The sequence below is a fragment of the Sphingomonas mali NBRC 15500 genome, from assembly GCF_001598415.1.
GTDB classification, from domain to species: domain Bacteria; phylum Pseudomonadota; class Alphaproteobacteria; order Sphingomonadales; family Sphingomonadaceae; genus Sphingomonas; species Sphingomonas mali.
Genome location: NZ_BCYX01000016.1, coordinates 1 through 55,393 on the forward strand (window position 1 = coordinate 1; position 55,393 = coordinate 55,393).

Annotated in this window: 58 protein-coding genes, 1 tRNA gene and 1 pseudogene (1 of these 60 cut by a window edge); 30 read left to right on the forward strand and 30 right to left on the reverse strand. The window is 65.1% G+C overall.

All coding sequences use genetic code 11. The annotated features are described in order from the left end of the window. Positions 1–74: 74 nt before the first annotated feature. Positions 75–521 (reverse strand): hypothetical protein, encoded by a 447-nt coding sequence (locus SMA01S_RS12910; RefSeq protein ID WP_084250285.1) that lies wholly within the window; start codon positions 519–521, stop codon positions 75–77. Between SMA01S_RS12910 and SMA01S_RS12915 the strand changes: the two genes are divergently transcribed. After that, positions 514–1,428 (forward strand): hypothetical protein, encoded by a 915-nt coding sequence (locus SMA01S_RS12915; RefSeq protein WP_066822617.1) that lies wholly within the window; start codon positions 514–516, stop codon positions 1,426–1,428. The genes SMA01S_RS12910 and SMA01S_RS12915 overlap by 8 nt on opposite strands. A 609-nt stretch (positions 1,429–2,037) precedes the next feature. On the opposite strand, the gene rplL is transcribed toward SMA01S_RS12915, so the two are convergent. From rplL to SMA01S_RS12930, 4 genes are all read right to left on the reverse strand, one after another. Then, entirely contained in the window at positions 2,038–2,421 is a 384-nt protein-coding gene (rplL, locus tag SMA01S_RS12920; RefSeq protein ID WP_066812507.1) for a 50S ribosomal protein L7/L12, read from the reverse strand. Between the two features lie 112 nt (positions 2,422–2,533). Beyond that, positions 2,534–3,049, reverse strand: a complete 516-nt coding sequence (rplJ, locus tag SMA01S_RS12925) for a 50S ribosomal protein L10 (RefSeq protein WP_066822620.1) — start codon at positions 3,047–3,049, stop codon at positions 2,534–2,536. Positions 3,050–3,348: 299 nt separating this feature from the next. Then, on the reverse strand, positions 3,349–4,341 hold the full coding sequence (locus SMA01S_RS24205) for a DUF2806 domain-containing protein (RefSeq protein ID WP_084250286.1): 993 nt from the start codon (positions 4,339–4,341) through the stop codon (positions 3,349–3,351). 95 nt (positions 4,342–4,436) lie between these two features. Beyond that, the gene (locus SMA01S_RS12930) at positions 4,437–5,279 is read right to left on the reverse strand and encodes a hypothetical protein (RefSeq protein WP_157093931.1); all 843 of its coding nucleotides are present in this window, start codon (positions 5,277–5,279) and stop codon (positions 4,437–4,439) included. Between the two features lie 368 nt (positions 5,280–5,647). On the opposite strand from SMA01S_RS12930, the gene SMA01S_RS12935 reads away from it, so the two are divergent. The 3 genes from SMA01S_RS12935 to SMA01S_RS12945 all read left to right on the forward strand — a co-directional run bounded on the left by SMA01S_RS12935 (position 5,648) and on the right by SMA01S_RS12945 (position 6,839). Next, positions 5,648–5,887, forward strand: coding sequence for a hypothetical protein (locus SMA01S_RS12935; RefSeq protein ID WP_066822626.1), 240 nt, complete (start codon positions 5,648–5,650; stop codon positions 5,885–5,887). A gap of 175 nt (positions 5,888–6,062) precedes the next feature. Continuing rightward, entirely contained in the window at positions 6,063–6,377 is a 315-nt protein-coding gene (locus tag SMA01S_RS12940) for an EthD family reductase (protein ID WP_066822629.1), read from the forward strand. A 96-nt stretch (positions 6,378–6,473) separates the two neighbouring features. Continuing rightward, complete coding sequence (locus SMA01S_RS12945; RefSeq protein WP_066822640.1) at positions 6,474–6,839, forward strand: nuclear transport factor 2 family protein; 366 nt, start codon at positions 6,474–6,476, stop codon at positions 6,837–6,839. A gap of 33 nt (positions 6,840–6,872) precedes the next feature. Here the strand turns inward: SMA01S_RS12945 and SMA01S_RS12950 are convergent, their stop codons facing one another. Further along, the gene (locus tag SMA01S_RS12950; protein WP_066822643.1) at positions 6,873–7,499 is read right to left on the reverse strand and encodes a TetR/AcrR family transcriptional regulator; all 627 of its coding nucleotides are present in this window, start codon (positions 7,497–7,499) and stop codon (positions 6,873–6,875) included. 50 nt (positions 7,500–7,549) lie between these two features. On the opposite strand from SMA01S_RS12950, the gene SMA01S_RS12955 reads away from it, so the two are divergent. Then, positions 7,550–8,398: an oxidoreductase gene (locus tag SMA01S_RS12955; RefSeq protein ID WP_066822646.1), complete on the forward strand. Its 849-nt coding sequence runs from the start codon at positions 7,550–7,552 to the stop codon at positions 8,396–8,398. Positions 8,399–8,517: 119 nt separating this feature from the next. Next, positions 8,518–9,075 carry a hypothetical protein gene (locus tag SMA01S_RS12960; RefSeq protein ID WP_066822649.1) on the forward strand — a complete coding sequence of 186 codons (558 nt, stop codon included), beginning with the start codon at positions 8,518–8,520 and terminating at the stop codon, positions 9,073–9,075. 66 nt (positions 9,076–9,141) lie between these two features. Here SMA01S_RS12960 and SMA01S_RS12965 read toward each other — a convergent pair whose 3' ends face one another. The 10 genes from SMA01S_RS12965 to SMA01S_RS13010 form a co-directional block, all read right to left on the reverse strand. Beyond that, on the reverse strand, positions 9,142–9,516 hold the full coding sequence (locus SMA01S_RS12965) for a group III truncated hemoglobin (RefSeq protein WP_066822659.1): 375 nt from the start codon (positions 9,514–9,516) through the stop codon (positions 9,142–9,144). 154 nt (positions 9,517–9,670) lie between these two features. Further along, complete coding sequence (locus SMA01S_RS12970; RefSeq protein WP_066822661.1) at positions 9,671–12,298, reverse strand: TonB-dependent receptor plug domain-containing protein; 2,628 nt, start codon at positions 12,296–12,298, stop codon at positions 9,671–9,673. 240 nt (positions 12,299–12,538) lie between these two features. Continuing rightward, complete coding sequence (locus SMA01S_RS12975) at positions 12,539–13,726, reverse strand: pyridoxal phosphate-dependent aminotransferase (RefSeq protein ID WP_174543136.1); 1,188 nt, start codon at positions 13,724–13,726, stop codon at positions 12,539–12,541. A gap of 52 nt (positions 13,727–13,778) precedes the next feature. Continuing rightward, positions 13,779–14,609, reverse strand: coding sequence for a sulfite exporter TauE/SafE family protein (locus SMA01S_RS12980; protein WP_066822663.1), 831 nt, complete (start codon positions 14,607–14,609; stop codon positions 13,779–13,781). Positions 14,610–14,771: 162 nt separating this feature from the next. Then, positions 14,772–15,137, reverse strand: a complete 366-nt coding sequence (locus SMA01S_RS12985) for a reverse transcriptase-like protein (RefSeq protein WP_245649270.1) — start codon at positions 15,135–15,137, stop codon at positions 14,772–14,774. Beyond that, positions 15,134–15,685 (reverse strand): pseudouridine synthase, encoded by a 552-nt coding sequence (locus SMA01S_RS12990; RefSeq protein ID WP_066822668.1) that lies wholly within the window; start codon positions 15,683–15,685, stop codon positions 15,134–15,136. The genes SMA01S_RS12985 and SMA01S_RS12990 overlap by 4 nt, the downstream gene beginning before the upstream one ends. A 269-nt stretch (positions 15,686–15,954) precedes the next feature. After that, positions 15,955–17,601: an NAD(P)/FAD-dependent oxidoreductase gene (locus SMA01S_RS12995; protein ID WP_066822671.1), complete on the reverse strand. Its 1,647-nt coding sequence runs from the start codon at positions 17,599–17,601 to the stop codon at positions 15,955–15,957. Between the two features lie 184 nt (positions 17,602–17,785). After that, complete coding sequence (locus SMA01S_RS13000) at positions 17,786–18,043, reverse strand: hypothetical protein (protein ID WP_066822674.1); 258 nt, start codon at positions 18,041–18,043, stop codon at positions 17,786–17,788. Between the two features lie 7 nt (positions 18,044–18,050). Continuing rightward, the gene (locus tag SMA01S_RS13005; RefSeq protein WP_066822678.1) at positions 18,051–18,509 is read right to left on the reverse strand and encodes a YaiI/YqxD family protein; all 459 of its coding nucleotides are present in this window, start codon (positions 18,507–18,509) and stop codon (positions 18,051–18,053) included. Between the two features lie 181 nt (positions 18,510–18,690). After that, on the reverse strand, positions 18,691–20,457 hold the full coding sequence (locus SMA01S_RS13010; protein WP_066822680.1) for a DEAD/DEAH box helicase: 1,767 nt from the start codon (positions 20,455–20,457) through the stop codon (positions 18,691–18,693). A 297-nt stretch (positions 20,458–20,754) separates the two neighbouring features. Here SMA01S_RS13010 and SMA01S_RS13015 point away from each other — a divergent pair, with 297 nt between their 5' ends. The 3 genes from SMA01S_RS13015 (at position 20,755) to SMA01S_RS13025 (ending at position 25,697) form a co-directional block, all read left to right on the forward strand. After that, the gene (locus SMA01S_RS13015) at positions 20,755–23,274 is read left to right on the forward strand and encodes a TonB-dependent receptor (protein WP_066822683.1); all 2,520 of its coding nucleotides are present in this window, start codon (positions 20,755–20,757) and stop codon (positions 23,272–23,274) included. Continuing rightward, the gene (locus tag SMA01S_RS13020) at positions 23,274–24,737 is read left to right on the forward strand and encodes a CehA/McbA family metallohydrolase (RefSeq protein WP_066822686.1); all 1,464 of its coding nucleotides are present in this window, start codon (positions 23,274–23,276) and stop codon (positions 24,735–24,737) included. The genes SMA01S_RS13015 and SMA01S_RS13020 overlap by 1 nt, the downstream gene beginning before the upstream one ends. Before the next feature lie 102 nt (positions 24,738–24,839). Further along, positions 24,840–25,697, forward strand: a complete 858-nt coding sequence (locus tag SMA01S_RS13025) for an oxidoreductase (protein WP_066822688.1) — start codon at positions 24,840–24,842, stop codon at positions 25,695–25,697. On the opposite strand, the gene SMA01S_RS13030 is transcribed toward SMA01S_RS13025, so the two are convergent. Continuing rightward, positions 25,657–26,727 (reverse strand): FUSC family protein, encoded by a 1,071-nt coding sequence (locus SMA01S_RS13030; protein ID WP_066822691.1) that lies wholly within the window; start codon positions 26,725–26,727, stop codon positions 25,657–25,659. The genes SMA01S_RS13025 and SMA01S_RS13030 overlap by 41 nt on opposite strands. Positions 26,728–26,852: 125 nt before the next feature. Beyond that, positions 26,853–27,419 (reverse strand): DUF4337 domain-containing protein, encoded by a 567-nt coding sequence (locus SMA01S_RS13035; protein WP_066822693.1) that lies wholly within the window; start codon positions 27,417–27,419, stop codon positions 26,853–26,855. 282 nt (positions 27,420–27,701) lie between these two features. Here SMA01S_RS13035 and SMA01S_RS13040 point away from each other — a divergent pair, with 282 nt between their 5' ends. The 5 genes from SMA01S_RS13040 to SMA01S_RS13060 all read left to right on the forward strand — a co-directional run bounded on the left by SMA01S_RS13040 (position 27,702) and on the right by SMA01S_RS13060 (position 30,999). Beyond that, the gene (locus SMA01S_RS13040; protein ID WP_066822695.1) at positions 27,702–28,004 is read left to right on the forward strand and encodes a PadR family transcriptional regulator; all 303 of its coding nucleotides are present in this window, start codon (positions 27,702–27,704) and stop codon (positions 28,002–28,004) included. Then, on the forward strand, positions 28,001–28,645 hold the full coding sequence (locus tag SMA01S_RS13045; protein ID WP_066822697.1) for a hypothetical protein: 645 nt from the start codon (positions 28,001–28,003) through the stop codon (positions 28,643–28,645). Before SMA01S_RS13040 ends, SMA01S_RS13045 begins: the two co-directional genes overlap by 4 nt. Positions 28,646–28,747: 102 nt before the next feature. Next, a complete protein-coding gene (locus tag SMA01S_RS13050; RefSeq protein ID WP_066822699.1) occupies positions 28,748–29,230 on the forward strand; it encodes a hypothetical protein in 483 nt (160 codons plus the stop codon). Positions 29,231–29,345: 115 nt separating this feature from the next. Beyond that, a complete protein-coding gene (locus tag SMA01S_RS13055; protein WP_066822701.1) occupies positions 29,346–30,446 on the forward strand; it encodes an acyl-CoA dehydrogenase family protein in 1,101 nt (366 codons plus the stop codon). Then, positions 30,439–30,999 carry a thioredoxin domain-containing protein gene (locus SMA01S_RS13060; protein WP_218016894.1) on the forward strand — a complete coding sequence of 187 codons (561 nt, stop codon included), beginning with the start codon at positions 30,439–30,441 and terminating at the stop codon, positions 30,997–30,999. Before SMA01S_RS13055 ends, SMA01S_RS13060 begins: the two co-directional genes overlap by 8 nt. Positions 31,000–31,178: 179 nt before the next feature. Here SMA01S_RS13060 and rplA read toward each other — a convergent pair whose 3' ends face one another. The 7 genes from rplA to SMA01S_RS13095 all read right to left on the reverse strand — a co-directional run bounded on the left by rplA (position 31,179) and on the right by SMA01S_RS13095 (position 38,250). Then, on the reverse strand, positions 31,179–31,871 hold the full coding sequence (gene rplA / locus SMA01S_RS13065; RefSeq protein WP_066822703.1) for a 50S ribosomal protein L1: 693 nt from the start codon (positions 31,869–31,871) through the stop codon (positions 31,179–31,181). A gap of 4 nt (positions 31,872–31,875) precedes the next feature. After that, entirely contained in the window at positions 31,876–32,307 is a 432-nt protein-coding gene (rplK, locus tag SMA01S_RS13070; protein WP_066810582.1) for a 50S ribosomal protein L11, read from the reverse strand. A gap of 424 nt (positions 32,308–32,731) precedes the next feature. After that, on the reverse strand, positions 32,732–33,271 hold the full coding sequence (gene nusG, locus SMA01S_RS13075) for a transcription termination/antitermination protein NusG (RefSeq protein WP_066810584.1): 540 nt from the start codon (positions 33,269–33,271) through the stop codon (positions 32,732–32,734). An 8-nt stretch (positions 33,272–33,279) separates the two neighbouring features. Further along, positions 33,280–33,477 (reverse strand): preprotein translocase subunit SecE, encoded by a 198-nt coding sequence (gene secE, locus SMA01S_RS24855; RefSeq protein WP_066822705.1) that lies wholly within the window; start codon positions 33,475–33,477, stop codon positions 33,280–33,282. A gap of 349 nt (positions 33,478–33,826) precedes the next feature. Next, positions 33,827–33,903 (reverse strand) — tRNA-Trp (locus SMA01S_RS13085). A gap of 62 nt (positions 33,904–33,965) precedes the next feature. Continuing rightward, complete coding sequence (locus tag SMA01S_RS13090; protein ID WP_066822707.1) at positions 33,966–36,326, reverse strand: putative bifunctional diguanylate cyclase/phosphodiesterase; 2,361 nt, start codon at positions 36,324–36,326, stop codon at positions 33,966–33,968. 169 nt (positions 36,327–36,495) lie between these two features. Further along, positions 36,496–38,250 (reverse strand): fatty acyl-AMP ligase, encoded by a 1,755-nt coding sequence (locus tag SMA01S_RS13095; protein WP_066822716.1) that lies wholly within the window; start codon positions 38,248–38,250, stop codon positions 36,496–36,498. 124 nt (positions 38,251–38,374) lie between these two features. Between SMA01S_RS13095 and SMA01S_RS13100 the strand changes: the two genes are divergently transcribed. From SMA01S_RS13100 to SMA01S_RS25155, 5 genes and pseudogenes are all read left to right on the forward strand, one after another. Then, on the forward strand, positions 38,375–38,905 hold the full coding sequence (locus tag SMA01S_RS13100; protein ID WP_084250290.1) for a RecX family transcriptional regulator: 531 nt from the start codon (positions 38,375–38,377) through the stop codon (positions 38,903–38,905). 79 nt (positions 38,906–38,984) lie between these two features. Beyond that, complete coding sequence (locus SMA01S_RS13105; RefSeq protein ID WP_084250291.1) at positions 38,985–39,569, forward strand: cold-shock protein; 585 nt, start codon at positions 38,985–38,987, stop codon at positions 39,567–39,569. A 4-nt stretch (positions 39,570–39,573) separates the two neighbouring features. After that, positions 39,574–40,071, forward strand: a complete 498-nt coding sequence (locus tag SMA01S_RS13110) for a DUF192 domain-containing protein (RefSeq protein WP_066822719.1) — start codon at positions 39,574–39,576, stop codon at positions 40,069–40,071. 126 nt (positions 40,072–40,197) lie between these two features. Then, positions 40,198–40,590 carry an NADH:ubiquinone oxidoreductase subunit NDUFA12 gene (locus SMA01S_RS13115; protein ID WP_066822722.1) on the forward strand — a complete coding sequence of 131 codons (393 nt, stop codon included), beginning with the start codon at positions 40,198–40,200 and terminating at the stop codon, positions 40,588–40,590. Positions 40,591–40,871: 281 nt separating this feature from the next. Then, positions 40,872–41,039: pseudogene (locus SMA01S_RS25155) on the forward strand (DUF2155 domain-containing protein); the annotation flags it as partial. Between the two features lie 35 nt (positions 41,040–41,074). Here SMA01S_RS25155 and aat read toward each other — a convergent pair. The 5 genes from aat to SMA01S_RS13140 all read right to left on the reverse strand — a co-directional run bounded on the left by aat (position 41,075) and on the right by SMA01S_RS13140 (position 44,978). Further along, on the reverse strand, positions 41,075–41,824 hold the full coding sequence (gene aat / locus SMA01S_RS13120; RefSeq protein WP_066822725.1) for a leucyl/phenylalanyl-tRNA--protein transferase: 750 nt from the start codon (positions 41,822–41,824) through the stop codon (positions 41,075–41,077). Continuing rightward, complete coding sequence (locus SMA01S_RS13125; RefSeq protein ID WP_066822727.1) at positions 41,821–42,531, reverse strand: ParA family protein; 711 nt, start codon at positions 42,529–42,531, stop codon at positions 41,821–41,823. Before SMA01S_RS13125 ends, aat begins: the two co-directional genes overlap by 4 nt. Before the next feature lie 94 nt (positions 42,532–42,625). Then, complete coding sequence (locus SMA01S_RS13130) at positions 42,626–43,012, reverse strand: hypothetical protein (protein ID WP_066822729.1); 387 nt, start codon at positions 43,010–43,012, stop codon at positions 42,626–42,628. Positions 43,013–43,100: 88 nt separating this feature from the next. Then, positions 43,101–44,459, reverse strand: coding sequence for a DNA polymerase Y family protein (locus SMA01S_RS13135; RefSeq protein WP_066822731.1), 1,359 nt, complete (start codon positions 44,457–44,459; stop codon positions 43,101–43,103). 27 nt (positions 44,460–44,486) lie between these two features. Then, entirely contained in the window at positions 44,487–44,978 is a 492-nt protein-coding gene (locus SMA01S_RS13140; RefSeq protein ID WP_066822733.1) for a DNA-deoxyinosine glycosylase, read from the reverse strand. Between the two features lie 90 nt (positions 44,979–45,068). Between SMA01S_RS13140 and SMA01S_RS13145 the strand changes: the two genes are divergently transcribed. From SMA01S_RS13145 to murD, 11 genes are all read left to right on the forward strand, one after another. Beyond that, the gene (locus tag SMA01S_RS13145; RefSeq protein ID WP_157093934.1) at positions 45,069–45,338 is read left to right on the forward strand and encodes a hypothetical protein; all 270 of its coding nucleotides are present in this window, start codon (positions 45,069–45,071) and stop codon (positions 45,336–45,338) included. 260 nt (positions 45,339–45,598) lie between these two features. Continuing rightward, positions 45,599–46,573, forward strand: coding sequence for a cysteine synthase A (locus SMA01S_RS13150; RefSeq protein ID WP_066822743.1), 975 nt, complete (start codon positions 45,599–45,601; stop codon positions 46,571–46,573). A 102-nt stretch (positions 46,574–46,675) separates the two neighbouring features. Further along, positions 46,676–46,921 carry a hypothetical protein gene (locus SMA01S_RS13155; RefSeq protein WP_066822746.1) on the forward strand — a complete coding sequence of 82 codons (246 nt, stop codon included), beginning with the start codon at positions 46,676–46,678 and terminating at the stop codon, positions 46,919–46,921. Between the two features lie 331 nt (positions 46,922–47,252). After that, entirely contained in the window at positions 47,253–47,738 is a 486-nt protein-coding gene (locus tag SMA01S_RS13160) for a division/cell wall cluster transcriptional repressor MraZ (protein ID WP_066822750.1), read from the forward strand. Next, the gene (rsmH, locus tag SMA01S_RS13165; protein ID WP_174543140.1) at positions 47,735–48,682 is read left to right on the forward strand and encodes a 16S rRNA (cytosine(1402)-N(4))-methyltransferase RsmH; all 948 of its coding nucleotides are present in this window, start codon (positions 47,735–47,737) and stop codon (positions 48,680–48,682) included. The genes SMA01S_RS13160 and rsmH overlap by 4 nt, the downstream gene beginning before the upstream one ends. Before the next feature lie 47 nt (positions 48,683–48,729). Next, positions 48,730–49,284, forward strand: coding sequence for a hypothetical protein (locus tag SMA01S_RS13170; RefSeq protein ID WP_245649271.1), 555 nt, complete (start codon positions 48,730–48,732; stop codon positions 49,282–49,284). Beyond that, positions 49,281–51,011, forward strand: coding sequence for a peptidoglycan D,D-transpeptidase FtsI family protein (locus tag SMA01S_RS13175; protein WP_066822759.1), 1,731 nt, complete (start codon positions 49,281–49,283; stop codon positions 51,009–51,011). Before SMA01S_RS13170 ends, SMA01S_RS13175 begins: the two co-directional genes overlap by 4 nt. Next, complete coding sequence (locus SMA01S_RS13180) at positions 51,008–52,426, forward strand: UDP-N-acetylmuramoyl-L-alanyl-D-glutamate--2,6-diaminopimelate ligase (protein ID WP_066822762.1); 1,419 nt, start codon at positions 51,008–51,010, stop codon at positions 52,424–52,426. The genes SMA01S_RS13175 and SMA01S_RS13180 overlap by 4 nt, the downstream gene beginning before the upstream one ends. A gap of 100 nt (positions 52,427–52,526) precedes the next feature. Further along, entirely contained in the window at positions 52,527–53,900 is a 1,374-nt protein-coding gene (locus SMA01S_RS13185) for a UDP-N-acetylmuramoyl-tripeptide--D-alanyl-D-alanine ligase (protein WP_066822765.1), read from the forward strand. Then, positions 53,900–54,979 carry a phospho-N-acetylmuramoyl-pentapeptide-transferase gene (gene mraY, locus SMA01S_RS13190; RefSeq protein ID WP_066822769.1) on the forward strand — a complete coding sequence of 360 codons (1,080 nt, stop codon included), beginning with the start codon at positions 53,900–53,902 and terminating at the stop codon, positions 54,977–54,979. Before SMA01S_RS13185 ends, mraY begins: the two co-directional genes overlap by 1 nt. Continuing rightward, positions 54,976–55,393 carry the 5' portion of a UDP-N-acetylmuramoyl-L-alanine--D-glutamate ligase gene (murD, locus tag SMA01S_RS13195; RefSeq protein ID WP_066822772.1) on the forward strand. It continues 863 nt past the right edge of the window, so only the first 418 of its 1,281 coding nucleotides appear in the window; the start codon lies at positions 54,976–54,978; its stop codon lies off the right edge, out of view. The genes mraY and murD overlap by 4 nt, the downstream gene beginning before the upstream one ends.

The window sequence follows — 55,393 nt, forward strand, 5'->3', positions numbered from 1 at the left end:
TCCGCATCGCTCCACTCCTCGTTCCTCGCCCTGCGCCAAAATCCGCTCCGTCACGGCGGGTCAAACCCACGTCGTCACGCTCTATTGAAGCGCGCGAGCATGTTGCTCGCGGGGGTGGCAGTGCTGCCGGGGATGGGGGCTGCGCAATCGACCAGCAGCGCGCCGCCGCAATCCATTCCCGATCTCGGCGGCTTCAACCTCCCGCCCAAGCCCAAGCCGACTCCCACGCCGCCGCCATCGGGGCCGATCGTCGCGCCGTTCAGTCGGCCGACGCCGATCCCGACCTTCGCGCCGACGCCTACTCCGGCGCCGACGCCCAGCGCGACGGTGACGCCGCCGCCCGTCACGACGACGCGGCCGACCGCGACAGCCACCCCGACCCCGGCGGCGAGATCGACCCCGCGCGCGCCGACGACGGCGCCGCAAGCGGCACCGACACCCGCACCCGCGCCGGTCACGGGGGCAACCCCGGCGCCGGCGCCGGTGGCGAGCGCGACGCCGGAGCCGTCACCGATGCCCACCGCGAGCGCGGCACCCGTCGCCCCGGCTACCGAGCAACCCTCGGGCGGCTGGTCGAGCGGCACGCTGATCGCGATCGGCGTGGCGGTCCTGGCCTTGTTCGCCGGCGGCTGGTTCTTGTTCGGCCGCCGCCGTCGCCGCGAGGAAGAATATTACGAGGAGGAGGTCGCCGCCCCGGTGGCACCGCCGCGTCCACCGGTTGCCCGCGCGCCGGTCCCGGCCCCGGCCCCAGCGCCCGTCCCGGCGCCGATCCCCGAGCCCGCACCCGCGGCGCCGTCCGGCCTGCTCACCGTCCCGCTGCGGCGCATCGCCGAGGGGCTGCAGCCCGCGCCGCAACCGCCCGCGCCGCCGCTCCCCGCCGGCCTGGTCACGGTGCGCGCGCCGCAATCGCCCGCGCGCTCGCTCGAGGCGCTGAAACCCGAGCTCGAGATCGTCCTGATCCCGCAGCGCGCCGGCACCGACCCGTCGATGAGCGCCGCGATCGAATATCGCATCGTCGTCCGCAATACCGGCCGCGGCGATGCCCGCGACGTCCGCTTCGGCATCTACATGACCAGCGCCAGCGCGCGCCAGGCGGCCGATCTGCAGACGATCTTCGCCAATCCGGTCGAGCAACCGGTGGTCGCGCCGTTCGAGATCCACGCCGGCAGCCAGATCGAATTGTCCGGCACCGCGATGCTGCCGCGCGCCAACCTCAACGTCATGACGATCGACGGCAAGCCGTGGTTCGTGCCCGTACTGGCGATGAAGGCCGAATATCGCTGGGGAGAGAATGTCGGCGCCCCCGCCACCGCCACCGCCGCGCACATGATCGGCATCAACCGCGGGGAAGGGGCCAAGCTCGCCCCGTTCCGCCTCGACGGCGAACCGCGCATGCATCCGAAGGTGGCTGAGCGCCGGGTGGCGTAAGCGGGGTTTTGTCCGTCCGCCGGATCGCTCTTATTCTCCCCTCCCCCCTGCGGAAGGGGTTAGGGGAGGGCATGTTCGACACCGAGCATGACAGGCCCTCGCCCAGCCCCGCACCGGGTGAACGATGGCCCGCATCGTTCAGGCCATGCCGGGGGCATGGCCGACCCGGTGCGCGCAAGCGGGAGGGGAGTTATGAAGGTTGGAGCCGTTCGGACTTAAAAATCCTCCCTACGCGCAGCGTGGGGAGGGGGACCGCTCGGCGCAGCCGAGTGGTGGAGGGGCCGCAGCGGCGAAGCCGCGAGGACGGGATGACGATATATCCGCTGGCCGACGAGAGGCGATAAGCCCCTCCCCTTCAGGGGAGGGGTTGGGGTGGGGGCTCTCCACAAGCAATGTTGCCTGCCGCACTCCCCCACCCCCAACCCCTCCCCTGAAGGGGAGGGGCTTGATGAAAAAGAAAAGGGCGGCCCCATCGCTGGGACCGCCCTTTCTTTTTCTGCTGGCCGTCACGGGAGCAAGTCCCGTGACGTCGGACGCGAGCCGAAGCTCGCGCCGGCCGGCCTTGCGGGGATGCGGGCCGCCGAAGCGTCCCGTCTCCCCAACTGCGGCTTACTTCAGCTCGACGGTCGCGCCGGCTTCTTCAAGCTGCTTCTTGACCTTCTCGGCCTCGTCCTTGCTCACGCCTTCCTTGACGGCCTTCGGAGCCGACTCGACCAGCGTCTTCGCCTCGGTCAGGCCGAGACCGGTGATCGCGCGGACCTCCTTGATGACGTTGATCTTCTTGCCGCCGTCGCCGGTCAGGATGACGTCGAATTCGGTCTTGGCTTCTTCGGCCGGAGCGCCGCCACCGGCGCCGCCGGCGGCCGGGCCCGCAACCGCAACCGCGGCGGCGGCGGAAACGCCCCACTTCTCTTCGAGCAGCTTCGAGAGCTCAGCGGCCTCGAGGACGGTCAGTTCGCTCAGCTGGTCAACCAGCGCGTTCAGGTCTGCCATTTGTATTCTCCAAATCTAAAGTTCGTCACCCCAGCGAAAGCTGGGGTATGTCTCAACAAGTGTTCGCCCAGCGGCACGAGACCCCAGCGTTCGCTGGGGTGACGGCCATGGGTTAAGCGGCTTCCTTGGCCCCATAGGCGCCAAACACGCGAGCCAGCTGGCCGGCCGGCGCCTGGGTGATGCTGGCGAGCTTTTGCGCCGGAGCCTGGACCAGGCCGACGATCTTCGCACGCAGTTCATCCAGCGACGGCAGTGTGGCCAGAGCCTTCACGCCTTCGACGTTGAGAGCCGTCGCGCCCATCGCGCCACCAACGATCTCGATCTTGTCGGTCGTCTTGGCGAAGTCGACCACCACCTTGGCGGCGGCGACCGGGTCGATGGAAGTGGCGAGACCGACCGGACCCGTGAGCATATCGCCCAGCGAGAGATAGTCGGTGCCATCCAGCGCGATCTTGGCAAGCTTGTTCTTCGAGACCTTATAGCTGGCACCGGCCTCACGCATCTTCGTCCTGAGCTGCGTCGACTGGGCGACGGTCAGGCCGAGGTTGCGGGTGACGACCACCACGCCGACCTCGGAGAAGGTCTGCTTGAGCTCGGCGACGGCTGCGGCCTTTTGACCACGATCCATGCCATTCTCCACGTTTTGAGCCGCACGCCTGACGACGAACGGCCCGGTTCAAAGCGACCCTGCGGGCGGACCCGCATGGCCAATTCTCCGTCGATGGGGCATGGCGCCGGCCGCTGTCTTCATGGAGAGCGGCAGACCCGACACGGCGAACCGCGAGCGGGCAAATTCCATTCCCCGTCTAGGCAGGACATTAAGCGGGAAACCCGCACCTGCTGTCTCGGACGGCAACGCAGGGGAGGGCCGAAGCCCGCCTGCGAGGGCGCGCCTATACGGGGATTTGGGGGGAAGTCAATGTTGCGCTAGATACTTTCGAAGAGAATAAGTTCGCTTCCGTCCGGTTTAACTATGGCCGCCGCTACGATGTCATCACCGTCTGTTCCTCTAAGGTGATCGTAGATTGCTCTCAGATTCACTTCTGCGTCGGGTTTAGGCAGGATAGTGGCGATTTCTCGGCCCATCCTCGTTAGCTGCGCAACGGTAACAGAGGGCGGGATGTAGAATTTATCGCCACCCTTCAATACGATACGTAATGTTGTGCCATTGCCTACTTGAAGCAAATGGGAAATGCCCTCAATCGGTTTCGTCGGCGGTTTGGCTGTGAAAGATAGGTCGCCAGCATAAAAAAATCCCGCGTCCCTTAGATCAACGATTTTTCTAAGTTGTAGGCCCTCTTCGTATTTTGGGTATATCGCCACGTATTCATTGAATGAATTAGCATAAACCTCGGAAAAGGTGGAGGCTATCTCCTGCGTAAGCTCGCTTACAACTCGGAGCGCTGCTATAGAAAAACTACCGCTCCTTAGTATTTCACCAGATAAAATGCGAGAATATGTTTCTCGAAGACTATCTGATGTAGCATCTTCAGCGTAGCGCTCGAAAATATTTAACCAATCGTCAGAGGGCGGTTTTAGTTCATTATCAGGGTTTTGCACCGATGCCTCTGCCGTCAATCGCGCGGCTTCGACGAATACAGCTGCTTTGTTAGAAAGCTTCCTGTCTAAGTCCTGCAATAGCAAATCACTCGCTGCGGTCCAAATCGCTGGATTAGCTGTTCCGCTCTCAACCGCGAGTTTGGCTACCGCGCTTGATAGCGCAGATCGCGCTGCCGTCATGTCACGTATTTTTTGAGCCTTGCCCTCCGCCCACGCTTCTGGGATTTCGACGAGCTTACCTAAAAGGCGCACGCCGACTAAATGAAGTACAGATTCAACGGTTTTAGGAAGGCCCGACTTAACGCTGGAGGCGATGATCGACCACACGCTATTGCTTTCGTTGTTGGCTTCTGTATCCATACTATAAGAATATATTCGATTGGGCCAATCGAGAGAAGGGTAAATCACGATCCCCCGAAACGGCTTGTATGGCAACGCAGTCCTCGTGCCGCAAGCTACGCAATATGAATCTCGGCGCTGCCAGTTTTTGTTTTCGCTGGGAGCAAGCCCTGCTTTCCTCGCCGCTCTGCGAGGTAATCCACCAACTCAAGCGCAGCGGCCCCGAAAGGAAGAGAAGCAATCAACTTTCTTGAAACACCATAGGCCAGTTGGCGGCTGACTCGCGCGATCTCCGATTGAGTGATGGTCGCCACCTCGGTGAGCAGCGGTTTCAGATTTGCCTCAGTCTTCTTGACCGCATCATCGACCGCCTGCGCCAGCTCGTCGACTTCGCTCTTCGGTCGGCTGCTGCTCAGGGTGTTCATCAGCCCCTTGGAGAACTCCGCGTCGTTACCGTTGTCCTCCGCGTACAGCTCCGCGTCGATGCGGATTCTGCGTACCTGTGCCTGGATCGTCTCGATCGCGTCCGCAACTTCGTTCCCAAAGTAGACGTAGGCCGAATGCCTGAGTAAATCGAGGGCCGTCCACGTTTCTTGAAAGCGATTCAAACGATGCAGCGTGACCTGCGCGCCCGATAGTTTCCGCCACTTGGCATCCTCGAACCCCTTCTTGATGAAGCCGTTTGCCTCAAGGGTTTTGTCGGCCGCCGCGAATTCATGAGCTTCCTTGAGCGGGAAGCGTACAGATGCGATCTCGTCTCTCGCTTGCACAACGCGGGTCAGCACCCTCTCCGCCAGGTCCATGTGGCGTTGTAGAAGCTGCTGACGGCGCCACATCTTCAACGAATTGCCGCCAATATAGGTCGCTACAAGAACCGCCCCCGCGCCAATCGGCGTGCCTACACCGGACAGCATTGAACCTGTCGCAGCCCAATCGAGTGCGGATTGTGTTGTCGTCATGACTAAATGATAATGCCTAATCAAGCTCGGTCCCTCGATCCGCCTTCATCCAATCAGGTGTCAGTTCCGGTAGCCAGCGACATTCGAACCACAATGGACGGTTTTTGAATTTCGCCACCTCACTTCTGGAGTTACGATGACAGTTTACTAAATGCACCAAACTGCCTTGTGCCCACACGCCCAAAGCCCCACATCCTTACCATGACCCCAACGCCCTCCCTTCAACCCGTCGAAGTGCATCCGGGCAGCAGCACCGAGCGCCTCCCCGCCCTGGGCGGGCGCGCAGCCTTTTAGGCGCCTGACCTAGGGCCCCCTCGCGCCGGCGACTGTGCCGGCTCCCTGAACAGAAGCGGCGTTTCCGACGGCCCATGGGCCGCGAGCGCGCGCGTATCGAGGAGGTCATTATGGACCGTTTTGTGGTCGAAGCAGAAAGACGGGTCGTCGGAATCGCTATTCGCGTGCCCGGCGGCTTCAGGTTCGTCGCGTCCGATCCGGAATTTCACTCAGTAGACCGAAAGGTCTTTCGCCGCGCTCGCTTGCTGGTGAGCCGCGTCGCCGAGCTTGGCCGCGCGTTGCGTGCGCGACGGGCTGAGCGCCGCGGACGCTAGGTCACGCACGCATAAGCTGCTGGCGGTAGCTGCAAGGGACCGGCGCGCCATGGGCGGATACTCCCGAGCATGATGCCGCCACCAGCTTCAGCCAAAGTCTGGATGCGCTTTACGCGTCGGCGAGTTAGAGAGGCTCTTCGAACGCTCGGAGAGGCGTTCAGGCAGGAGCCCGACCATGATCAAGATGAGCGTGTATTATCCGGCCGATGGCGGCTCGAAGTTCGATCACGATTATTACCGCACCCGCCACATGCCACTGATCCAGGAACGGCTCGGCGATGCCTGCCTGCGCTACGAGATCGATAAGGGTCTTGGCGGTCGCGACCCTGGAAGCGCGCCGGCGTTCGTCGCGGCGTGCCACGTCTATTCGCCGAGCCTGGAGACATTCCAGGCGGCGTTCGGTCCCCACCGCGCGGAGATTGCGGCGGACGTCGCCAACTATACGGACATCGCGCCCATCGTGCAGATCAGCGAAGTGGTTGGAGAATAGAGGTTTCGGTGCCAATTGAGCGGCGATTGCGGGCCGCATAGTTACAGCGACGTTGCGGCGGCGTGCGCCCGCCTTGCCAGCGAATGGGGATCGAAAATGTCGGAATCGCCTGAACTCGAAATCCTCCATGCCACGATCGAACGGGTCTGGAGCGAGCATGACGACGCGAAGAGGCTCGTGGCGATCGACGATCTGTATCATCGCGACGCGCAGATCTTCGAGCCGGCGCGGGCGGTGACAGGCCATCAGGCAATCTCGGACGTGGTGAAGGGCGTGTTGGCCGACATGCCTCAGGGCTTCAGCTTCAAGGTGTTGCCGGGTGGCCATGGACATCACGGCATCGCCACCGCGCAGTGGACGGGCGGTCCCGGCGATCAGGTCATCGTCAGCGGCGCCGACGTCGCGCGGATTGCGGACGGGAAAGTGATCGAACACTATTTCTTCTTCGACGCGGCGGACTGAGCGCTGCGTCGGACAGCCCGTCCGATCCGCGGCTCAGGAGTCGTGACCATCGGATAGCCGCCGGTCGGTAAAGCCGAGCAACAACGTGCTCGCGACCTGTAGCGCGTTCGAGGCGAGTGCCTCGTCGGCAAGTTCGCCGGACGTCCAGAAAGACAGCACGCCGCGAAAGCCGAACGCGAGTTGCCGTGGTAACTCGCGCAGTGCCTCTTCCTGCCGGCTCGCGATCAAACCCTCGCCATCACCCAGCGCCAGCCGCCATAAGGCTGTGGAATGTGCTAGGGCCTTTCCCGGGACAGGGCCGGCAGTGCCGATCCACCCCATCACTGCCCGATTGACCCTCGGCTCCTCCAGCATTCCCGCCGCCGCGATGCCGATCGCGAGCAGCACGCGGTCGACGGCGTTCGGGAGCGGTGGCTGTTCGGCAAAGCGCTTCGCCATCATGTCTATGCGCCGTTCCCCTAGGGCGTGCATGATCGCGGCCTTACTCCCGAACTGGTTGAACGGCGTCGCAAAGCTGACTCCGGCCTCGGCCGCGAGGTCCCGCATCGAGAAATCGGCCTTACCCTCGCGGAGCAGGCGCTCCGCTGCGTCGATCACGCGCTGGCGAAGCGGTTCGCCCCGCGTGGCGGTGGAAGAAGGTTGGGTCTTGTCGCTCGCCATCTCACTATCTATATCATGATATAGTTATAAACTCAGCCTGGAGTTAGACCATGGCGGCTGCCTTGCCCAAGATTTTCCTCATTACCGGTGTCAGTTCGGGTCTCGGGCGTGCATTCGCCGCAGGCGCGCTCGACGCGGGCCATCGCGTGATCGGCACCGTGCGGCGGGACAGCGACGCCGAAGCCTTTGCCGCGCTTGCTCCCGATCGCGCCCATCCGCTGGTGCTCGACGTGACCGATTTCGACGCGATCCCGGCGGCGGTGACATATGCCGAACAGAATGTCGGTCCGATCGACGTGCTGGTGAACAATGCCGGCTATGGTCACGAAGGGGTATTGGAGGAAGCCTCCATGCACGACCTCCAGCGCCAGTTCGCGGCCAATGTGTTCGGTCCGGTCGCGATGACGAAGGCGGTGCTGCCGGGCATGCGCGCGCGGCGTCGCGGTCATATCGTCAACGTCACGTCGATGGGCGGCTTTATCACCATGCCCGGCATCAGTTTCTATTGCGGCAGCAAGTTCGCGCTCGAGGGCATTTCCGAAGCGCTGGGCAAGGAAGTGGCGGCTTTCGGAATCCGGGTGACGGCACTCGCTCCGGGCCAATTCCGCACCGATTGGGCCGGACGGTCGATGGATCGCACGCCCCGCAGCATCGCCGATTACGATGCGGTCATGGATCCGATTCGCGCCGCGCGACAAGCCAAGAGCGGCAATCAGCCGGGCGATCCGTCCAGGGCGGCGCAAGCGCTGCTGGCATTGATCGAAGCGCCGAACCCGCCGGTGCGGCTGTTCCTGGGCGAAGACGCATTGGGGCTGGTCGAACAGAAGCTTGACCAGATGAAGGCCGAAATCGCCGCCTGGGATGCACTCTCTCGCTCCACCAGTTTCACGTCCTCCTGAAGTCCTTCAATCCCAGGCGCCCTCCCCGCGAGGCACCGAAGACACGCCATCGGAGCTCCGAGGCTCCGGGGCCGGTCGCGTGCCCATCCACTTATCATTCGCATGGAAAGAAACCCGTCATGACCATGACTGCCGATATCTCGACTTTGAACCGCAACGGGCTCACCGGCTATTATGCCATCCGAGCTCTCGTATCGATCTTGTGGGTCGCCCTGGCGTTCACCATCGGCAAGGCGCATCCGCCGCTCGGCGTCGCGCTGATCATCGCCTATCCCGCATGGGACAGCCTCGCCAACTACGTGGATGCGCGCAGCAACGGCGGCCTTCGCGCCAATCCTACCCAGACGCTGAATGTTGTCGTTAGCGCGATCGTCACGCTCGTGGTCGCGGTTGCGGCCGCTCGCGATTTCCACGCCGTGATCGCCGTCATCGGCATTTGGGCAGCGCTCGCCGGTATACTTCAATTGACCACTGCCGTTCGTCGCTGGCGTATCGCGGGCGCACAATGGCCGATGATCCTGAGCGGCGGGCAATCCGCACTTGCTGGCGCAATCTTCGTGAAGAAAGCGACCGATGCCACCGCGAGCCTGAGCGTCGCGGACGTCGCGCCCTATGCGGCTTTCGGCGCCTTCTACTTCGCCATCTCCGCGGCGATCCTCTTCTTGAAGCGACGATGAGAGCCAGGGGCCGCCGGCATCGGAGGTCGCGATATCATTGCGCTCTTCCGGGCGCCGGAGCCGCGATCAAGCGGCGTTCCGGTCCCGGTAGAACTGGACTCCCAGCTGCAGGCTTTCGGCAATGCGGTCCGCCTTTTCCTGGAACGTGGCGGCCGCCTCGGGCGCGAGCAGGTCGGCGCTGGTCTGGCGCCACAAATCGAGCCAGCGCGCAAAATTTTCCGGCGTCATATGGGGCTCGTGGCGGACATGGGCGACCATCGGCTGGCCCTTGTAGCGGCCGCTGGTCAGCAGCACCGACGACCAGAACGCCTGGAGCTTGGCGAGGTGATGCGGCCAATCCTCGATCGCGCCGTTGAAAATCGGGCCGAGCACAGCATCCTCGCGGATGCGCGCATAGAAAGCGGGGACGAGTTTCGCGATGTCGTCTTCGGTGATCTGCATGGCCTTGAGTTAGTCCGGCCGGGCCGAATTGCGACTCCGTTTCTCCCGCATTGGGCATCCGTCTCCCCGACGGCGCCAGAACGGGGAGGGGGCTTGGCGGTTGCGCCGCGGAATCCAATGAGCCGTCCGGCACCCCGGACGGCTCATCCTCCCCTCAGAACTTCACCGACACCTTGCCGTAATAATACCCGCCGTTGATCCCATAAGGCGAGAAGGTCAGCGGCGCGTCGATCACGTTGCCGCCATTCACCAGCGTGTAGCTGGTCGTTCCCGGCACCAGGGCGACGGTCGGCGGCTTCTTGTTGAACACATTGTTGGCGCCGATCGTCAGCGTGACCGTGTGGGCGATCGTATAGCTGGCGTCGAGATCGACGATGAACGCGGTGCCGATGTCCTGTTTGTAATAAGTGCCGCCATCGGGCGAGGCATAGGACGTGCTCTTGCCGAACAGGGTCCCGCGCAACGTCGATGAAAAGGCGCCGAGCGTGTACGCGGCCGATCCGACGATCTTCACCTTGGGCGATGCGGTTTCCAGATTGGAGATCGCCGTTTTGTCGAACAAGGCGATCGGCGCCGTGCCGCCGGGGGGCGTGAGCTGGGTCGGGGCGAGCCCGATCCGCGTGGCCTTGGTTTCGTTATAGGTCCCGGAGATCGTCCAATCGACCTTGCCGGCATCGCCGAAGTCGGAGAGGTAGGTCACCACGACATCGACGCCGCGCGTCCGCGTGTCCGCGCCGTTGGTGAAGATGTTGATGCCGGTCTGGCTCACCGTCGGGTCGAGCACGTTGCCGTTGGCGATGATCGCTTGCGTCACCACCGGGAAGTTGACCGCGCCGCCGCTGCCGAAGATCGACCCGGTGCCGAGAATGCGGTCGCGGATCTTCACTTGATAGGCGTCGAGCGTGACGAGCAGCTTCGGCGCCGGCCTGAACACGAAGCCCAGGCTGTAATTGGTCGATTTCTCCGGCCGGAGGTTGCTGAACCCGAGCAATTTGGCGGCGGCCGAATTGGCGGGAAGCTGGACGAAGGCCGAGGACGGCGAGACGTTGGTCGCCGAATAATAGCTTTCGGCCAGGGTCGGCGCGCGGAAGCCGGTCGACACCGTGCCGCGGATCGCCACCGCCGGGCTGAAATCGTACCGCCCCGTCGCTTTCCAGGTCCAGGTCGAGCCGAAGTCCGAATAATTCTCGTAACGGAGCGCGGCATCGAGCTTCAGCCCGTCGACCGGCTCGGCCGACAGATCGAGATAGCCCGCCCAATTGTGGCGGCTATGGCTTCCCGCGTCGGACGGCCGGAAACCGGGATAGGATTGCCCGCCTTCCTTGTAGATCGATGCCGGATCGCCCGAGCCGATCTCATAGATGTTCTTGCGATATTCGCCGCCGAACGCGACGTTGAGCGGATCGGCCAGGCCGAGATCGACGTCCTTGGAGAAATCGGCGTTGACCGTCCATTCGGTCGCCTTGAACAGGCCATCGTAAAAGTCGGTCGGCGTGAAATGGGTGTCGATGAACAGCGAGCGATTGGCCGAATCGAGCGTGTAGATCAGGTTCTTGTCCTGCCCATAGGTCGCGCTGAGGTCCCAGCGGAAGCCGTTGAGATCGCCCTTGATGCCGCCGGTCACCGAATAATCGTCCTCGCGGATACCCTCGCGCGGGCTGAAGCCGTTGGGCGGCGTGTCGCCGTCGGGATCATAGACGATCGAGCCCGGCGCGGCGAGCGTGCCGCCGACGCCGAGCACCGGCGAGGCGATGATACGATCGGGCACGCGAAGATTCTCGTACGCGGAGGCGATGCGCTTCGAATAGCTGCCGAAGCTGTAGACCTCGACGTCGCCGAAATCGTAGCCGGCATTGTATTGCAAATTGGTCAGGTGCGAGCGCGCGTCGCCGTTGATCCGGTTGACATAGGGGAAGCCGGGAATGCCGGCATAAAGCGCTTGCTGCGCCGCCGAGAGGTTGGTGCGCAGCACGCCATTGGAGTCGGTCACGCGGCGATCCAGGCCGCCGACCTGGCTGAAGGCGTGGAAGCGGTGGAAGAAGGTGAGGTCGAGAAAGCCGTTCTCGCCGATCTTGGTGCCCATGGTGAAGCTGCCGGCCCAGGTTTCGCCGCCGGTATCGTAATAGGAGCCGCCGGTGGCGATCGCCTCGCCGCCGCTCGTATCGTCTTTCAGGATGATGTTGATGACGCCGGCGATCGCGTCCGACCCATATTGCGCGGCGGCGCCCTGTTCGAGCACTTCGATGCGCTTGACCGACGCGGGGGTGATGAGGTCGAGGTCGGGCGCTGCTGCTCCCTGATAGGGTCCGCCGAGGACGGCGAGGTTGGCGGTGCCATGCCGCCGCTTGCCGTTGACCAGCACCAATGTGTGATTGGGGCTGAGGCCGCGAAGCCGCGCCGACAGCGTGAGGTTGGCGGTGTCGCCGCCGAACGCCTGGGCGTTGAACGAGGGGACGAGCTGGGTCAGCACCTGGTTGAGGTTGGGCTGACCAACGCGGCTGAGCGTTGCCGCGTCGAGGACCTTGATCGGGGCGGAGCTTTCCGCCGCCGTGGTGCCGACGACGCGGGTGCCGGTGACGATGATCTCGTCGCTGCCCTGGGTGCTCGCGACCGACGCTGCGGGAAGCGTGCTTGCCTGGGGATCGTCGGGTGCGGCCGCGGGTGGCGCGCTCGTTGCCTTGTCGGCCGCCTTGTCGGCGGCGCCGTCAGTCGTTTCGGCATGTGCCCCGGCCGCCCACAAAGTGCCCAGCGCAAGTGCCGCAATCGATACCGTTCTTTTCATCGTGAAGGCCCCTTTCAACAGAAAGCCTTCAGACACCCCTCCCGCTCAGTGCCGTTCGCGGAGCCGCGGCGGACATTGCTTGTCCTGGCTCGCCGCAATGCGAACGGATTGGCTGCCTTGCCCCCAGGGGTGCGGCAGCGGGTGATGTGGAAAATGCGACAGGGCGCGCGGCCGCGTTGGACGCGGGGGAGCCGCGGCCCTGTCGTTCAACCAGTGTAAGGAACGGCGTGAGCCGCATCGTCAGGCGGTCCAGACCTTGTCCAGCGCGGTGCAGAAAGCGGTCATGTCGGCCATCGATCCGACGGTGACGCGCGACACGGTCGGCCAGATCGGCCAGGAGCGACCGATCTCCACGCTCTGCGTCCGGAACGCGGCCTGCATGTCCTTGGCCGGCTTGGTCTTCCAGTCGATCATGAACATGTTCGCCTCGGTCGGCGCGACCTTCAGCCCGCGTTTCTTGACGTGATCGACGGCGAAGGCGCGCGCCGCCTGCATCTGGGCGCGGCGTTGCGCGATCAGCGGCGCGGCGGTGAGACTGGCGGTGGCGCAGACCAGCGACGGCAGCGGCAGAGCGCCTGACTGCATGCCGCCGTCATAGCGCATCATCTTGGTGATATTGGCCGGCTGGGTCATGATATAGCCCATGCGCATCCCGGCCATGCCGAAGATCTTCGAGAAGGTCCGCATGACGATCACGTCGGGATATTTGACCGCGAAGGGCGACGCCACCGGTACGCCCGCGAAATGCGTATAGGCTTCGTCGATCAGCACCATCGATCCGGCCGGCTTGTTCTGGATCAGCCATTCGATGTCGGCGAGTGGCGTGATCGTCCCGGTCGGGTTGTTGGGGGTACAGATATAATAGAGCCCGGCATTGGGATCGGCCGCCAGCATCGCCTTCACGTCGTGCCGGAAATCGGGGGTGAGCGGCACCGCCTTGACCGGCGCGCCGAGCCAGGTCGCGGTGCGCCCGGCGAGTTCGAAGGTCGGATCGGCGGTGACCAGGCCCTTGGTCGGCGAGCAATAGGTCACCACTGCGCGCGACAGCGGATCGCTCGATCCGGGCCAGGGGGCGACATGGTCGAATGGCACGCCTTCCACCGACATCACCGCCTTGATGAAATCGCTGCGTTCGTCGTGCGGGGAATAGCGATTGCCTTGCGAGATCATCTTCGCCGCCGCCGCCTGGCCGGGCGCGAGCGGTCCGGTCCAGCATTCGTTGGCGCCGATCCGTGTCTTGGCGCTGGGGGCGGGATCGGGCACGCCGGCCGATGCCCAGGCGGGCCGCCCGCTTGCCGCCGCCATGGCGCCGACGCCGAAGATCGCGGCGATGCGGGCAAGGTCGCGGCGGGCATAGCCGCGGCTGAGCAGGTCGTCTGCCGACTCCTCGTTCAAAACGGTGTCGATGACGCTTTCACGGTCGATCATTCTGTCTGTCTCCCTGTTCGCTTTGGTCGGTCCCATCGACCAGTCGCTGGCCCTAGAATTTCATCGCGTTCCTCAGCATCACGAGCGAAATGACGATGAGGTAGAGGCCGAACACGCGCTTGAGCGGTCCGGCCGGCAAGCTATGCGCGGCGGCCACGCCGAGTGGCGCCGTCAGCACTGACATCGAGGCGATGACGACCGTCGCCGGCAGGTTGACATAGCCGAGCGATCCCCAGGGCAGGCCCGGCTGGCGGAAACCGATAATCGCGAACCCGATCGCGCTGGGGATCGCGATCAGCGCGCCGATGCCCGATGCGGTCGCGATCGCGCGATGGATCGATCGGCCATGCAGGGTCATCACCATGATCGCGATCGTGCCGCCGCCGATCCCCAGTAGTGACGAAAAGGTACCGAGCCCGCCGGCAATCGCGACGCGCGGTGCCAGGCCCGGCATCGAGTCCGAGATGACGTGATCGCTGAAGCGCGGCACCAGGAAGTTGAGCGACATGAGCAGCACGCCGACGGCAAAGATCAACAGCAGCACATGCCCGTCGACATGGCCGGCAAGGATGACGCCGACGGCATCGCCGAAGATCAGCCACGGTGCCCAGGCTCGCAAAATCTCGAATTCGACCGCGCCGCGCTTGGCATGCGATCGCAGCGACCTCAGCGATGTCAGAATGATCGTCGCGGCCGAGGTGCCGATGGCGACATGCGCAAATTGATGCTTGTCGCCGCCCAATAGCGGCAGAACCAGCATCAGCGCCGGTACGACGACAAACCCCCCACCGATGCCGAAAATGCCGGCGGCAAACCCGGCGACCAGTCCAGCGCATAGCAGCGCGATCAATGGAATTAGCCAAACGCCTTGCGAAGCAGTCAAGAGCCAGCCTCCCTGTTGGGTGAGGTCTCTCCTGCGAGACGGGGCTTGTCGCCGCCCTGTCGATTCGTAAGCTGCGCAAGCGATCGAACATTTGCAACAACAAAATAGGGCGGCGACGTTTTTCGTAACTAATTTACTTAAATAAAGGGCTTTAGTCGCCGATCACCGCTCGTGCAGTCGGGCAAGCGCGACGCCGGCCAGGTTTTGCGACCGCTTCACGTGACGGATGCGCAGCCTGCCGGAACCCGGTCGCAATGCGGCGAGGGCCTGGCGGTGATGCATGTGATCGCTCGGGCATCTGACCGTGCCACTGGCCTGACCGACGACCGCCAGCGAGTCCCCCAGGAACACCGCTTCCTGGAGCCCAAGGTCGGCGGCCAGCTCCACCGCGTGCAACAACGCCAGCCATTCGGCATCCATCGCCGAGCCCGGCCCCAATCCCTGCCGCACATAATCCCGCCCGTGCACGACCACCGCGGTCTCCATTCCCGTCGCCGGCCGCCAGCCGCCGTCGAAGAATATCTTCACACGTCCAGCGATCGCCATTCCCCCGGCGCGACGCCGTCGAGCGACCAGTCGCCGATGCTCCACCGCACCAGCCGGAGCGTCGGGTGGCCGACCGCCGCCGTCATGCGGCGGACTTGGCGATTGCGGCCCTCGCGGATCGTCAGCCGGATCCAGCCGTCGGGTATGTTCTTGCGGAAGCGGATCGGTGGGTCGCGCGGCCACAGGTCGGGAGCGGGGATGCGCTCGGCCTCCGCCGGCCGGGTGGTGCCGTCCTTCAACCGCACGCCGCTTCGCAAGGCCGCCAGCGCGTCGTCGGTCACCTCGCCCTCGAGCTGGGCGAGATAGGTCTTGGCGGTCTTGAACTTGGGGTCGGCGATCCGCGACTGCAGCCGGCCGTCATCGGTCAGCAACAACAGTCCCTCGCTGTCGAGGTCGAGCCGCCCGGCCGGATAGACGCCCGGCGTGTCGACGAAACCCGACAGGGTAGGGCGCGTCGATCCCTCGGTGCCGCGGTCGGTGAACTGGCAGAGCACGCCATAGGGTTTGTTGAACAGGATCAGGCGCGCCATGCGCCGGCTTTGATCCAGGTTAGTCCAATATTCAATGTTCGGAATTGGCGAGGTGGTCGCAAAGTGTTCCTCCGGAAGAGGAAACCTAGGGTAATCAGGTACTTCGCGGCCATGGTTTCGCCTAGTTCCCAGCCGTCACCCCGGCCTGGTGCCGGGGTCCAAGGTGCCTCCGGTCCAGGCTCTCGAACCTCTTGCTCTACGCCTGCCTATCGTTGGACCCCGGGACAAGCCCGGGGTGACGGAGTGGAGATGGCGGGCGTGGATCGGACCTAGGCCGCGACCACCCCTATGACTTCAGCTCGCTCGCCACCAAGGCTCAACGCCACCGCCTCGGCGACCTTGATGCCGTCGACCGCCGCCGACAGGATCCCGCCGGCATAGCCAGCGCCTTCGCCCGCCGGGAACAGGCCAGCGGTGTTGAGGCTCTGGAAATCCTTGCCGCGGGTGAAGCGGACGGGGGAGGAGGTGCGCGTCTCGACCCCGGTCATGATCACGTCGGGATGGTCGTAACCGGGGATCTGGCGGCCGAATACCGGGATCGCCTCGCGCATCGCCTCCACCGCGAAATCGGGCAGGCATTGGCTGAGGTCGGTGAGCTGCACGCCAGGGCGATAGGAGGGAAGCACCTCGCCGAATTCGGCCGATGGCCTGCCTTCCAGGAAATCGCCGAGCTTCTGTGCCGGTGCCTTGTAGTTGGAGCCGCCCGCGACGAACGCGCGTTCCTCCCAATGCCGCTGCAGCGCGATTCCGGCGAGCGGGTCGCCGGGATAGTCGCGTTCGGGATCGATCGCGACGACGAAGCCCGAATTGGCGTTGCGCTCGTTGCGCGAATATTGGCTCATGCCGTTGGTCGCGACGCGTCCCTCTTCGGACGTCGCGGCCACCACGGTGCCGCCCGGGCACATGCAGAAGCTGTAGACGGTGCGCCCGTTCGAGGCATGGTGCGATATGTGATATTCGGCCGCGCCCAATATCTTGTTGCCGGCGAACTTGCCGAACCGCGCCTGGTCGATCCACGATTGCGGATGCTCGATCCGCACGCCCATCGAGAAGGGCTTGGCCTCGACGAACACGCCTGCCGTCTGGAGCATCGTGAAGGTGTCGCGTGCGCTGTGGCCGATCGCCAACACGACATGGTCGGCCTCGAGATACTCACCATCGTGCAAATGAAGCCCACGGATATGGCGCTGGCCGGTCGCGTCGGTGGCGATGTCGACGCCGTCGACGCGGGTGCCGAAGCGATACTCGCCGCCCAGCTGCTCGATCGTCGCGCGGATGCTCTCGACCATCGTCACCAGGCGGAACGTGCCGATATGCGGATGCGCCTCGGTCAGGATTTCCTCGGGTGCGCCGGCCTTGACGAACTCGGTCAACACCTTGCGGTCGAGGTGACGGCGGTCCTTGATCCGGCTGTAGAGCTTGCCGTCGGAAAAGGTGCCCGCGCCGCCTTCGCCGAACTGGACGTTGCTTTCGGGGTTGAGCACGCTCCGGCGCCACAGGCCCCAGGTGTCCTTGGTCCGCTCACGCACGACCTTGCCGCGTTCGAGAATGATCGGGCGGAAACCCATCTGCGCGAGCACAAAGGCGGCGAGCAGACCGCACGGGCCGGTGCCGATGACGACGGGACGCAAGCCCTTGCCGGTGGCGCGCGCAATCGGGCGGTAGTCGGTGTCGGGCGCTGGCCTGACATTGCGGTCCTCGGCGAAGCGCGCGAGCAAAGCCGCTTCGTCGGCGACTGCCAGGTCGATCGCATAGATCAGCATGATCGCGTTCTTGCGCCGCGCATCGTTGCCGCGCCGCGCGACCTCGAAGCTCAGCAATTCGTCTGCGGCGATCCCCAGCCGCGCGCAGATCGCGGCGGGAAGTGCTTCGTCGGAATGGTCGAGCGGCAGGGCAAGGTCGGTCAGGCGGATCATCGGACCGCTCTAGGGTCGTTTTGGCTCAGGTTGAACCATGAAACCGTTCGCCCTGAGCCTGTCGAAGGGCGCTGAGCCCCAAGCGTCGCATTCGCGGATAGGCGCCCTTCGACAAGCTCAGGGCGAACGGTAGTGGAAGCGCGATCATTTCCCCTCCCGTAAACGGGAGGGGAGTCAGGCCTCGTCAGCCTTCGGCCTTGTCCGCCATGTCCATGAAGTTCCGCGCCGCGTCGCGATCTGCCTCGTCCTTGAACGCGACGTCCAGGTCGGGCGCGACACCGAGCATGAACATCAGCGTCCACAAGGCAAAACGTCGCGGGCGGTCCTTTTCCAAACCCAGCTCGACTCGCATCCGTTCGGTGCCGGATTCGAATGCGGCCGGGGTCAGCGTGGCCATGTCGGCAGTGCCGAAATAGTGGCGCAGGCGGTCGTCGAGATCCATGGTTCGATTAACGCGCCCGGACCAGCGCGGCGTCAAGCGCCTGCAGGAAGCGCGAGCGGTCGGCCTTGCCGAACGCGGCCGGCCCGCCGATCTGATCGCCGCCGGCGCGCAGGTCCGCCATGATCGCGCGCGTCGCGATCGCCGCGCCGATCGAGCTCGTCGTAAACGGCTTGCCGGTGGGGGACAGCACTTGCGCGCTCGCCTTGAGCGCGCGGTCGGCGAGCAGGATGTCGGCGGTGATCACCACGGCGCCCGGACCGGATGCCTCGGCGATCCAGTCGTCGGCGGCGTCGAACCCGTCGCTCACGACGATGCGCGTGATCAGCGGATGCGCGGGCACGCGGAGGTGGCTGTTGCTGACGACCCAGACGGGCACTTCCAGTCGCCAGGCGACCTTGTAGATCTCGTCCTTGACCGGGCAGGCATCGGCATCGACCAGGATGCGGCGAGAGGGCGGAATGTTCACTGCGTCCTCCTAGCCCGTTAGCCCCGAGCTTGTCGAAGGGCCGTCATGCCGGACTTGTTCCGGCATCCAACGTGCGACAATGGCGGGATTCCGTTGTGGAGGGTTGGCCCCCGGAACAAGTCCGGGGTGACGTGTCGTTATTGACCGTAACCGGCGCGCCTCTGTCCGACCGCCACGACTTTTATGATTGCGGACGCGGGCCCTTGTTCGGACGCGGTCCCTTGCGATGCGGCGGCCCGGCGCGATTGCGACCGGGAGGTGGACCCTGGCGATGCGCAGGATTGCGCTGCTCGCCTGTCGGCGCGGCACGATGCAGCATCTTGCGCGCCGGAGCCGGCGCCGGAGCGGGACCCGAGCCCTCGACCGGCTCGATCCGCACGCCGCTATCGTCCTCGCCATCGGCGCCCGCGCTCTTGAGTACGGCGGCGGCGAACCGCGCCGCGATCCCGCGCGGGATCTGGAAGCCGGTTTCGTTGGCCTGAATGCGGATCGCACCGACCTCGTTCTTGGTGATCCCGCCGCGGCGGCAGATCAGCGGCAGGATCCAGCGCGGGTCGGCATTCTGGCGGCGGCCGATATTCATGCGGAACCACACGGTATCGTCGAACCCGTCGCGATGATGCGCCTTGGGTCCTTCGGGCACGCGGTCGATCATTTCCTCGGGCGCAGGCATCGAGGCGCGATGGGCGTGGACAAGGGCCGCCGCGATCTCCTGCGGCGATTTGTTCTTGAGCAATTCCTCGCCGATCACCCAATCGTCGGGATCGGGCTCGACCGGTGCGCTCAGCGCCTCGATCAGGCGGTCGCGGTCCTTGGCGCGAATGTCGTCGACGGTCGGCACCGGCACCCATTCGGCGGCGATGCGCGCCGAGCGCAGCATCATCTCGACACGGCGGCGGCGCGGATAGGGGACGATCAGCACCGCGGTGCCCTTTTTGCCCGCGCGACCCGTACGACCCGAGCGGTGCTGAAGCACTTCGGCGTCGCGCGGCATCTCGACATGGACGACTAGGCTGAGCGTGGGCAGGTCGATGCCGCGGGCGGCGACATCGGTCGCGACGCAGACGCGTGCGCGGCGGTCGCGCAACGCCTGGAGCGCGTGGTTGCGCTCATTCTGCGAATGCTCGCCCGATAGAGCCACGGCCGCGAAGCCGCGTTCGACAAGGCTGGCATGCAAGTGCCGCACATTGTCGCGCGTCGCGCAGAACAGCATTGCGGTCTCAGCCTCGTAGAAGCGGAGCAGGTTGATCACGGCGTGTTCGATATCGGCCGGAGCGACCGCCACGGCCTGATACGAAATGTCACCATGCCCGCGCTCTTCGCCCACGGTCGAGATGCGCAGCGCGTCGCGCTGATACTTCTTGGCCAATGCGACGATCTGACGCGGCAACGTCGCCGAGAACAGCAGGGTGCGGCGTTCGGCGGGAGCGGCGTCGAGCAGGGTTTCGAGGTCCTCGCGGAAGCCCATGTCGAGCATCTCGTCGGCCTCGTCGAGCACGGCGACGCGCAGGCTCGACAGATCGAGCGCGCCGCGTTCGCCATGGTCGCGCAATCGGCCTGGCGTGCCGACCACGACATGCACACCCTGCGCAAGCACGCGGCGCTCGCGCGACGGGTCCATGCCACCGACGCAGGTGGCGATGCGCGCACCGGTCTTGGCGTAGAGCCAGGACAATTCCTTGGCGACCTGGAGCGCGAGTTCGCGGGTCGGCGCGATCACCAGCGCGAGCGGCGCGCCGGCGGGCGGGGTCTGACCCTTGTGGAGCAGCTCCTCGGCCATGGCGAGACCGAAGGCGACGGTCTTGCCCGATCCGGTCTGGGCGGAAACGAGCAGGTCGCGGCCATTGGACTCGGGCTTGCTGACTTCGGCCTGGACCGGGGTGAGCGCTTCATAGCCGCGCGCGGTCAGCGCCTCGGCAAGCAACGGGGGGAGGTGGGAAAAGGGCATTCTGTCTCGATGGCAAAAACGGCGTCGGCCCGGAGCGACTGGCGCCGGGCAGGTAACGCGGTACGGATGTGGATTGGTCCGGCCCTCTACGCGCTTTTTGGCGATTTGGCAAAAGCGAGGGTGAAGGCATAGACTTGAGCTATAGGCGGTCGCACAAAAGGTCGCGCACACCCTCGTTGCAATCGAACTGACCCGGTTACGTCATCGTGCCGACGCCGGCATGTCACCCATCTGCAAAAGGCCATCCCTAGTCGCGGCGCGACAGCAGAATCGCTGCACCAGCAAAAGGGAAAAAGGGTGGCCAACCGAGCACTTACCGTGCGCTGCGGAATCGCGGCGTTCCTCCTGACCGCAAGTCCCGCGGCGCTTGCCCAGAGCGCGCCATTGCCGGTGGCCGATAAGGATGCCGCGGCGGGCGCGGACGCGCAGGCCGACCAGGACATCGTCGTCACTGGCCGCGCCGGTGCGGGCGAGCGTACCAAGCTCGATACCAGCTATGCGATTACGACGCTGAACAACGACGCGCTACGGTCGCGCGCCGCGTCGAGCGTCACCGAGACGCTGAAATCTGTCCCGGGCTTCTGGGTCGAGGCGTCGGGCGGCGAGGGGTCGGGCAACGTTCGCGCGCGCGGCATCCCGGTTGACGGGTTCGGCTCGATCAACCTGCTCGAGGACGGGCTGCCGGTGCAGCACGATCCCGCGCTGGGTTACCTCAATGCCGATCAGGCATTCCGCATGGATGAATCGATCGACCGCGTCGAAGTGGTGCGCGGCGGTCCGTCCTCGGTCTTCTATTCGAACGCGCCGGGCGGCGTGGTCAACTTCATCACGCGCAAGCCGGGCGATGAGCTGTCGGGCCGCGCCCGTGTGCTTTACGGTCCCACCGCGGACCTGTTTCGGTTCGACGGCTGGGTCGGGACGCCGCTGGTCGATGGCTGGAAGTTCGACGTCGGCGGCTTCTACCGCAACGAGCGCGGGGTTCGCGATCCCGGCTATACCGGCAACAAAGGCGGCCAGATCCGCGCCGATCTGTCGAAGGATTTCGGCAACGCGCAGATCGCGCTCAGCTACAAGCATCTGGCCGACGATGCGATCTTCTACACCGGCATTCCGCTGACGAAGGATTCGGACGGCAACATCGTCAGCTTGCCGGGGTTCAACGCCAATTACGACACCACGGCCAGCCGTGAAACCGCGTTCCTGACGCTCAAAAGCGCCAACGGCCCGGTCTTCTTCGACAACACCCAGGGAACGCGCATCCGGCTCAACCAATATTCGGCGATGGCTGACTGGGAGTTCGCGCCCGGCTGGAAATTGTCGAACAAGGCGCGCTATCGTGACAGCAACACGGTGCGCAACGGCGTCTATCCCGCCTCGATCAGCACGGCGGCGGCCCTGCTCACGCAATATGGATCGTCGCTGCTCAAGGCCTATCCCGGCGCGACCAGCGTCCAACTCCGCTATGTCGATACCGGCCGGGCGTTCGACGTGGCGAACCAGAACGGCAATGGCGACGTGTTCATCAACGCCGCTCGCCCAGTGACGGTCGACGAGAGCGAGTTCGTCGACGACCTCCATCTCGCGCACCGCTTCCAGATGGGGAGCATGACGCATGATTTCGCCCTGGGTTTCTATTACGCCCACATCCGCGAGACGTTCAAACGCTACTCGGCGTCGACCGTGCAGGACGTTTCGGGCAATTCGCGGCTGCTCGATCTTGTCGCGCTCAACGCATCAGGACAGGTGGTCGGCGCGCTGACCCAGAACGGTGTCAGCCGCTACGGCTCCGAATTCGCCAACGGCTATGGCAAATCGGACGTCTTCGCACTCTATGGGTCGGACGAGTGGCAGATCACGCCGCAATTGCGCCTCGACGGCGGCATCCGCTGGGAAAAGGTGACCGCCAAGGGCGCGCAGGAAGGCCAGAAGACGGTCAATCTCGGCGATCCGACCACGCTCGCGGACGATCAGGTGCTGACCGGAAACGGTGTCTTCTCTCCCTATGATCGCACGTTCGACCATGTCGGCTACACGATCGGCGCCGATTGGCAGTTCAGCCACAGCGCGGGGATATTCGCGCGCTACACCTCGGCATTCCGAATGCCGAGCGTGGGCAGCTTCATCACCTCGGCCAATGCGCAGCCGGTGACGCAGGGGATCAAGATGTGGGAAGCAGGGTTCAAGCTCTCGACCCCGTTGGTCAGCTTCTACGCGACGGGCTTCCTGACCGATTTCGACGCCTATTCGATCGGCAACACCCAGTTCGATCCGAAGACGATGGGCTATATCACCCAGACCGTTTACACCAATACGCGCGATTATGGCGTCGAGCTCGAAGGCACGATCCGGCCGGTTTCGTGGTTCGATTTTACCGTCAACGCGACGATCCAGGATCCGACCTTCCGCAATCTCAAGTACAATGAGTTGCAAGGCACGACGCTGATCCCGCGCAATTATTCGGGCAACCAGCTGCTCCGCGTTCCCAAACTCGGGCTGCGCGCTACGCCCGCGGTGACCCTGCTCGATGGTCGTTTCCGCGCGCAGATGGACGTCGAACATTATTCGAAACGCTATGCCGACGCCGCCAACATCTCGAAGCTGCCGGCCTATACCGTGCTCAACGCCAGCGTGCGGTTCAAGCTGACCGACGGCATTTCGTTCTGGGCCTATGGCGACAATCTGACCAACGCGATCGGGCTGACCGAAGGCAATCCGCGCGCGGGCGAGCTAACCAGCGGCCAGGCCAACGACCAATTGTTCATCGGCCGGCCGATCTTCGGGCGCAATTTCCGCTTCGCCGTGGACTTCGCCTTCTGATGCGCGGATTTCGCCTTTTCGTCGCGCTGATCCTGGCCGCCATCGTCGCTCCGGCGGCGATGGCCGGCCAGGACCAGGCGCAGCCCGACGTGACCGTGTCGGGCGTCGTCACCGGCAAGGACGCGATGACCTATCGCCAGGTGCCGTTCGACGTCCCCGCGGGTGTCGAGCGGATCACCGTTGCGTTGTCCTACGACAAGTCGAACAAGACGGTGATCGACCTCGGCGTCTGGGATCCCAAGCAGTTCCGTGGCTGGAGCGGTGGCTCGTACGACAGGGTGACGATCGCGGCGAGCGACGCCACGCCGGGCTATCTGCCCGGATCGATCCCGGCCGGCCGCTGGCACGTCCAGTTCGGCGTACCCAATGCTCGTCCGAACAGCAGCGCCGCCTACACCGTGAAGGTCTATTTCGATCGCGGAGCCGTTGCCCATGCCAGCGCCGCGATCGCCAATCCGCCGCTTATCGACAAGCCCGGCTGGTATCGTGGCGACCTCCATATGCATGACGCCAACAGCGACGGCAGTTGCAAGAGCCAGCTCGGGCGCAAGGTGCCGTGTCCGTTGTTCCGCACGGTCGAGGCGGCGAGCGCATCGGGGCTCGATTTCATCGCGGTGACCGACCACAATACCGTCGCGCATTTCGATGATCTGCGCGAGCTGCAGCCCTGGTTCGACAAGATGCTGCTGATCCCGGGCGTCGAGGTCACCACCTTTCGCGGCCATACCAACATCTTCGGGCCGTCGCGTTTCGTCGATTTCCGCGTCGGCACGCCAGGCGTTCCCAACCTTCCCACGCTCCAGCGGAGCATCGCCGATGCCGGTGCGATCATGTCGGTCAATCATCCAGCCTCGCCGAGCGGAGAGATCTGCATGGGCTGCGGCTGGCTATGGACCGACACCGATTGGTCGCTGGTGACCGCGGTCGAGGCAGTCAACGGCACCCATGTGGAGGGCCCCTATGCCGGGCTCGGCTTCTGGTATGCGCGGCTCAACGAAGGCAAGCGTCTGACCGGGATCGGCGGCAGCGACACGCACGATCCCGATGGCCCGTCACGGATCGGGCGGCCGACCACGGTGGTCTATGCCGACAGCCTGTCCGTCCCAGGCATCACTGCGGGGATCAAGCGCGGCAACGTCTTCATCGACACCGAGGGGACGCGTGACCGCTTGTTAGAACTGGCGGTCGTATCTGGTGGACGTCGAGCCGTGATGGGCGAACGGTTGCGCCCTGACGCGACGCTGTCGATACAGCTGCATCTGGTCGCCGTGCGCGGTGCGGCGGTGGAGATCCTCGCCAATGGCAAGGCCCTTGCTGGCCTGGGATCGACGATCGACAGCGACGATGCGCGCACGACAGTGTCGCTCGATCGCGCGCAAGCCTGCGGCTGGATCAGCGCCAATGTGCGCGGCAAGACCGGCCTGCTGCTGATCGGCAACCCCATCTATATCGACTGCCGCTGAGGCGTTGGTTCCTGTCGTCCGGCGACGGGCGTCCGGCGGTTGTCGCCGGGCGCTCGCGATCCCATCTCTCTGTCGCGATCTTCCCCAATGAGAGGTGCCCCGATGACGCTCCCCGCCGATCCCGTCTGGTTCATCACTGGCTGTTCGACCGGCTTCGGCCGCGAGCTCGCCAAACTCGTGCTCGATCGCGGCTGGCGCGTCGTTGCGACGGCGCGCGGCAAGGATCGCGTCGCCGACATCGTCGAGATCGCGCCCGATCGTGCACTGGCGGTCGACCTCGACGTCACCGACAAAAGCCAGATCGATGCCGCGGTGGCGGCGGCCAAGGACAAGTTCGGCCGGATCGACGTGCTCGTGAACAATGCCGGCTATGGCTATCAGAGCGCGATCGAGGAAGGCGAGGAGCAGGAGATACGCGACCAGTTCGAGGCGAACGTCTTCGGCCTGTTCGCGATGACTCGCGCGGTGTTGCCGGTGATGCGCGAGCAGGGCAGCGGCAATATCGTCAATATCAGTTCGGTGGGCGGTTTGCTCGGGTTCCCGGCCTCGGGCTATTATTCGGCGACCAAGCATGCGGTCGAGGGATTCACCGACTCCCTGCGCGCCGAAGTCGGGCCGCTCGGCATCGCCGCGATGTGCGTCGAGCCGGGGCCGTTCCGCACCGATTGGGCGGGCCGTTCGCTGCGCCAGACCAAGAACCGGATCGAGGCCTATGCCGAGACCGCCGGCGCACGCATGGCGATGACCAGCGGCTATAGCGGCGAGCAGCCTGGCGACCCCGTTCGCGCCAGTGAGGCGATTATTGAAGTGGTGTCGCGTAGCGACGTGCCGCGTCACCTGGTGCTCGGCAGGTTCGGGTACGAGACGGCGGTTGCGAAGCTGAAGGAGCGGCTGGCGATCATCGAGGGCGATCGCGACCTCAGCCTGAGCGCGGACTATCCGGAGATGGCCGACGCGTGAATCGCTGCGCGGCGAGGAAGGCGATGATCACGAGGCCGGCCGCGATCAAGGTCGCGACCAGCCGATCGATCAGCAATCCCTGGGCGATCGTCCCGCCGCCGCTGGTCAAGAGCAGGATCAGCGGCGTGGTGGCGGCGGTATAAGCGACATAGCTGCGCTTCCTCAGCCACGGGCTTGCCGCCGCCAAGGTCGCGATGACGGTGACTAGCGCCCAGCCGGGCAGGGGGTGGGAGGCTATCGCCTCGGTCGCCATCACTCCCGCAGCAACGCCCATCGCGCGCTGCATGACTTTCACCACCAGCCCATCGCCCTGTCGTTGGGTCAGCAGCGCGACGGCGACCGCGATCCAGTTGTAATGATGCTGGGGCATCGCTTCGCGGATGACGACGGCGCAGGCGAGGCAGACCATCAGCCGCAGCGAATAGATCCAGCCCCCGACGGTCGCCAACAGCGCCCGCCAGCGGCGGTATAATTGGGCAAGGCTTGCGCTCGACCGCGGTTCGGCCGGGGCGAGCTGGCCGATCCCCCAGCGCCGAGCCGCAGCTCCGACGGCCAGTGCGCATAAAGCCGCCCAAATCGCTCCTTCGGCAATCAGGATCGTGAGCAACGTGCGGTCCGATGCCTGCGTGGCCACGCCGAGCCCGATCGTGACAAATGCGATGAGCCGCTGGCTGGCGATTGCGGCCGGCCGGCTGAACCCGCCGAGCAATGCGGCCATGCCCGCGATCAGCACGAGCCCGACATCGCTCCACCAGCCGTGCCGCGCGATCAGCGCCGCGGCGATAGCCGCCCCGATCGCCGCGAGCAGGATGTCGCGAACGGTTCGCCAATGCTCGGCCAGGCTCGCGCCGCGTGGTGCGTTGCCGACCCACATTGAGCCAAGCGAAGCGGCGAGCCCGATCCGGGGATGCGCGACCAGCACGCCGATCAGGATCGGCACACCCATGCCGAGCGCGGTGACTGCCATCGCCGAGGGATCGAGCGCCTCCGCGCCGTCCCAGTCCAAGGCTCCGCCGAGCACGGCGCGCATGCCGTGGGCGGCTCGAGAAAAAGCAGGGCTCATGCTCGCGCGGCTAGGGGCGGCATCCATGATGAGGCAAGGAGATGATGAGGTGCGCTTAGGAATGCAGCTCGCGGCCGGTCGTCCGGGGCGGCTCAGCCGAGAAAGTTGCTGAGCACGTCCGGATGGAAGCCGAATTTGGCGAAACCGCAAATGCCCATGAAGATCCCGAATGCGCCGAAGAACCACGACCCGAACAGCAGCATCGGGCTTTCCGCGAGCGCCGCGACGGCAGCCATCGCGATCGCGGTGGAAATGGCCGCTTCGCTGGCGTCGAACTGATCGTCGTGCACGTTGAGCGCGTCGTAATTGTCGGCTTGCGCCTGAGCCTGCGCCTTCAGCTTGGGCGTCTCGCGACGATATTTGGCGATGTCCGCGTCAAGCTGGGCGAGCGTTGCTTTCGACGATTCGATGGTCGCTGGCGTGGTTGCCAGCACGGCGATCTCGCTCCGCGCGGTCTCCGATATGTGCAGCTTGGTGCGCGTCGCCTGATATTCGTTCCAGCTGTCGACCGAGTCAGCCTTGGCCTGCTGCATGGTCTGGACCAGGTTGCCGTCCTTGATGTTGCAGAGGCCGGTGAAGATCGACAGCACGACAACAGTGAGCGCGACCGCTCGATTGAGCTTCTTGTCCTTCGCTTCGGCGCTGACTTCGACTTCCACGGCTCGACTCCTGCTCCCGATCGGGCGCCTCTTTCGGACGGTTTTGGCGGTTCGTAAATCGGGAATGACAGCGAGGATCGGGTGAAACGAGAGGAGCGATCGTGACGGCCGCTCCCGACCCTTCCTCCCTCCAAGCTAGAGGTGCGCCGATAGCCGCAATGTCGGACGGACCACGCATGCTTGGCCGCTATCCATTCGTGCCGGCAATGGTCGTGCGCGGCGAGCGTGGCAGGGCTCGATCATCCCCTTGACTCCTAAATCTACATATGTTGTATTTCGGATATGGAACGCAATCGTCGCCCCTCCAAACAGATGCTCAGGCTCCTCGACGCGCTGTCGACGACGCCGAACGAGTGGCGCCACGGCTACGACATCATGAAGGAGACCGGACTCTTATCCGGCACGCTCTATCCTTTGCTGATGCGCATGACGGATCAGGGGCTCGTCGAGGCGGAATGGCGTGAGCCGGCCCAGCCCGGCAGGCCCGCGCGCCATGCCTATCGGTTGACGGCGCAGGGCCTCGCGCTCGCGCGGACGACGATCGGGGAGCGGAGCTCGTCCGGATTCAAGGAGGTGCCCGTATGACGGCGAAACTTGCTCGTGCCGTGACGGGGTTGGCGGAAGCCTGCCTTGGCGATCATCGCCGCGAATGGGCGCTGGCGATGCGCACCGAATTGGACGCCGCCATCGACGATGGAAAGCCGCTTACCTTTGCGGTTGGTTGCCTGATGGGCGCGGTGCGCGACATGCCGACGCATGCCGAGGGGCGGTTTACGCTGACCAGCCACGTTGTCGCGCTGGGCCTCTTCCCGATCGCCGCGATGTTGATTGTGGGTACGGCTTCCGGCTTTCCTTTTCTGCCGTCGGGGCATGCCGGAATAGCCGGCTGGCTTGCCGGAAGCGGCGCGCCGTCATCGTTGCTGACGCCCTGGAACCGCGGTTTTGCCCCGGCTTTGGCGGTGCTGATCTGGGCGCTCATCGCGGGGCATCTTCTGATGCCCTGGTTCATCGTGGAGCGGAACTGGACTCGCGTGGGCACATTGGCCCGCGTCAACAGCGCGGCCACGGTCACGCTCTTCCTGTTCACCGGCGTGTTGTTTCTCGACATGGCCTTCATGGTGCTGCCGATGGCCGCGCTTGCCATCGAACTCCTGGCGAGCTGGAATCTTTACCGATGGCAGGCGGATATATTCGTCGACGCTCCGCCGGGGATGGCCGGCACCTAACCTTCGGAAATTGCCTTGCAGCGTGATCGAGCCCGGGCGGCCAGTCGCCCGGCAATGGACACGCGCGCCTTTTCTTCAACGCAGTGTGAAAGGAGACGGAAGATGAAAATGCCTCTCGCGATGACGGTGCTCGTCCTGGCCTCGGCACCGGCCATGTCGGCCCCGGCGCCGCAACCGGCGGCGTCACCATTTCTCGGTCAATGGAAACTCGATACGCGATCCATGACGCCGGCGGATGACGCGGGTCCTGCCAGCGTCACGGCCGAATTTGCCGATGTCGGCGCGGGCACTTGGAACACCACCTATGTGATCACCGCGAAGGACGGCAGCGTGCGACGCATGACGTCGCGCGAACGGCTCGACGGGCAAGCCGTCCCCATCGCCGGCGACCAGACCATCGCCGATAGCGTTGCGATGACCAGCCCGCAGCCAGGCGTATTGGTGATGGGATTGACCAAAGGCGGCAATCTCGGGTCGGTCCGAACCTATACGGTGTCGGCGGATGGCAGCGAAATGATCGAGAGCGCGACCGTCGTCGGGGAGGACGGCAAACCCACGGTTCGCCGCTTCCGCTGGGTGCGATAGCCTGCGGGGTTGCTCGCGAGAGAAATGGCGTGCTGGCGCGCCTCTCTCCCGCGAGCTGCCGCCCGTTCGTCCCGCGCTTGACTCCGTACTATGGTACGGGAGCTAAAGGCGATTCATGACGAGCAAAGCCACCTGTGCGATCGCCGGCTTCCCGACCTTGCTTCGCGCCGTCGCGGCGCAAGCATCGGCGATCGAGGAACAGCGCCGTCTCCCGGCATCATTGGCCGCGACGCTGGGGCAACACGGCCTTTTCCGCATGCTGGTTCCGCGCGGGCTGGGGGGCGGGGAATTGGCGCCGCTGGAGGTGCTCGACATCGTCGAGATGCTGGCGACCGCCGACGGGTCAGTCGCGTGGTGCGTCATGGTCTGTGCCACGACGGGGATGCTGGCAGCATATCTCGAGCAAGAAACGGCGGCGGAAATTTTCGGCGCGGCCGACGCCGTGGTCGGCGGCGTGGCAGCGCCGCGCGGCGTTGCCGCAATCCGCTCCGAAGGCTTCGCGATTTCGGGGCAATGGAGCTGGGCGAGTGGCAGCGCGGTCTGCACCTGGCTCATGGGCGGATTTCGCATCGAAGGGGAAAGCGGTGGACCGCGATTGGCTTTCTTTCCCGCCGCGCAGGTGCGGCTGATCGACGACTGGAATTCGTTGGGGTTGCGCGGAACGGGGAGTGGCTCGTTCCACGTCTCGAACCTGTCCGTTACCGGTCGAAGAACGTGCCCGGTTTCGGCGAAGCCGCGGTCCGGGGCTTCGCCGGTCTATTCCTTTCCGCCCGCCGTTATGACCGCTTTGTGCATCGCGTCGGTTGGCTGTGGCCTGGCACAAGCGGCATTCGGAGAGATCGGTCACCATGTGGAGGTCGGGGACGAGATGATTGGCACACTAACGGCGGCGCTGGCGCGGCAACGGGCCGCCCGAGCATTGCTGCGCGAACAGATCGCGCTCGCCTGGGACAAGACGACGTCCGGCGACGACCTTCCCGGGGCGATGATCGCCGACTTGCGATTGGCGGCGGTGCACGCCGCGCGCACGTCGGCGGAAGAATGTCGTGTGCTCCAGGATATGGCGGGCGGTGCGGGCGTTCCCTTTTCCGGGCCGCTCGGCCGCCGGGTCAGGGATGCGCAGACGCTGACGGCGCATGCGCTGGTGTCTTCGCGGCTTCACCGACAGCTTGGCGAACAGTTGTTCACCGTTTCGACCGCTGGCGCCCATGGTTGACGCTATCAGACTAAGCGGGGGCGAACAGGCTCCGCTCACGTCGTTCACGTCGATCGCGAGCGGTGCGATCCATGCGCAGGATGACGACCGCCCGCTGCATCTGCAATTTCGGCGGTTCGCGGGCTGCCCGATCTGCCACCTTCATCTGCACAGCTTTCTGCGGCGCGGCGCGGACCTCGATCCCTATGTCCGCGAAGTGGTGTTCTTCCACAGCTCCGTCGAGGAATTGCAGCCGCATCTCGCGCATTTGCCGCCCGTCACCATCGCCGATCCCGACAAGCGGATATATCGAGCATTCGGGGTGGATGCGGGTCGACGCGCGCTCCTTCACCCGAAAGCGATCCTGGCCGCGTTGATGTCGTCGGCGGTGGCGTCCTATCGCGTCGTGCAAGGTCGGCAGGCCTTGCCGGCGCGATCGCCCCAAGGCGGGCGGTTGGGGTTGCCCGCCGATTTTCTCGTCAGCCGGACGGGCCAGATCCTCGCTTGCCATTACGGGCAGCATGCGGACGACCAATGGTCGGTGGATGACGTATTGGAACTGGCTGGGCGGTAGGATCGGTTCGCGTAGCTGTGCGATCGAATCCGATCGACCGCAGTGACCGGTCAGGAACCTCAACGAAAAAGGGCCGGGGGTGACCCGGCCCTTTATTCTGTTCGACGGGGCGGAAAGGCATTCCGCCCTGCCGGGTCGCCGTCTGACAGGCAGCGGCGCTGCCCGCCTGCCGCTGGAGCTTACGCGCCCGCGACCTCGGCGACGTCGATCTTGATGCCTGGGCCCATCGTCGAGCTCACGGCGAGCTTGCGGACATACTTGCCCTTGGCGCCCGACGGCTTGGCCTTGACGATGGCGTCGACCAGCGCGTCGAAGTTCGCGCGCAGATCTTCCGCCGGGAACGACGCCTTGCCGATGCCCGAATGGATGATGCCCGCCTTTTCGACGCGATATTCGACCTGACCGCCCTTGGCCGCCTTGACCGCGCCCGCGACGTCCATCGTCACGGTGCCCAGCTTCGGGTTCGGCATCAGGCCCTTGGGACCCAGCACCTTACCGAGACGACCGACGATGCCCATCATGTCCGGGGTCGCGATGCAGCGATCGAAATCGATCGTGCCGCCCTGGACGATTTCCATCAGGTCCTCGGCACCGACCACGTCGGCGCCAGCGGCCCTGGCTTCGTCGGCCTTGGCGCCCTTGGCGAACACGCCGACGCGAACGTCCTTGCCGGTGCCCTTGGGCAGGGTCACGACACCACGGACCATCTGGTCGGCGTGGCGCGGATCGACGCCCAGGTTGATCGCGACTTCGATCGTCTCGTCGAACTTGCTGGTTGCATTGGCTTTGGCGAGGCCAATCGCCTCGTCAACGCCGTGCAGCTTCTCGCGGTCGATCGTGATCGCCTTTTGCTTCTTGCTCACGAAAGTCATCGGTTCAGCCCTCCACCACTTCGAGGCCCATCGCGCGGGCGGAGCCTTCGATGATGCGGGTCGCCGCGTCGATATCGTTGGCGTTGAGGTCCTTCATCTTCACTTCGGCGATCTTGGACAGCTCGGAGCGCTTGATCTTGCCCGCGGAGACCTTGCCCGGCTCCTTCGAGCCCGACTTCAGGTTGGCGGCCTTCTTGATCAGGAACGTCGCCGGCGGGGTCTTGGTCTCGAACGAGAACGACCGGTCGGCATAGACGGTGATGATCGTCGGGATCGGCGTGCTCTTCTCGAGGTCACCGGTCGCGGCGTTGAACGCCTTGCAGAATTCCATGATGTTGACGCCGCGCTGACCCAGCGCCGGGCCGATCGGCGGCGACGGATTGGCAGCGCCCGCAGGCACCTGCAGCTTGATATAGCCAGTAATCTTCTTTGCCATTGTACTCACTCTGTAGTGGGCGAGGGGGCCGAGGCTCCACCGTCCAGGTCAAGTTTAGCGGTTAGACGGGCCCGCGACGCGAACCCTCCCGCAATTCCGCAGCTGTAGCTTAGGAAGGGCGGGCCGATAGCGGAAAGTGGGCGAGGAAGCAACAGCGTCGCAGCCGCACAGGATTAGCGCGAGCTAATCCTGAGATGGCGCCCGTCCGGCCGGCCTCGCGAAGCGAGGTCCGACGACGCGGAATTTACTTCCGCGTCGGACGCGTGCGGTTGGCGATGTGGGAATCCAAACCCCTCGGCGGCAGCCTGACGCGGGAGTAAATCCCGCGTCTTCGTCGGACAGGTCGCGCTTCGCGCGCCTGCCGGCCGGCGCTCGCCCGTCTCGTAAATAGCTGCGCTATTTCCGTGCGGCCATAAGCCTGAGCTTATTTCGAGCGCTCGACCTGCTCGAAGTCGAGCTCAACCGGCGTAGCACGCCCGAAGATCGACACGCTGACCTTGACCTTCGACTTGTCGAAATCGAGCTCTTCGACGATGCCGTTGAACGACGCGAACGGGCCGTCGAGCACCTTGACCGAATCGCCGATCTCGTAATCGACCTTGACCTGCTGGCGCGGGGCGGAGGCCGCGGCCTCTTCCTTGCTGTTGAGCATGCGTGCGGCTTCGGCGTCGCTGATCGCCTGGGGCTTGCCGTTCGGACCGAGGAAGCCGGTCACCTTGGGCGTGTTCTTGACCAGGTGATAGACGTCGTCGTTCATCGCGAGCTTGGCCAGCACATAGCCGGGCATAAATTTGCGCTCGACCTGGATCTTCTTGCCGCGGCGCGCCTCGGTGATCGTCTCGGTCGGAACCTCGATCTGCTCGACCAGTTGCTCGAGACCCATGCGGTTCGCTTCCGACAGGATCGCATCGCGAACCTTGCCCTCGAAACCGGAATAAGCGTGGATGATGTACCAGCGTGCCATGGGGAACCTTATTTCGCGAGGCTCAGCAGGTACTCGACGCCCGTGTCGAACACCTTGTCGATGGCGAAGAAGAACACCGCCAGGATGACCGTCATGATCATCACCATCACCCCGGTCATGACCGTCTCACGACGCGTCGGCCATACGACCTTGCGCGTCTCGGCCTGGACCTGCCGGATGAATTCCATGGGGGACGTTTTCGCCACGTGCCTGAACCTATGTAATCGTTGCCGAGTTTGGGGACATAGGACCTCCGCCCGGTCCCTCAAGGGGCACGGACGACAATCAATCCCGATTTCGGATTGAGGCGGAAATAGCGCCGCCCCGTTCGGAACGCAAGCGTTCGCGCTGGCGCGAGGATCGGGACGACGCGGCGATGAACAGTTCGTCGCGATTAACCAATTTCCCAGGGATCGCGCTCCCCCCATTGTCGTTGGGCGAGCGTCCGATATGCGACCGCATCATTAGGGAAGCCCCATGGAACTCGATCACGCGCTCATCCGCATCCTCGCCGCGATCGAACGCGAGCGGGACTATCCGGCGGAAGAGGAAGAGTGGCAGGGGAGCTCGGATTCGAACCGAGGGCCTTCGGTTTTGGAGACCGACGCTCTAACCAGCTGAGCTACACCCCTGTGCGGCGGATGCCTGTAGCGCCACCGCGCGCGGGCGGCAATAGTTAGTCGCCCAGGTTTTATCAGGCGGCCACGGCTTCACCGCTCCAATCGCGCGAAGCCAGAGCGCGCGCTTCGCTCACGGGAAGCGGACGGCCAAAATAATAGCCCTGGACCTTGGTGCAGCCGAGATCCTGGATCAGGCGATGTTCCTCCTCGGTCTCGACGCCTTCCGCGGTGGTCGCCATGCCCAGCGACTGGGCAAGCGCGACGACGGCGTGGATGATCGCGACCGGTTCCTTCTGACCCTTGGACGCGCCCTGCACGAAGCTGCGATCGATCTTGATCGTCGAAAAGCGGGTGCGCGCGAGATAGCCGAGCGACGAATAGCCGGTACCGAAATCGTCCAGGCTCAGGCGGACGCCGAGATCGAGCACGCGTTCGAGCACCTGCACCGCGACAGTGCCTTCGCGCATGAACACGCCCTCGGTCACTTCGAGCTCGAGCCGCTCCGGCGGCAGGCCGCTATTGGCGAGCGCCGAGGCCACTACCGACACGAAAGCGGGATTGTGCAGTTGTTCGGGCGATACATTGACCGCGACCCGCGTTGGCGACGGCCAGCGCGATGCTTCGTCGCATGCCTGGCGCAACACCCATTCGCCCATCGGAACGATCAGTCGCGCATCCTCTGCCAGCGGCACGAACTTGGCGGGCGAAATGATGCCCAGTTCGGGATGAGTCCAGCGCAGCAGCGCCTCGAAACCGGTGAGACTGCCCGATCCCGCGACCACCACCGGCTGGTATTCGAGGTGCATTTCGCCCTTTTCGAGCGCCTGGCGCAGCGCCATTTCGAGCACCCGACGCTCTTCCGCCTTGACGTGGAGTTGGGGTTCGTAGGTGTGGAAGACGCCGCCGCCGGCATCTTTCGAGCGATAGAGCGCGAGGTCCGCCGAGCGGATCAGCATCTCCGCGGTGCGGCCGTCACGCGGGCCGATCGCGACGCCCACCGACGCACCGATATAGAGCGTGTGCGCGTCGACTTCGTAGGGCCGCGACAACATCTCGATGATCGCCTGGGCCAGCTTTTCGACGCGCGCCGTGTCGGAGGCGTCACGCACCACGACCGCAAATTCGTCGCCGCCCAGCCGGCCCACGACCTCATTATCGCTGACCAAATGGCCCAGCCGTTCCGACACGCGCCCGAGCAACCGGTCGCCGACCGGGTGACCGAGCGAATCGTTGACCGCCTTGAAGCGATCGAGATCGATCATCATGAACGCGCAGCGCGTGCCCCATTTCTCCGCCTCGGCCATCGCGCGGCCGAGCTGCTCGTTAAGGTGGAGCCGGTTGGGCAGGCCGGTGAGCATGTCGTACCGCGCCATGCGGTTGATCTTGTCGGCCGATTCGCGTTGGGCGGTAACGTCCGACCCTACGCCGCGGAAGCCGAGGAAAGTGCCGTCCTCATCATGACGCGGACTGGCGGCAAGCGCGAACCATCGCTCGGTATCACCGACCTGCACGGGCAGCAGGATGTCGCGAAACGCCTCGCGATTCTTGAGTTTGTCGGCGAGCATGCGCAGCCCGGAGGAGAAATCGCCGCTTTCCCAATGTGCGCCGGCAAGCGCCTGGAGCAGCGGCATGCCGTTGATCTTCACCGGGTCGAGATGGACCGACCGCGCGAAGCGCGGGCTGGCACGGACGATGCGCCGCGCGCTGTCGGTTTCCCACAGCCAGTCGCCATCCTCCTCTTCGAACTCGCGAAGCAACAGGCTGACGGTTTCGTCGCGTTCGGACAGTCCGATTTCGTTGGCGCGGATCACCACCAGCGCTTTTCCGCGCTGGAAGCAGCTGATCATCAGCAAGACGACGAACAGCATCGTCGCCGCGGCCAGCAACGGGCTGCCGATCAATAGCAGCATGACGGCAATGGCAGTACCGAGGATGCCGAGGAAGCTGAGCGTCGCCAGCGGCAACGCGGCCATCGCGACCGCCGATGCGGTCAGCATGACCGACAACACGATCCACAATCCCATTGCCGTGCCGATGTCGACGCGCGACCCCAGCGCCAGCGGCGGGATCGACCAGACCGAGGCGAGCGCGATTCCCTCCAGCACGGTATCGCGCACATCACCCAGCGTCGCCGAATTCGCATCGCGATGGCGCGAGGCGAGGCGCCTCATCGTCACGCCGACGCCGACCAGGCCGGTCAGGATCGCCCATCCGATCAACATCGCGCGCGGCACCAGGCTGTCGAACATCATGACGACCAGCGCCGCGCCGATCAGGTTGGCGCCGAGCAGGAACAAGGCAAGCTGGCGCCCGGCGTGCAATTGCGCCGCCCGGATCGGCCCCCAGTCGGTCGTGTCCGCCGGATCGTAGAGGCCAAGCAACGCGCGGACGTCGATCCGCGGGGTGGCGAATTGGGAAGATGGCTCCGTGCTCACACCCCTGCGGATAGCGCCTACAGGGTTAGCGAAGGGTTAGGCGGACACGGGATTTTTTCGCGAATTCGCCCCAAAATGGGGAGAGGCAATCGGGATTTGGTCACTAAAGCTGTGGATAACGCCGACGGGCGGACCGAACAGGGCGATATTTTGCCGGTCCGCTAGGGCTTCAAGCAGCGATCGCGTATGGTTTGATCTCGCCCGCGAGGTACAGATTGCGCGCCTTCGCCCGGCTCAACTTGCCGGAACTCGTGCGCGGCAGCGTCCGCGGCGGGATCAGTTCGATCACACAATTCATGCCGGTAACCGACCGCACGCGCTCGCGAATCTCGTCGCGCAGGCGCAGGCGTTCGGCTTCGTCTGATGTCCGGCACTGGACAAGGACGGCCGGCGTCTCTTCCCCGCCCGGCGTGGTGATCGCGAAGGCGGCGATGTCGCCGGCCTTGAAACCGGGCAGCTGTTCGACCGCCCATTCGATATCCTGCGGCCAATGGTTGCGGCCGTTGACGATGATCATGTCCTTGGCGCGGCCGACGATGTAGATATAGCCGTCCGACATATAGCCCATGTCGCCGGTATCGAGCCAACCGTCCTGCATGCACGCGGCGGTCGCTTCGGGGTCGCGGAAATAGCCGACCATCACCGACGGTCCCGCGCACCACACCTTGCCGATCGCGCGTTCGGGCAGCGGCGTGCCATCCTCTTCGCGAATCTCGATCTTCATGTCGCGCGCCGGTTTGCCGCAATTGACGATCGCGCGATAACGCTGCGGGCGGTCGTGGCGGCCTTCCTGGCCGGACAGCTGGGTTTCCTCGACCAGCTCGACGCGGATGCCTTCGCCGGGCGGCATGATCGACACTGCCAAGGTCGCCTCGGCCAGGCCATAGCTGGGCAGGAAAGCGGTCGCCTTGAACCCGGCGTCACCGAACGCGTCGACGAACGACTGCATCACGTCGGGGCGGATCATGTCGGCGCCGTTGCCCGCGACGCGCCAGCGCGACAGATCGAATCGATCCCTTGCCTTGGTCTGGCTCGACATGCGGCGCGCGCAGATGTCGTAGCCGAACGTGGGCGAATAAGAGAGTGTGGTGCCCGGATTGCGGCTGATAAGGTCGAGCCAGGCGAGCGGACGGCGCGCGAAATCCTCGGTCTTGAGGTAATCGGTCGATACCTGGTTGGCGACGATCGACAGGAAACAGCCGACCAGCCCCATGTCATGGTACCAGGGCAGCCACGAGACGCAGCGATCGCCCTCGCCGACATGCATGCCGTGGCTGTGCGCGGCCAGGTTGTTGAGCAGCGCATGATGCGTGATCGCGACGCCATGCGGGAAGCGCGTCGAGCCGCTCGAATATTGCAGATAGGCGATGTCCTCACCCGTGGCCTGCGGCAGCTCGGCGTCGGGGGCAGGGCGTTCGGCGAAGCTCGCCCAGTCGATCCCCTCGATATTCTGAATCCTTGCCGCTTCGGCGCACATCGCGCCGATCTCGGGCGGATAGATCAGCATCGTCGGGTCGCAGCTTTTCAGCTGGACCGACAGCTGGTCGATATAACTTTGCGCACCGCCAAAGCTGGTCGGCAGCGGCAGCGGCACCGGCCAGGCGCCGGCATAGACCACGCCGAAGAACAGGCTGGCGAACTCGACGCCGGTTTCCGCGATCAGCGCGATACGGTCCTTAGGCTTCACGCCCGACGCGATCAGGCGGCGGGCCATCGCCAGCGCGTCCTGCCGCATTTCGGAAAAAGGATAGGCGCGCACCAGCGCGCCGCGCGGATCGTGGAAATTCAGCCCTCGGACGCCTTGCGCGGCATAGTCCAGCGCTTCGCCCAACGTCGCGAAATCGGCCAATCGCCGCGGCAAGGCGTCGTCGGTCGGAGTCGGCACCAGGCTCTCCGTTCGCTCGCCCACCACGTCAGTCGCCATGTCTAATGTCATCACTTTCGCGCCCATGTTCCTGCGGCTCTTACCGGCCGCTTCATGCCAGCGACGGCCCCTGCCGCCCGCACGCGTTCAAATTCGGTTGTCAGTGTGGCACAAACATGGCGACATGGCCCGAGTTCCTCGTCAATCCGCCCCACCGCTCGACCGTTCGAGCCTCGAACGGCTGGCATTGCGCTATGTCGAGCGCTTCGCGACCACGCGAGGGCGGCTGACTGATTATCTCCGCCGCAAGATCCGCGAGCGAGGCTGGGACGGGGAAGCCGTCGACCCGGCCGCTATCGCCAACCGCATGGCCGAACTCGGTTACATCGACGACCGCGCCTGGGGAGAGGCCAAGGCAAATACGATGGCGCGGCGCGGATTGGGCGCGCGACGCGTAGCCGGGGTATTACGTCAGGCAGGCATCGCCGCCGACGATGCCGATGCCATCGCGCCGGCGGTCGCCGACCGGTCGGTGGACGCCGCGATCGCCTATGCCCGCCGGCGGCGGATCGGTCCGTTCGCCGACCAGCCGGGCGATCGCCCGACCCGCGAGAAGCACGTCGCGGCGCTGCTTCGCGCGGGCCATTCGTTCCAGCTGGCCCGCGCGCTGGCCAGCATGAATCCGGGCGACGATCCCGCCGAATTGCTGGAATAGAACGGCTCCGAAACGAGCCGCGCTAACCCTTTGGCTTTCATCATGATCGTGTTACACTGGTTGTTCGCAGGGGGTGACTGTGCGCGTAGAATCGCAGCTGGAGACGGGCGACCGCCCGCTGGAGCCGTTGGAAGAGACAGACGTCGGAGCGCTGGCGGACGGCGAATCGCGCCATCGTGGCGTCGTCAAATGGTTCGACGTCACCCGCGGTTTCGGCTTCTTGGTCGATGACGATCAGGCCGGCGATATCCTGATCCACTTCTCGGTGCTTCAGCCGCACGGCCGGCGCAGCCTGCCCGAAGGCGCGCGCGTCGATTGCGTGGCGGTGCGCCGCGACCGCGGCCTGCAGGCCAGCGCGATCCTGGCCATCGATCTGTCGACGGCAATCGAGCCGCCGCCGCGCATCCGCCCCGATGCCGATCGTGTCGATCCGGTCTCCATGCTCGACCAGGCCGGCCCGTTCGAGCCGGTCGCGGTCAAATGGTTCAATCGCCTGAAAGGCTATGGTTTCCTGGTGCGCGACGCGGACTCGGCCGATATATTCGTGCATATGGAAACGCTGCGCCGAGCCGGTCTACACGAGGTGGAACCCGAGCAACGCCTGAGGGCGAGGATCGTTGAGGGCCGCAAGGGCCCGTTGGCGGTCATGGTCGAACAGGACTGATTTCATGAAATTTGCTGTTGGATTGCTGGCGCTGGCTGCGGGCGTCGGTGGGGCGGGCTGGGCCGGATACAATTGGTACGCCTCGCCGTCGACTGACGCGAGCGCAACCGCGGCCAAGACGATTGCGTTGACCGTCGCCAGCAGCAACGGCACTCACGCTTTCCAGGTCGAGGTCGCCAAGAGCGCGGCCGAGCAGGAAAAGGGGCTGATGTTCCGGACCGATATTCCCGACAATGGCGGGATGCTGTTCTGGCCCTATCCGGCCGGTGGTGGCGCGCCCAAGGAAGCGAGCTTCTGGATGAAGAACACGCCGAGCCCGCTCGACATCATCTTCATCCGCGCCAACGGCACCATTGCGCGTATCGCCGAAAATGCGATTCCCGAAGACGAGACGCCGATTTCGTCGGGTGAGCCGGTCGGCGCGGTGCTCGAGCTCAAGGGTGGGCGCAGTTCCGCGCTCGGTATCGCCGAGGGCGACAAGGTTACCTGGACGGGTAAGTGAACTCTCGTCATCCCAGCGAAAGCTGGGATCTCAGGCCGCATCGTCCCATCGCGAAAGAGTCCAGCTTTCGGTGGGATGGTGATGGCAGGCGTTGAACGCCGGACCGTCACCCGCTAAGCGCGGCCTATGGGTATCAATCTCAATCCCTTCACCTGGTGGACCGGCGCGACCTGGGGCACCATGGTCGGCCTGCTCGGCAAGGAACGCGTCGGCGAGGATGACCTCGGCAACGTCTATTACCGGGGTGGCAAGGACACCAATGGCAACCCGCGGCGCTGGGTGATCTATAACGGCGCGAACGACGCCAGCAGGGTCCCGCCCGAATGGTTCAGCTGGTTGCACCACCAGATCGACGACGTGCCCGACCGTGCGCTGCCGGCGCAGCGCCGTTGGGAAAAACCCGCCGTGCCCAATCTGACCGGGACCGCTCTGGCCTATCGTCCGCCTGGCGCGCTCGAAAAGGGTGGGCATCGCGCGCCTGCAACGGGTGATTACGAAGCCTGGACGCCGGAAGGATGAACTGGCGCCGCGTCGGCGGTATCACCGCGCTGGCGGCCGGGATCGGCGCGGCCGGCTGGGCCGGCTATAATTGGTACGAGACGCCGCCAGCGCCGCCGCCCGACGCGGTGGCGACCGCTGCGCCGACCGCGCTCGACGATAGCGGCCAGTCGGGCGGCGTCGAGACGATCGACGTATCGGGCGATGCCTCCAATCCGACCCAGGGCGCGACGCCGATGAACCAGCGCGTCGCGACGCTCGGCCTGCTCAACAAGCGCAACAGCCAGACTCGCGATTTGACGATGAAGCCGGGCGAGGCGATTCGCGTCGGCAACGCCATCGTCCGTCTTCGCGCATGCGAGGAAACCGCGCCATGGGAGGCCGAGCATTATACCGGCGCCTTCGTCCAGCTCGACATCGAACAGACCGACAAGCAGTGGAAGCGGGTATTTTCGGGCTGGCTTTACAAGGAGCGGCCGAACCTGAACGTGGTGATCGATCCGATCTACGACGTCTGGGTCAAGAGCTGCACGATGTCTTTCCCCAAAGGCGGCGCGGACACCGTGACGGTGCCGGCCGAATCGCCCAAATCGGGCAGCCGGTCGAGCGCGCCGAAATCCCCCGCCGCGGCGCCCGCCACTGCCGCGCCGAGCGAACCGTCGATCGCAGCGCCCAGCAACGCGACATAATCGCTCCGGCTGATCTCGATCGCGCCCAGCGAGGCGAGATGGGGCGTCATGAACTGACAGTCGAGCAAGGTGAATCCGCCCACGCGCAGCCGCGCCACCAGCCAGGCGAGGGCCACCTTTGACGCGTCGGTCGCGCGGCTGACCATCGATTCGCCGAAGAACGCCTTGCCGAGCGCGAGGCCGTAGAGACCACCGACCAGTTGATCGCCGTCCCAGCATTCGATCGAGTGCGCGCGGCCCTGATAGTGAAGCGTGGTGAACACGCTTTCGATCGTGGTGTTGATCCACGTCTCCGGCCGGTCTGCGGCGCTTTCGGCGCAGAGGGCGATCATATCCTCGAATGCCGCGTCGGCAGTGACGCGGAACCGGTCAGAGACGATCACCTTTCTGAGCGATTTCGACAGATGGAAACCGTCGAGCGGCAGGATCGCGCGCTTGCGCGGCTCGACCCAATAGACCCCGGCCGCGTCGCGCGCGTCGGCCATCGGAAAGACGCCCACGGCATAGGCGCCGAGGACGAGATGGGGATCGAGAACTTCGTAGGACGGTTCGGGAGGCGGTTTCATCGCGCCAGCCGTTTCTCGATTGTCTGCCAGAGCGTGGCGAATGCGCGCGCCGCCGCCGAGCTTCCGGCGAACTGCCCCACCGCCGCGCGGCGATCGCCCATCTGTTCGACGATGCTGGCCATCGGGATAATCGGCCAGTCCGGCTGCGCGGCGACCGCTTCGCCGTGCAGCCTGCGCCGGCGGTCGACCATGACGTGGACCGGCAGAACCTTGGTCTTCCCCAGCGACGCGGCCATGTCGTGGAACGCGCGCTGCGACAGTGGCGAAGGGATGACGGGAACGACGATCAGGTCGGCGGCGCGGATCACCTGTTCGCTGGTTTCGGTGAGGCCCGGCGGACAATCGAGGATCACCCGATCGTAATCCTTGGCCAGCGAGCCCAGCAGCTTTTGCAGCCGCTTCTTCTTGTCTAGCTCGTGGAACAGCAGATCGAGCCCGCGCAGCGACGTGTCAGCGGCGATCACGTCGAGTCGCGCGATCGCGGTTGCGCGGGCGAGCTTGCTCGGTTCGACGTCCTTGGTGAACACCGACTGCGCGTCGGCCTTGGCCTTTTTGGTCGGTAGCAGGAAGCTGCTTGCCGCTTGCGGATCGAGATCCCACAGCAGGGTACGACGCGATGACAGCGTAGCCGCGGCCCAGGCCAGATTGACCGCCAGCGTCGTTTTACCAACGCCACCTTTCAGGCTGTAGATCGCGATTGTCGCCATGCCCGCTCCTGTTGGGCCACGACCAGAAAGGTGCCCAATATGGGCAGAGGATGCAACAGCGGTCCGCGCCGAAACGCGGACCGCCGGGTTAAAATCAGGCGTCGCAGGTCTGGGCAGGCTTGCCCGGCGCGGTCAGCTTGATCGATTTGGGCGTGCCCGACACTTCCCAGCCGCCGTCGGCGACATAGGGCTTGCCCGCTTCGGGGGCCTTCAGCACGACCGGCGCGGCGTCCGCCGGGGCCGACACGGTCAGCTGCTTGTCGCCTTCGAAGAAAGTCACGTGCGCCAACGTGTTATCGCCATGGCAGCGCATCGAGACCTCGGCCTTGATCGCCGGCGGAAGCTCGAACTTCGGCTTGGCGGCGACCGTCTTGTTCTCGACGGTGGTCGAGTTCTCGACGGTGGTGCTCGAGGTCTTGGATTGACAGGCCGTCAGCGCCAGAAGCGCCACGGCGGTTGCGGGGAGAAGGGGGGTCTTCATAGGCTTTTGCGCTTCGCGCACGCAGCAGCCAAGGTCAAGATGTAACCATTTTGGGCCGTTCCGGGCATGATGCGTTGCAACAAAAGTGTCATTCGTGAAATTCGTCCATATCCGGGATGCGACCGAACGCAATTTTCGTACCGACGCGATCGATCCGTCCTCCATAAAACGGTCCGAGCGAGACGGCGTGACGGCCGAATTTCTCGTTGAGCCGGTCCATCGCGCGGCTGAGCGCCAGCCCGCGTGTTTCACGGGCCAACGGGTCGTCGGGATCGAGGTGCTCGAACAGCGACCCTTGCTCGCCGGCGACCGGGACGATCTCGTTTAGCGTCACGCCGATCATCCGCACGCGCAGCGAGCCGTGACGCAAGCGCCCTTCTTCGGCCAACCGGGGAAACAAGGCGTCGAGCGCGGCGAGGACCTGGAAACTGTCCTGTGTCGGGGCCAGGCGGCGGCTGGTCTGCCACACGACCTTGTCCTGCTCGAACCGGACGTGAAGGACCAGCAAGCGCGCCGCATAGCCCTTGCGGCGCAGCCGGCTCGCTGCCTTGAGCGCCAGGCGCCGCGCGGTCAGCCGCACCGGCTCGAGCCCGCGCTTGCCGGGCGACAGCACATGACTGTGTCCGATCGACCGCGTGCGCGTCGCCTTGTCGGGCAAGTCGACGCCATGGAGCAGATACCAGAGTCGATCGCCGTTGGTGCCGCCCCAGGCGGTGCCGGCATCGCGCGGTCGGCGCTCGCAATATTGACGGATATCGTTGACCCCGTCGCGGGCCAGCCGGCGCTCCATGTTCGCGCCGATTCCCGAAATGTCGCGCAATGCCAGCCCGAACAATCGGTGTGGCAACTGCTCGGCGGTCAACACGATCAGCCCGTCGGGTTTCTGCATGTCGGAGGCGAGCTTGGCGAGAAGCCGGTTCGGCGCGATCCCGACCGACGAGGTCAGGCACTCGCCGACATTGGCGCGGATCCCCGCCTTGATCCGCCGTGCCAGCGCCACTGCCTGGTCTGGCGAATTCTCATTGTCGAGCAGACGGCACGCTACTTCGTCGATCGAACAGACCCGCGTCACGGGGATGTGCTTCCAGATCTCCGCGATCACGGCGTCGTGGAACTCGACATATTTGTCGTGGCGCGCCGGCGCGATCAGCAACTCGCGGCATAGTCTTTTGGCTTCCCAGACGGGCGTGCCGGTGGTGATGCCATAGCGCTTGGCTTCGACCGACGCGGCGATCGCGACCGTCGTGTCGGACCCGACCGGCGCGACGATCACCGGTTTGCCGCGAAGGGCAGGGTCGAGTTGCTGTTCCACGCTGGCGAAATAGGAGTTGAGGTCGAGGAACAACCAGCGCAGCGGCCGCGGCGGCAACGTCAGCTCGACCGACAAACCGTGCGCGTCGGCTGGAGCAGAGGATATCGATTCGGCCAGCGCCATGACGCGGAACATTATCAGAACATTGGCGCGCGAAACAGGTCAGAGATAATGGCGCAGCGCCGCCCATGCGCCCTGCTTCGCCGCGATGCCGATCGTGTGGAGCGGGCTGCTCGATGGCAAGGCGAGGAGGTCATATCGCTGAACATGGTCTTCCATCAGCCGTAGGCCGATCTTGTGCGCCGTCCCGCCGTTGAAGGCGATCGCGCGCAACCAGGGCAGCTTGGCGGCGAGTTGCTCGAGATCGTTGGGCGCATGGTCGCGGATCGCGGCGTCGCTGCTGCCGGCGCGGGTGGCGGTCGCGACGACGTCCCACAGCCCGATATGCGCGTCGAGCAGCGTTGCGAGCCGATCCTCATAGTCCAAGGCCACCAGATCGCTTCCGACAACTGGGGAGAGCAGCCGCCAGAACTGATTCTGCGGATGCGCATAGTATCGTTGCGCCGCCAAGCTGCGGTCGCCGGGAAGGCTGCCGCAGATCAACACTTTGGTCCGCTTATCGACCACCGGGGCAAAGGAGCGTTTGAGCGTCACGGCAATAATGTAGCGCGCCCCACCAAGCGCGTCGCGCCTTGACCGCGCTGCCGGTTCGGGTGACGATCTTTGCCAATCAGGGAGATGGGCATGAAGCGAGTGCTGTTGGTAGGGGTGGTCCTGGCCGTGCTGGCGGGATGCGGCGGCAGCCCGACGGCGGTCGGACAGAATTCGGCTGACTCGATCACCACCACGGCTGTCGGCAATGTCGTCGCGACGGTGCCGAGCCCGACGCCGACGCCCACAGAGAATGCTGCTGCGGCGGCGACGCCCGACAACGTGGCGGCGGCTGACGATAGCGCGGGGGCTAATGAGACGTCGACCAACAGCGCGGCGAGCAGTGACGCCCACCAGGAGTAATCGGTAGGCCGGAAAAGCCCTCTTCCCCTTGCGGCAGGGGCCCGCTCGGCGCAGCCGAGTGGGAGGGTTGGGGGCGAGCCGCAGGCTCGCGCGGCGCGAAGCGCCGCCCCCTCATCCAAGCTTCGCTAGGCAGCAAGCTGCCAAGCCCCGCTATCCTTCTCCCACAAGGGGAGAAGGAAGGGGTAACCACACAACAAGGAATTGACCGGCCCGCAGCAGCGATTGCTTGCCCGCGCCGCGCGGCGGTTTATCTAGGCCTCATGCCCATCACGCCCGACACCCTGTCGCTCATCGGCCATACCCCTCTCGTCCGCCTCAAAGGGCCAAGCGAAGCGGCTGGCGCCGAGATTTTCGGCAAATGCGAATTCACCAATCCCGGCGCGAGCGTGAAGGATCGCGCTGCGCTGTTCATCGTCCAGGATGCGGAGGAGCGCGGGCTGATCGCGCCGGGCGGCACGATCGTCGAGGGGACGGCGGGCAATACCGGCATCGGGCTGGCGCTGGTCGCCAATGCCAAGGGTTACAAGACGATCATCGTCATGCCCGAGACGCAGAGCCGGGAGAAGATGGACACGCTGCACGCGCTCGGCGCCGAACTCGTCCTGGTGCCGGCCGCGCCTTATTCGAATCCTGGCCATTTCGTGCACACCAGCCGGCGTATCGCCGAAGAGACGCCGAATGCGATCTGGGCCAATCAGTTCGACAATATCGCCAATCGCAAGGCCCATATCGTCGGGACCGCCGAAGAGATCTGGGATCAGATGGACGGCCGGATCGACGGGTTCACCTGTGCGGTGGGGACCGGCGGGACGCTGGCGGGCGTGGGGCTCGGCCTCAAGTCGCACGACGAGAAAGTGACGATCGCGCTCAGCGACCCCGACGGCGCCGCGCTTTATTCTTATTATGCCTGTGGCGAACTCCGCAGCGAAGGATCATCGGTGGCGGAAGGGATCGGGCAAGCGCGGATCACCGCCAATCTCGAAGGCGCGCCGGTCGACACCCAATTCCGCATCTCGGACGCCGAAGGATATTATTGGGTCAGACGCCTGCTCGACGAAGAGGGGCTTTGCCTGGGGCTGTCGTCGGGTATCAATGTTGCCGGTGCCGTCGCGCTGGCAAAACAATTGGGTCCGGGGAGCAGGGTTGCGACGATCCTGTGCGACACGGGATTCCGCTACCTTTCAACGCTCTACAACAACGACTGGTTGGCATCCAAAGGATTGGTTCCCGCCTAATGCGGTAGGCTGTGGCAACGGCAAGGTCGACAAACGCCTCGCGATGCGTTACATAAATGCCACACAAGTATGAAAACACTGGTTCGCGACAACATTCAAACAATGCAGCGGGTGAAGGTCGGCATGATCGGTCTCGCGGCCGTATTGCTGATGATCGGCGTCGCCGCGGCCCTGTTCACGATCGTCAGCCGGGAACGTCCGCTCAAGGCGGTGGGCGCGCCCAAGGTCGATGTCGCCGCCAACCTTGCCGCGTCGAACAGCGCCGCCCCGGCCGATACCGCGACCAGCGAGCCACTCGCCGAAATGGGCGTGGCTCCGGCGGCATCGCCCACCCCCACCAAGCCCTGATGTCCGTGCCCGCACCGGGAAGCGATGGGAAATCATCCCAAAGCTGGGCTGAGTCGTGGCGATTCCAACATTTCAAGTCCTCACGGGTGCCTTCAAGCGCCCGAAGGGCGGGCTATGGTTAAAGAAACTTTTATAATGTTTGTAATGGCTTAGCTTAGCTCGTCCAATACTGACCCATCAAACACCAAAAATTCCCATTGAATCCCATCCGGTGGCTTGATACGCCAGTCACCGGAAGTGGGGCGTTTTTACCCGTTGATTCTGATCACGTCGGCGCGAGCGAGGGCTCGTTCCGCGAACGGGAAAACGCATGTCTGGTTCGGGGCGAACGGTGGCTGGGAGCAGCATCTATACGGGTACGGCACTGCAGCTTGTCGATGACAAGAACCGCGTCTCTATCCCTGCCAAGTTCCGCGACGCCGTCATCGACAACACCCCGCCCGAGCGCTTCAAGAAAGGCCCGTTCGTCCTCATGGGCCAGCACCCCGAGGCGAAATGCCTGATCGCCTACGACCAGGGCTATGTCGACGCGAAGCTGGCCAAGGCCGCGGCGGGTGATAACGACCCCGCGTTCAACGTCCTTCGCGTCATCGCCGGCGGTGCCGAGGAAGTCGGCTTCGACAGCACCGGCCGCGCCGTCATCATCAACTGGATGAAGGAAGAGGCGGGCATCACCAAGCACGCCTTCTTCTACGGGTCGCTGACGCATTTCGAGATTTGGGATCCCCACACCCTTCTCGCCGCGACCGACGACCAGGCTGCCCCCGTCCTCAAGCGCATCTGTCGCAACCTCATGCAGGAAAAGAACATCCTGTGAGCACGCCCACCCCCCATATTCCGGTGCTCATCGATGAGGTGATCGACGCTCTCCACCCCACCCCGGGAGAGCGTCATGTCGATGCGACCTTCGGCGCCGGCGGCTATACCCGGGCGATCCTCGCTAGGGGCGCCGAGGTGGTTGCGTTCGATCGCGACCCCGATGCGATTGCTGCCGGCCAGGACATGGTCGCTGCGTCGGACGGGCGCCTCACGCTTGTCGAGGCGCCGTTCTCCGCGCTCGAGTCCGAACTCGACGCCCGCGGCCTCGCGCCGGTCGATGGCGTGGTAATGGATATCGGCGTGTCGTCGATGCAACTCGACCAGGCCGAGCGCGGCTTCTCGTTCCAGGGCGACGGGCCGCTCGACATGCGGATGAGCCAGTCGGGCGAGAGCGCCGCCGATTTCCTCAACAGCGCCGATGAGAGCGACATCGCCGATGTGCTCTACCTGTACGGCGAAGAGCCGCGCTCGCGCCGCGTTGCCCGTGCGATCGTCTCCGCAAGACCCCTTACGCGGACTTCCGAACTCGCGACCGTGGTGCGGAAGGCGCTAGGCCATAAGCCGCACGACAAGAAGGACCCCGCGACGCGGACCTTCCAGGCCGTACGGATTCATATCAACCGGGAGCTCGGCGAGCTGGCCGATGGTCTCGCCGCGGCGGAGCGTGTGCTCAAGCCCGGTGGGCGGCTGGCTGTGGTGACCTTCCATAGCCTGGAGGATCGGCTGGTGAAGCATTTCCTGCGCGAGCGGAGCGGCGCGATGCCGTCCGGTTCGCGGCATCTGCCGCCTCAGGCCGCTCAGGCCGAAGCGACATTCGAAACGATCGGGCGCGCGGTGCGCCCCAGTGACGCCGAGCTGGCGCGGAACCCGCGTGCTCGTTCGGCGACCTTGCGTGTGGCCAGGCGGACCGCGTCGGCGGCCTGGGTTGCGGGAGAATTGTGATGGTTGTGGCGCATCGATTTCGTTGGTTCGGCTGGTTCGTGCTCTGTGTGAGCGTGATTCTGGGCTGTTACCTCATGTCATCGCGCGTGGCGGCGGAACGCAACAAGCTCGCTGCGATCGAATCCTCGATCGCGCGGACGCAGCGCGACATCACCGCGCTCGAAACCGAATTCGACACGCGCGCCAGCTTCGCGCAGCTGCAACGCTGGAACGGCGACACGCTGAAGCTGTCGGCGCCGACCGCCGGGCAGTATATCCGTAACGACGCCGAACTCGCCCAGGTCGATTTCAACGCGCCGGCACCGGCCGCGGGTCCGCAGATCCAGACCGCGGCGGCGGTCATTCCCAGCGCGCCGGTCGTGCCGGCGGATGCCGCCGTCGCTGCCAGCCCGGCAGCACCGGCGACGGCCGCGCCGGCCAAGATGAAGGAGGCGGTCGCGATGGTCTCGGCGCCCGTCGGGGCGAAACTCCAGCCTGTATCGGCCAAAGCGGCGATTAAGCCGAAGTCGTCGACCGTGGCGCTGCTCGATCGCAAGCTGCTCAGCGAAGCGACTCTCGGCTCGCTGTCGCGCGGCGCGCGTCGGGAGGATGGCGCCCGATGAGCAATTTGCTCGCACGACCGATCGCGCCGCGTCGTCTTGCCGACGACCGCGCGCTTTCCCGTGCGACCGCGCAGAAGCGGATGATGATCATGATGCTGCTCTACGGAGCAGCGGTCGGGGTCGTCGTGGCCAAGCTCGGCTTTTTCGCCTTATCCGCAGGGACCGCGACCGCGTCGACGATGAGCGACCGCGTGATCCGCGGCGATATCGTCGACCGCAACGGCGAGCCGCTGGCGCGCACGATCGACGCCTGGGCGATCGGCGTTCATCCCGATCAGATCCTGGGTGATCGCCGTGAAATCGCGCAGCGCCTGGCCAACATCCTGGGTCTCGACGAAAACCAGATCTACGCCAAGCTGCAAGGCACCAGGTTCACCTATATCGAGCGCGACGCCTCGGCATCGCTCGTCACCGAAGTCAACGCGATCGGCGAGCCGGCGATCGTGTTCGAACGCCAGCAGCAGCGGCTCTATCCGCAGTCCGAACTGGGCGCGCAGGTGCTCGGCTTTCTCGACGTCAACAACAAGGGTGCGAGCGGGATGGAGCGCGCGCTCGATCTGCGGCTGACCTCGCCCGAAACCGCCGGCAAGCCGGTCGCGCTGTCGATCGACGCGCGCGCGCAATCGGCGCTCGAGAACGAGCTCGGCCAACAGGTTACCAATCTAAAGGCAAAGGGCGGGGCGGGCGTGGTGCTCGATGTCCGCACTGGCGAGATCATGGCGCTGGCGTCCTTCCCGACGTTCAACCCCAACAATCCTGGCGCGGCGCCGAAGCCGGCGGTGACCGAAGACGGTAAGCAGCTGCCCGGCCCGTTCTTCAACCGCGTGACCAGCGCGGCGTACGAACTTGGCTCGACTTTCAAGCCGATCACCATGGCGGCGGCGATCGACAGCGGCACCGTCACCTCGATGGCCAAGCGCTTCGACGCGACCCAGCCGCTGCAAATCGATGGCTTCAAGATTCATGACCATGATGGCGAGGGCCGCTGGCTCGACATTCCCGAGACATTGATCCACTCGTCGAATATCGCCACCGCACGGATCGCCGACGAACTCGGCGGCGACAAATTGTCGGCGATGTTCCGGTCGATGGGTTTCGACAAGCCGATGCCGTTCGAGCTGCCAGCGCGTGGCCGCACGCTGTTTCCGCAGAAGTTCAGCCGCGTGACGACGATGACCGCGGGCTTCGGACATGGCGTCGCGGTGACGCCGCTGCACCTGGCGGCTGCTTATGCCGCTCTGGTCAATGGCGGCGTGTGGCGGCCTGTCACGCTGATGAAGGTTCAGCCCGGCGTCGACGTTCCGGGGCGTCGCGTGATCAGCGAGCAGACCAGCCACCGCATTCGCCAGCTGCTTCGGCTCGTGGTTACCCAGGGGACTGGCAAGACTGCCGATGCTCCCGGGTTCCGCGTTGGAGGCAAGACCGGTACCGCCGAAGTCGCGACCGGCGGCGGTTATTCGAAGAAAGCCAACGTCTCGACCTTCGCGGCGGCTTTCCCAATGGACGCGCCGCGCTATGTGGTGATCGTGATGCTCGATTCGCCACAGGGAGCCGTCAGGACCGCGGCCTATACCGCCGCACCGGTGGTCGACCGCTTCATCCTGCGCGCCGGCCCGATGCTGGGCGTGGTGCCCGACCCCTCGCGCGACATCAATGTCGACGAGCTGTTGCCGCTGATCTGGCACCGCCCGGGGGAAAAGCCGCAAACGATGGCGGATCCCGAATGAAACTGGGCGAGCTGGTGACGGGCGGGGGCGGCGCCAGCGTCACCGGCTTCGCGATCGACCATCGCAAAGTCGCGCCCGGCACGATCTTCGGCGCGTTCGAAGGCACGCGGGTCAATGGCGAGGATTTCATCCCGGCAGCGGTCGCGGCGGGCGCGATCGCTGTCGTCGCGCGTCCCGGCGTCACCGTCGAGGGCGCGCTGCACATCGCGTCCGACAATCCACGCCAGACCTTCGCGCATCTCGCCGCGCAATTCTTCGCGCCGTTTCCCGAGACGGTGGTCGCGGTCACCGGCACCAATGGCAAGACCTCGACGGTCGAGATGACACGCCAATTGTGGCGGATGGCGGGACACCATGCCGCATCGATCGGAACGCTGGGCGTGACGACCTCGGATGACAGCGTATCGACCGGCCTCACCACGCCCGACGTCGTCACCTTTCTGTCGAACGTCGCGGGGCTGGCGCGAGAGGGTGTCACGCACGTAGCGTTCGAGGCATCGAGCCACGGTCTGTCGCAATATCGCACCGAGGGGCTGAAGGTGATCGCCGCGGCGTTCACCAATCTCAGCCGCGATCATCTCGACTATCACGGCGATATGGCCGCCTATATGACCGCGAAGCTCAGGCTGTTCTCCGAAGTCCTCGATCCCAACGGCACCGCCGTGGTGTGGGCCGACGACCCGCAAGCGGCCCGCGTCGTCGATCTGGCGCATGCCCGGCGTCAGCGCCTCATCACCGTTGGCGAACGCGGCGGGGCGCTCAGGCTGGTCAGCCGCGATCCGACCTTGCTCGGTCAGGGTCTGGTGATCGAGGCCGAAGACCGCGAGTTCAAGGTGACGTTGCCGCTGATCGGCGCCTATCAGGCGGCCAATGCGCTGACGGCGGCGGGGCTGGTGATCGCGACGGGCGGCGATGTCGGCCAGACGATTGCCAATCTCGCACGGCTGCAACCGGTTCGCGGGCGGCTCGAACGGGCGGTGATCACGCGGACCGGGGCGCCGGTCTATGTCGATTATGCGCACACGCCCGACGCGCTGGAGGCGGCGATCGCCGCGCTCAAGCCGCACACCGCGGGTCGGCTGATCGTCGTGTTCGGCGCCGGCGGCGACCGCGATCACGGCAAGCGCGAGCTGATGGGCGAGATCGCCGTGCGATACGGCGACCTGGTGATCGTCACCGACGACAACCCCCGTAGCGAAGATCCCGCCGCGATCCGCGCCGAGGTGCTCAAGGGTGCGCCGGGGGCGATCGAGATCGGCGATCGTCGGTCGGCCATCGCCTATGCCGTCGGCCAGGCAGGTGCCGAAGACATCGTGCTGATCGCCGGCAAGGGGCACGAACAGGGCCAGATTGTCGGCGAACTGGTGCTGCCATTCGACGACGTGAGTGTGGCGCGCGAGGAGGCGGCGGCGTGACGCGTGGCAAAGCGCGGGCTTCCTGGTTAGAGGAGGGGATGCTTGCTTCATACCTTCCGATCGCACGTTCCAGGTCGCCCCAGCCGAAGGGACCGGCGCAATGACGCTCTGGACTTCGGCCGACATCGCCACAGCCACCAACGGCGCCGCTTCGGCGGCGTTCGACGTTTCTGGCGTCACGTTCGATTCGCGTGAAGTCGGCGCCGGCGACCTGTTCGTCGCGCTGACCGGTGAGACCACCGACGGGCACAAATTCCTCGACCAGGCGTTCGAGCGCGGCGCTGCCGGGGCGATCGTCAGCCAGGATACGCCGCATCCCAATGTCCGGGTGGCGGACACGTTCGCGGCGCTGGAGGCGCTGGCCAGGGCGTCGCGTGCCAGGACGGCGGCAAGGATCGTCGGGGTCACGGGATCGGCGGGAAAGACCGGGACCAAGGAGGCATTGTTCGCTGCGCTCGACCGCTCGCCGGCCAAATCGGCGCATCGCTCGGTCAAGAGTTACAACAACCATACCGGCGTGCCGCTCAGCCTGGCGCGGATGCCCGCCGAGGTCGATTACGGCGTGTTCGAGATGGGGATGAACCATCCCGGCGAACTCGCGCATCTGACGACGTTGGTGCGGCCGCACGTCGCGATCGTCACCGCGATCGCGCCGGCCCACGCCGCGTTCTTCCCTGACGAAAGCGCGATCGCCGACGCCAAGGGCGAGATTTTCCAGGGCCTTGAGCCGGGCGGCGTCGCGATCATTCCTTATGACAGCCCGCATCGCGAGCGGCTCGCCGCAGCTGCGGCGCCGCATGCCGCACGCACGGTCACCTTTGGGATAGGCGACGGTGCGGACGTCCGCGCGATCGAAGCGGTGAGGGCGACCAATGGCGGCACCTTCGTCACCGCGCGCGTCGGCGAGCGCGAGCTCAGCTACACGGTCGCACAACCGGGCCAACACTGGATATCCAATTCGCTGGCCGTGCTCGCGGCGGTCGACGCGGTCGGGGGCGATCTCGCCCTGGCCGGGCTGGCCCTTGCTGATCTCGGCGGGCTTGCCGGGCGCGGCGCCCGTTTCTGGGTCGAGACGGGGGGCGGCCGCGCGCTGGTGATCGACGAGGCGTATAATGCCAATCCGGCGTCGATGCGCGTGACGCTCGCGGTGCTCGGCGAGGAGGCGGCGACGCGGAAGATCGCGGTGCTTGGCGAAATGCGCGAACTCGGCGACAAATCGGACGAATATCACGCGGCGCTTGCCGGGCCGGTTCGTGACGCCGGCGTCCAACTGGTCATTCTGGTCGGCGAAAGGATGAAGCCACTCGCCGAAGCGCTTGAGGGGCAGGTCGAAATCGTCCATGTGCCCGACGCCGCTGCCGCGCGCGACCGCCTGATGGCGACACTCGAAGCGGGCGACGCGGTTCTCATCAAGGGTTCGAACGGGGTCGGGTTGTCCGCATTGGTCGCGGCGCTCGCCGGCGGGAAAATATAATGCTTTATTGGATCGCGCAGGCGCTGGGCTTCCCCCATATTCTCAATCTGGTTCGCTACCAGACCTTCCGTTCGGGCGCGGCGGTGGCGACCGCGCTGCTGATCGGCCTGATCATCGGGCCGCGCTTCATCGGCTGGCTGCGCGTCCGCCAGGGCAAGGGGCAGCCGATCCGCGCCGATGGTCCGCAAACGCACCTCGCCAAGCGCGGCACGCCGACCATGGGCGGACTGATGATCCTGACCAGCATGGCGGTCTCGATCCTGATCTGGATGGACTTAACCAACCCTTATGTCTGGGCGTGCCTGTTCGTCACCCTTGGGTTCGGGACGATCGGTTTCCTCGACGATTACGACAAGGTGCGCAAAGCGAGCACCGCGGGCGTGTCGGGCAAGGTCCGGCTGCTCGGCGAATTCGCCATTGCGGGCATCGCCAGCGCAATCATCGTCCACACCAACACCGCCAACGGCACGCACCTTTATCTACCGTTCTTCAGCTCGGTGGTGATCGATCTCGGCTGGTTCTACGTCGTGTTCGCCGCGTTCACGATCGTCGCGTTCGGTAATGCGGTGAACCTGACCGACGGGTTGGACGGGCTCGCAACCATGCCGGTGATCATCGCCAGCGTGGCGTTCATGCTGATCGTCTATCTCGCGGGTAACGCCAAATTCGCCGATTATCTCGGCATCCCGCACATTCCGCGCGTCGGCGACCTCGCCATCTTCTGTGGCGCGATGATCGGGGCGGGGCTCGCCTTCTTGTGGTTCAATGCGCCACCGGCGGCGGTGTTCATGGGGGACACCGGCAGTTTGGCCCTGGGCGGCGCGCTCGGCGCGATCGCCGTCACCGCGCACCATGAGATCGTGCTTGGCATCATCGGCGGGCTGTTCGTGGTCGAGGCGATGAGCGTCATCATCCAGGTGTTCGTCTATAAGCGCACCGGCAAGCGCGTGTTCCGCATGGCGCCGATCCACCACCATTTCGAACAACTCGGCTGGCCTGAATCGACGGTCGTGATCCGATTCTGGATCGTGGCTTTGGTCCTCGCGCTCGCCGGTCTGTCGACGCTGAAGCTGCGGTGATCACCAGTCCGTCCTGGCGCGGCGAACGCTATGCGGTGCTCGGGCTCGCGCGCTCGGGTCAGGCGACCATGCGCGCCTTGCTCGCGTCGGGCGCGGACGTCGTCGCCTGGGATACGGACGAGAGCAAGCGGACGATCGAGGGCCCCGATTATGCCGATCCGGTCGAGATCGACCTGACCGGATTTGCCGGCGTCGTCGTGTCGCCGGGCGTGCCGCTCAACCGCCATCCGATCGCGGCCAAGGCGCGCGAGGAGGGCGTTCCCGTGATCGGCGACATCGAGTTGTTCGCGCAGGCTCGCGACTATTTGCCGTCGCATCGTGTCGTCGGCATCACCGGCACCAACGGCAAGTCGACCACCACCGCACTGATCCATCACATCCTGGAAACGGCGGGCATTGCGGCGCGGCTCGGCG

Bases quoted from the DNA above. Each gene is read 5' to 3' on its own strand.
- SMA01S_RS13155 (WP_066822746.1), top strand. From the start codon at position 46,676: ATGCAGCGGGTGAAGGTCGGCATGATCGGTCTCGCGGCCGTATTGCTG.
- SMA01S_RS13110 (WP_066822719.1), top strand. From the start codon at position 39,574: ATGAAATTTGCTGTTGGATTGCTGGCGCTGGCTGCGGGCGTCGGTGGG.
- nusG (WP_066810584.1), bottom strand. From the start codon at position 33,271: ATGGCACGCTGGTACATCATCCACGCTTATTCCGGTTTCGAGGGCAAG.
- SMA01S_RS13135 (WP_066822731.1), bottom strand. From the start codon at position 44,459: ATGTTCCGCGTCATGGCGCTGGCCGAATCGATATCCTCTGCTCCAGCC.
- SMA01S_RS12995 (WP_066822671.1), bottom strand. From the start codon at position 17,601: ATGATCCGCCTGACCGACCTTGCCCTGCCGCTCGACCATTCCGACGAA.
- SMA01S_RS13100 (WP_084250290.1), top strand. From the start codon at position 38,375: ATGGCCCGAGTTCCTCGTCAATCCGCCCCACCGCTCGACCGTTCGAGC.
- SMA01S_RS12940 (WP_066822629.1), top strand. From the start codon at position 6,063: ATGATCAAGATGAGCGTGTATTATCCGGCCGATGGCGGCTCGAAGTTC.
- SMA01S_RS13030 (WP_066822691.1), bottom strand. From the start codon at position 26,727: ATGCGCGCCGTGCTCGGCGGAGCCTTGGACTGGGACGGCGCGGAGGCG.
- SMA01S_RS13175 (WP_066822759.1), top strand. From the start codon at position 49,281: ATGAGCAATTTGCTCGCACGACCGATCGCGCCGCGTCGTCTTGCCGAC.
- SMA01S_RS12935 (WP_066822626.1), top strand. From the start codon at position 5,648: ATGGGCCGCGAGCGCGCGCGTATCGAGGAGGTCATTATGGACCGTTTT.
- mraY (WP_066822769.1), top strand. From the start codon at position 53,900: ATGCTTTATTGGATCGCGCAGGCGCTGGGCTTCCCCCATATTCTCAAT.
- SMA01S_RS13185 (WP_066822765.1), top strand. From the start codon at position 52,527: ATGACGCTCTGGACTTCGGCCGACATCGCCACAGCCACCAACGGCGCC.
- SMA01S_RS13050 (WP_066822699.1), top strand. From the start codon at position 28,748: ATGAAAATGCCTCTCGCGATGACGGTGCTCGTCCTGGCCTCGGCACCG.
- SMA01S_RS13025 (WP_066822688.1), top strand. From the start codon at position 24,840: ATGACGCTCCCCGCCGATCCCGTCTGGTTCATCACTGGCTGTTCGACC.
- SMA01S_RS12930 (WP_157093931.1), bottom strand. From the start codon at position 5,279: ATGACGACAACACAATCCGCACTCGATTGGGCTGCGACAGGTTCAATG.
- rplK (WP_066810582.1), bottom strand. From the start codon at position 32,307: ATGGCAAAGAAGATTACTGGCTATATCAAGCTGCAGGTGCCTGCGGGC.
- SMA01S_RS13150 (WP_066822743.1), top strand. From the start codon at position 45,599: ATGCCCATCACGCCCGACACCCTGTCGCTCATCGGCCATACCCCTCTC.
- SMA01S_RS12960 (WP_066822649.1), top strand. From the start codon at position 8,518: ATGACCATGACTGCCGATATCTCGACTTTGAACCGCAACGGGCTCACC.
- SMA01S_RS13115 (WP_066822722.1), top strand. From the start codon at position 40,198: ATGGGTATCAATCTCAATCCCTTCACCTGGTGGACCGGCGCGACCTGG.
- SMA01S_RS13010 (WP_066822680.1), bottom strand. From the start codon at position 20,457: ATGCCCTTTTCCCACCTCCCCCCGTTGCTTGCCGAGGCGCTGACCGCG.
- SMA01S_RS13145 (WP_157093934.1), top strand. From the start codon at position 45,069: ATGAAGCGAGTGCTGTTGGTAGGGGTGGTCCTGGCCGTGCTGGCGGGA.
- aat (WP_066822725.1), bottom strand. From the start codon at position 41,824: ATGAAACCGCCTCCCGAACCGTCCTACGAAGTTCTCGATCCCCATCTC.
- rplJ (WP_066822620.1), bottom strand. From the start codon at position 3,049: ATGGATCGTGGTCAAAAGGCCGCAGCCGTCGCCGAGCTCAAGCAGACC.
- rplL (WP_066812507.1), bottom strand. From the start codon at position 2,421: ATGGCAGACCTGAACGCGCTGGTTGACCAGCTGAGCGAACTGACCGTC.
- SMA01S_RS13000 (WP_066822674.1), bottom strand. From the start codon at position 18,043: ATGGATCTCGACGACCGCCTGCGCCACTATTTCGGCACTGCCGACATG.
- SMA01S_RS13125 (WP_066822727.1), bottom strand. From the start codon at position 42,531: ATGGCGACAATCGCGATCTACAGCCTGAAAGGTGGCGTTGGTAAAACG.
- SMA01S_RS12915 (WP_066822617.1), top strand. From the start codon at position 514: ATGCCCACCGCGAGCGCGGCACCCGTCGCCCCGGCTACCGAGCAACCC.
- SMA01S_RS13020 (WP_066822686.1), top strand. From the start codon at position 23,274: ATGCGCGGATTTCGCCTTTTCGTCGCGCTGATCCTGGCCGCCATCGTC.
- SMA01S_RS12965 (WP_066822659.1), bottom strand. From the start codon at position 9,516: ATGCAGATCACCGAAGACGACATCGCGAAACTCGTCCCCGCTTTCTAT.
- SMA01S_RS13045 (WP_066822697.1), top strand. From the start codon at position 28,001: ATGACGGCGAAACTTGCTCGTGCCGTGACGGGGTTGGCGGAAGCCTGC.
- SMA01S_RS13180 (WP_066822762.1), top strand. From the start codon at position 51,008: ATGAAACTGGGCGAGCTGGTGACGGGCGGGGGCGGCGCCAGCGTCACC.
- SMA01S_RS13040 (WP_066822695.1), top strand. From the start codon at position 27,702: ATGGAACGCAATCGTCGCCCCTCCAAACAGATGCTCAGGCTCCTCGAC.
- SMA01S_RS24205 (WP_084250286.1), bottom strand. From the start codon at position 4,341: ATGGATACAGAAGCCAACAACGAAAGCAATAGCGTGTGGTCGATCATC.
- SMA01S_RS12950 (WP_066822643.1), bottom strand. From the start codon at position 7,499: ATGGCGAGCGACAAGACCCAACCTTCTTCCACCGCCACGCGGGGCGAA.
- SMA01S_RS12945 (WP_066822640.1), top strand. From the start codon at position 6,474: ATGTCGGAATCGCCTGAACTCGAAATCCTCCATGCCACGATCGAACGG.
- SMA01S_RS13055 (WP_066822701.1), top strand. From the start codon at position 29,346: ATGACGAGCAAAGCCACCTGTGCGATCGCCGGCTTCCCGACCTTGCTT.
- SMA01S_RS12955 (WP_066822646.1), top strand. From the start codon at position 7,550: ATGGCGGCTGCCTTGCCCAAGATTTTCCTCATTACCGGTGTCAGTTCG.
- SMA01S_RS13095 (WP_066822716.1), bottom strand. From the start codon at position 38,250: ATGGCGACTGACGTGGTGGGCGAGCGAACGGAGAGCCTGGTGCCGACT.
- SMA01S_RS12990 (WP_066822668.1), bottom strand. From the start codon at position 15,685: ATGGCGCGCCTGATCCTGTTCAACAAACCCTATGGCGTGCTCTGCCAG.
- SMA01S_RS12970 (WP_066822661.1), bottom strand. From the start codon at position 12,298: ATGAAAAGAACGGTATCGATTGCGGCACTTGCGCTGGGCACTTTGTGG.
- SMA01S_RS12975 (WP_174543136.1), bottom strand. From the start codon at position 13,726: ATGATCGACCGTGAAAGCGTCATCGACACCGTTTTGAACGAGGAGTCG.
- SMA01S_RS13060 (WP_218016894.1), top strand. From the start codon at position 30,439: ATGGTTGACGCTATCAGACTAAGCGGGGGCGAACAGGCTCCGCTCACG.
- rplA (WP_066822703.1), bottom strand. From the start codon at position 31,871: ATGACTTTCGTGAGCAAGAAGCAAAAGGCGATCACGATCGACCGCGAG.
- SMA01S_RS13130 (WP_066822729.1), bottom strand. From the start codon at position 43,012: ATGAAGACCCCCCTTCTCCCCGCAACCGCCGTGGCGCTTCTGGCGCTG.